Origin of the sequence: Archangium sp. Cb G35 (assembly GCF_001896145.1) — a bacterium.
Classification (GTDB): Bacteria; Myxococcota; Myxococcia; order Myxococcales; family Myxococcaceae; genus Archangium; species Archangium violaceum.
In genome coordinates, this window is sequence record NZ_MPOI01000010.1 from 519,045 (window position 1) to 562,281 (window position 43,237).

Annotated in this window: 42 protein-coding genes; 26 read left to right on the plus strand and 16 right to left on the minus strand. The window is 68.8% G+C overall.

From position 1 onward, the window contains the following. Nucleotides 1-51: 51 nt before the first annotated feature. Nucleotides 52-825 (minus strand): hypothetical protein, encoded by a 774-nt coding sequence (locus BO221_RS30470; protein ID WP_073564327.1) that lies wholly within the window; start codon nucleotides 823-825, stop codon nucleotides 52-54. Next, complete coding sequence (locus BO221_RS30475; RefSeq protein WP_073564328.1) at nucleotides 770-1,093, minus strand: hypothetical protein; 324 nt, start codon at nucleotides 1,091-1,093, stop codon at nucleotides 770-772. Before BO221_RS30475 ends, BO221_RS30470 begins: the two co-directional genes overlap by 56 nt. A 77-nt stretch (nucleotides 1,094-1,170) precedes the next feature. Between BO221_RS30475 and BO221_RS30480 the strand changes: the two genes are divergently transcribed. Beyond that, the gene (locus tag BO221_RS30480) at nucleotides 1,171-1,350 is read left to right on the plus strand and encodes a hypothetical protein (protein WP_073564329.1); all 180 of its coding nucleotides are present in this window, start codon (nucleotides 1,171-1,173) and stop codon (nucleotides 1,348-1,350) included. 95 nt (nucleotides 1,351-1,445) lie between these two features. Beyond that, nucleotides 1,446-1,658 (plus strand): hypothetical protein, encoded by a 213-nt coding sequence (locus BO221_RS30485; RefSeq protein WP_233166315.1) that lies wholly within the window; start codon nucleotides 1,446-1,448, stop codon nucleotides 1,656-1,658. 9 nt (nucleotides 1,659-1,667) lie between these two features. Here the strand turns inward: BO221_RS30485 and BO221_RS30490 are convergent, their stop codons facing one another. The 4 genes from BO221_RS30490 to trxB form a co-directional block, all read right to left on the minus strand. Next, a complete protein-coding gene (locus BO221_RS30490) occupies nucleotides 1,668-2,870 on the minus strand; it encodes an aminotransferase class V-fold PLP-dependent enzyme (protein WP_073564331.1) in 1,203 nt (400 codons plus the stop codon). Nucleotides 2,871-2,941: 71 nt separating this feature from the next. Beyond that, entirely contained in the window at nucleotides 2,942-3,439 is a 498-nt protein-coding gene (gene moaC, locus BO221_RS30495; RefSeq protein WP_073564332.1) for a cyclic pyranopterin monophosphate synthase MoaC, read from the minus strand. Beyond that, on the minus strand, nucleotides 3,436-4,623 hold the full coding sequence (locus BO221_RS30500; protein ID WP_073564333.1) for a PLP-dependent aspartate aminotransferase family protein: 1,188 nt from the start codon (nucleotides 4,621-4,623) through the stop codon (nucleotides 3,436-3,438). The genes moaC and BO221_RS30500 overlap by 4 nt, the downstream gene beginning before the upstream one ends. Before the next feature lie 31 nt (nucleotides 4,624-4,654). Next, nucleotides 4,655-5,614, minus strand: coding sequence for a thioredoxin-disulfide reductase (gene trxB, locus BO221_RS30505; protein WP_073564334.1), 960 nt, complete (start codon nucleotides 5,612-5,614; stop codon nucleotides 4,655-4,657). A gap of 83 nt (nucleotides 5,615-5,697) precedes the next feature. On the opposite strand from trxB, the gene BO221_RS30510 reads away from it, so the two are divergent. The 5 genes from BO221_RS30510 (at nucleotide 5,698) to BO221_RS30530 (ending at nucleotide 13,260) form a co-directional block, all read left to right on the plus strand. Continuing rightward, complete coding sequence (locus BO221_RS30510) at nucleotides 5,698-6,156, plus strand: cyclic nucleotide-binding domain-containing protein (protein ID WP_073564335.1); 459 nt, start codon at nucleotides 5,698-5,700, stop codon at nucleotides 6,154-6,156. Nucleotides 6,157-6,302: 146 nt separating this feature from the next. Beyond that, the gene (locus tag BO221_RS30515; protein WP_073564336.1) at nucleotides 6,303-8,300 is read left to right on the plus strand and encodes an ATP-binding protein; all 1,998 of its coding nucleotides are present in this window, start codon (nucleotides 6,303-6,305) and stop codon (nucleotides 8,298-8,300) included. Then, entirely contained in the window at nucleotides 8,297-8,674 is a 378-nt protein-coding gene (locus BO221_RS30520) for a response regulator (RefSeq protein ID WP_043398923.1), read from the plus strand. The genes BO221_RS30515 and BO221_RS30520 overlap by 4 nt, the downstream gene beginning before the upstream one ends. Nucleotides 8,675-8,680: 6 nt before the next feature. After that, entirely contained in the window at nucleotides 8,681-11,215 is a 2,535-nt protein-coding gene (locus BO221_RS30525; protein ID WP_073564337.1) for an ATP-binding protein, read from the plus strand. Then, a complete protein-coding gene (locus tag BO221_RS30530) occupies nucleotides 11,212-13,260 on the plus strand; it encodes a response regulator (protein WP_073564338.1) in 2,049 nt (682 codons plus the stop codon). The genes BO221_RS30525 and BO221_RS30530 overlap by 4 nt, the downstream gene beginning before the upstream one ends. Nucleotides 13,261-13,279: 19 nt before the next feature. Here the strand turns inward: BO221_RS30530 and BO221_RS30535 are convergent, their stop codons facing one another. Next, complete coding sequence (locus BO221_RS30535; protein WP_143195774.1) at nucleotides 13,280-13,714, minus strand: hypothetical protein; 435 nt, start codon at nucleotides 13,712-13,714, stop codon at nucleotides 13,280-13,282. Nucleotides 13,715-13,984: 270 nt separating this feature from the next. Between BO221_RS30535 and radC the strand changes: the two genes are divergently transcribed. Genes radC through BO221_RS30550 form a run of 3 tightly spaced genes read left to right on the plus strand, consistent with a single transcriptional unit; the run spans nucleotide 13,985 to nucleotide 17,141 of the window. Next, nucleotides 13,985-14,758, plus strand: coding sequence for a DNA repair protein RadC (radC, locus tag BO221_RS30540; RefSeq protein ID WP_073564411.1), 774 nt, complete (start codon nucleotides 13,985-13,987; stop codon nucleotides 14,756-14,758). Continuing rightward, complete coding sequence (locus BO221_RS30545) at nucleotides 14,755-15,069, plus strand: hypothetical protein (RefSeq protein ID WP_073564340.1); 315 nt, start codon at nucleotides 14,755-14,757, stop codon at nucleotides 15,067-15,069. Before radC ends, BO221_RS30545 begins: the two co-directional genes overlap by 4 nt. Nucleotides 15,070-15,071: 2 nt before the next feature. After that, nucleotides 15,072-17,141, plus strand: coding sequence for an ATP-dependent DNA helicase RecQ (locus BO221_RS30550; protein WP_073564341.1), 2,070 nt, complete (start codon nucleotides 15,072-15,074; stop codon nucleotides 17,139-17,141). 39 nt (nucleotides 17,142-17,180) lie between these two features. On the opposite strand, the gene BO221_RS30555 is transcribed toward BO221_RS30550, so the two are convergent. Beyond that, nucleotides 17,181-17,618 carry a hypothetical protein gene (locus BO221_RS30555; protein WP_143195775.1) on the minus strand — a complete coding sequence of 146 codons (438 nt, stop codon included), beginning with the start codon at nucleotides 17,616-17,618 and terminating at the stop codon, nucleotides 17,181-17,183. A gap of 195 nt (nucleotides 17,619-17,813) precedes the next feature. On the opposite strand from BO221_RS30555, the gene BO221_RS30560 reads away from it, so the two are divergent. Together BO221_RS30560 and hflX are read left to right on the plus strand one after the other, a co-directional pair. Further along, entirely contained in the window at nucleotides 17,814-17,999 is a 186-nt protein-coding gene (locus BO221_RS30560; RefSeq protein WP_073564343.1) for a hypothetical protein, read from the plus strand. Between the two features lie 27 nt (nucleotides 18,000-18,026). After that, on the plus strand, nucleotides 18,027-19,466 hold the full coding sequence (hflX, locus tag BO221_RS30565; protein ID WP_073564344.1) for a GTPase HflX: 1,440 nt from the start codon (nucleotides 18,027-18,029) through the stop codon (nucleotides 19,464-19,466). A gap of 4 nt (nucleotides 19,467-19,470) precedes the next feature. Here hflX and BO221_RS52905 read toward each other — a convergent pair whose 3' ends face one another. Then, nucleotides 19,471-21,552 (minus strand): hypothetical protein, encoded by a 2,082-nt coding sequence (locus BO221_RS52905; protein ID WP_158079940.1) that lies wholly within the window; start codon nucleotides 21,550-21,552, stop codon nucleotides 19,471-19,473. Nucleotides 21,553-21,870: 318 nt separating this feature from the next. On the opposite strand from BO221_RS52905, the gene BO221_RS55015 reads away from it, so the two are divergent. Beyond that, entirely contained in the window at nucleotides 21,871-22,812 is a 942-nt protein-coding gene (locus BO221_RS55015) for a phosphotransferase (protein ID WP_073564345.1), read from the plus strand. A 12-nt stretch (nucleotides 22,813-22,824) separates the two neighbouring features. Here BO221_RS55015 and BO221_RS30580 read toward each other — a convergent pair whose 3' ends face one another. Then, entirely contained in the window at nucleotides 22,825-23,046 is a 222-nt protein-coding gene (locus BO221_RS30580) for a DNA-binding protein (protein ID WP_073564346.1), read from the minus strand. Nucleotides 23,047-23,114: 68 nt separating this feature from the next. Between BO221_RS30580 and BO221_RS30585 the strand changes: the two genes are divergently transcribed. The 3 genes from BO221_RS30585 (at nucleotide 23,115) to BO221_RS30595 (ending at nucleotide 26,172) form a co-directional block, all read left to right on the plus strand. After that, entirely contained in the window at nucleotides 23,115-24,023 is a 909-nt protein-coding gene (locus tag BO221_RS30585; protein ID WP_073564347.1) for a hypothetical protein, read from the plus strand. A 68-nt stretch (nucleotides 24,024-24,091) separates the two neighbouring features. After that, nucleotides 24,092-24,919, plus strand: coding sequence for a cupin-like domain-containing protein (locus BO221_RS30590; protein WP_073564348.1), 828 nt, complete (start codon nucleotides 24,092-24,094; stop codon nucleotides 24,917-24,919). Then, nucleotides 24,916-26,172: a pyridoxal phosphate-dependent aminotransferase family protein gene (locus BO221_RS30595; RefSeq protein WP_073564349.1), complete on the plus strand. Its 1,257-nt coding sequence runs from the start codon at nucleotides 24,916-24,918 to the stop codon at nucleotides 26,170-26,172. Before BO221_RS30590 ends, BO221_RS30595 begins: the two co-directional genes overlap by 4 nt. Here BO221_RS30595 and BO221_RS30600 read toward each other — a convergent pair. Further along, nucleotides 26,169-26,576 carry a MarR family winged helix-turn-helix transcriptional regulator gene (locus BO221_RS30600; protein ID WP_073564350.1) on the minus strand — a complete coding sequence of 136 codons (408 nt, stop codon included), beginning with the start codon at nucleotides 26,574-26,576 and terminating at the stop codon, nucleotides 26,169-26,171. The two genes, BO221_RS30595 and BO221_RS30600, sit on opposite strands and share 4 nt — an antisense overlap. A 91-nt stretch (nucleotides 26,577-26,667) precedes the next feature. Between BO221_RS30600 and BO221_RS30605 the strand changes: the two genes are divergently transcribed. Then, entirely contained in the window at nucleotides 26,668-27,753 is a 1,086-nt protein-coding gene (locus BO221_RS30605; protein ID WP_073564351.1) for an aldo/keto reductase, read from the plus strand. Between the two features lie 83 nt (nucleotides 27,754-27,836). Continuing rightward, nucleotides 27,837-29,555 carry a radical SAM protein gene (locus tag BO221_RS30610; RefSeq protein ID WP_073564352.1) on the plus strand — a complete coding sequence of 573 codons (1,719 nt, stop codon included), beginning with the start codon at nucleotides 27,837-27,839 and terminating at the stop codon, nucleotides 29,553-29,555. A 13-nt stretch (nucleotides 29,556-29,568) separates the two neighbouring features. Here the strand turns inward: BO221_RS30610 and BO221_RS57675 are convergent, their stop codons facing one another. Beyond that, nucleotides 29,569-29,997, minus strand: a complete 429-nt coding sequence (locus BO221_RS57675) for a tellurite resistance TerB family protein (protein WP_073564353.1) — start codon at nucleotides 29,995-29,997, stop codon at nucleotides 29,569-29,571. 275 nt (nucleotides 29,998-30,272) lie between these two features. On the opposite strand from BO221_RS57675, the gene BO221_RS30625 reads away from it, so the two are divergent. After that, nucleotides 30,273-31,751: a hypothetical protein gene (locus tag BO221_RS30625; RefSeq protein WP_143195777.1), complete on the plus strand. Its 1,479-nt coding sequence runs from the start codon at nucleotides 30,273-30,275 to the stop codon at nucleotides 31,749-31,751. Nucleotides 31,752-31,765: 14 nt separating this feature from the next. Further along, entirely contained in the window at nucleotides 31,766-32,734 is a 969-nt protein-coding gene (locus BO221_RS30630; protein ID WP_073564356.1) for a HEAT repeat domain-containing protein, read from the plus strand. Nucleotides 32,735-32,752: 18 nt separating this feature from the next. On the opposite strand, the gene BO221_RS30635 is transcribed toward BO221_RS30630, so the two are convergent. Beyond that, nucleotides 32,753-33,073: a hypothetical protein gene (locus BO221_RS30635; protein ID WP_073564413.1), complete on the minus strand. Its 321-nt coding sequence runs from the start codon at nucleotides 33,071-33,073 to the stop codon at nucleotides 32,753-32,755. Between the two features lie 52 nt (nucleotides 33,074-33,125). Next, a complete protein-coding gene (locus BO221_RS30640; RefSeq protein WP_073564414.1) occupies nucleotides 33,126-36,542 on the minus strand; it encodes a tetratricopeptide repeat protein in 3,417 nt (1,138 codons plus the stop codon). 71 nt (nucleotides 36,543-36,613) lie between these two features. Between BO221_RS30640 and BO221_RS30645 the strand changes: the two genes are divergently transcribed. Next, on the plus strand, nucleotides 36,614-37,033 hold the full coding sequence (locus BO221_RS30645; RefSeq protein WP_073564357.1) for a hypothetical protein: 420 nt from the start codon (nucleotides 36,614-36,616) through the stop codon (nucleotides 37,031-37,033). A 320-nt stretch (nucleotides 37,034-37,353) separates the two neighbouring features. Here BO221_RS30645 and BO221_RS30650 read toward each other — a convergent pair whose 3' ends face one another. Next, entirely contained in the window at nucleotides 37,354-38,298 is a 945-nt protein-coding gene (locus tag BO221_RS30650) for an SDR family oxidoreductase (protein WP_073564358.1), read from the minus strand. A gap of 19 nt (nucleotides 38,299-38,317) precedes the next feature. Further along, entirely contained in the window at nucleotides 38,318-39,172 is an 855-nt protein-coding gene (locus tag BO221_RS30655) for a lysophospholipid acyltransferase family protein (protein ID WP_073564359.1), read from the minus strand. A gap of 223 nt (nucleotides 39,173-39,395) precedes the next feature. Between BO221_RS30655 and BO221_RS30660 the strand changes: the two genes are divergently transcribed. The 5 genes from BO221_RS30660 to BO221_RS30680 form a co-directional block, all read left to right on the plus strand. Then, the gene (locus BO221_RS30660) at nucleotides 39,396-40,055 is read left to right on the plus strand and encodes a DUF4142 domain-containing protein (protein WP_073564360.1); all 660 of its coding nucleotides are present in this window, start codon (nucleotides 39,396-39,398) and stop codon (nucleotides 40,053-40,055) included. A 795-nt stretch (nucleotides 40,056-40,850) separates the two neighbouring features. Next, nucleotides 40,851-42,023, plus strand: a complete 1,173-nt coding sequence (locus tag BO221_RS30665; protein ID WP_073564361.1) for a protein kinase — start codon at nucleotides 40,851-40,853, stop codon at nucleotides 42,021-42,023. Between the two features lie 8 nt (nucleotides 42,024-42,031). Further along, entirely contained in the window at nucleotides 42,032-42,454 is a 423-nt protein-coding gene (locus BO221_RS30670) for a helix-turn-helix domain-containing protein (RefSeq protein WP_073564362.1), read from the plus strand. Continuing rightward, nucleotides 42,423-42,833, plus strand: a complete 411-nt coding sequence (locus BO221_RS30675; protein ID WP_083681591.1) for a helix-turn-helix domain-containing protein — start codon at nucleotides 42,423-42,425, stop codon at nucleotides 42,831-42,833. The genes BO221_RS30670 and BO221_RS30675 overlap by 32 nt, the downstream gene beginning before the upstream one ends. Before the next feature lie 49 nt (nucleotides 42,834-42,882). After that, on the plus strand, nucleotides 42,883-43,237 hold a 355-nt coding region (locus BO221_RS30680; RefSeq protein WP_073564364.1), incomplete at its 3' end, for a helix-turn-helix domain-containing protein.

The following is a 43,237-nucleotide window of genomic DNA, read 5'->3' on the forward strand; positions in this document are numbered from 1 at the left end:
TCGAGCTGAGGACTGACCCCTGAACGGACTTACTTCGGCTGGCTTAGCGGCTCAGACCTTGCCGGCCGAGGCGAACCGCAGCAGGGCCTCGGCGGCACGGACAGCGCCGCCTCCCTCACGCACGGCGCCCTGGAACTCCGCGACGCGCTCGCGCCAGACGGGCTCGGTGTCCAGCCGTTCCACCAGCTCGCGCAGCCGCTTCGGGTCCGTGAGGCCCTCGGTGATGGAGAGCCCCAGCCCGAGCTCCACCCACTTGCCGGTGGACAGCACCACCTGCCAGCGCGAGCCACCAAAGGCCTCGAAGCAGGCGCGGAAGAAGTCGGGCCGCCGGTTGAGCGGCGTCGTCCCGAGCGAGATGAGCAGCGTGGGCTGTCCCTCGAGCCGCTGCACGGGGAAGTCGCCCACGTCCTCCTCGCGGGGCAGGCCGGTGGGACCGACGAAGAGGAAACGCGAGTCATAGTTGTCCGCGTCCGGCTGGAGACGCCGGGGCACGGGAACGAGGTTGAGGGCCTCATTCGCGGAGAACATGTTGGTGGGGAACAGGCGGGGCAGCCCATAGCGGCGGTGGATGCGCTCGCCGCTCCACAGCATGGCCGCGAGGGAGCGGACCAAGGCGAGAGGAGGAGGCCCGCGCATCGACTCCGCGATGCGTTTCCCGAGCGGTGATTGCGGACCGACCGCGTAGGACGTGCTGAAGGTGGCCGAGGGCAGACGCAACACACCGGCCACGACACGGCCCCAGACGCACATCGGATCATAGACGATGCAGTCAGCGGCCTCGGCGCGCACGGGCTCCAGCAGCGCGGGGGGCGTAGCGCATGCCATCGGCGAGGAACCGGAACATCACGGGCATCATGTCCTTGAAGGACGCCGGGGAGCCTTGCTTCGCCAGGTTGCTGGCGCCCTCCCGCTCATCCAGGTTGAGCGACGCATCCACGGGCCGAAACGTGGCGCCCACGCGCCGCACGGAGGAGGCGTACTCATCGGTCAGGTAGTAGGTCACCTCCGTGCCCCGGGCGATGAGCTCGCGCGCGATGGGCAGCGATGGGGTGACGTGGCCCTGGGCGGGCATGAGGAAGAAGAGGAACTTCATGCGAGGCCCCTCCCAGAGGCCGCGAGGGCGCAATGTAACGGGCATCCGCCGCCATCGGGATTGATTACGCTCGCGGCATGTCCGAGGCCCCAATCTCCTTCGTCGGCACGTATCGCGACGCCCTCATGGTGTCGCCGCATGCCTTGCGCTCCCTGGACCCGACAGACACGCTGGCGGAGTGGCTGGGAGCGCAGGACTCCTATTCGGAACGACTCTCATGGGATGCGGGCGGCATCAGGGCGGCTCGAGACCTGTGAAACGCCGCCACGCCCTGGCCATATTGGGAGCAGTCCTCCTGCTGCTGTTGGAGTGGGTTTCCTTCCCATTCCTGTTCGGCGGCTCAAGCTCCCTCGTGCAATACGTCTTCTATGCACCCGCGGTGCTGGGTGAGCGGTTCCTGCTCTTCGCGAGGAACAACCTGGGATGGCCGGTGGCCTCCGGATTCAGAACTCCCTTGAGCGACGAATGGAGCCTGGCCCTGCTCCTCTTCAACTGGTTTTGCTACGCGGCCCTGGGATTCCTCGCCGGGCTGAAGTTGGGCGGCGTACTCTGGAAGGAGCGTTGAGGATTTGCCTCAGTGGGCGCGCGGACCCGTGGGCGTCTTCTGGAGCGTCCCGGAGCGCCGCAGCTCACGGATGGAGTCCATGATGGAGCGGCACTCGCTGTCCGAGTTGTAGAAGTGCGGCGAGATGCGGATGCCTCCGTTGGGCCGCCAGTCCACCACGAAGCCCTGCGCGATGAGGCGTTGGCACGCGTCCTCGCTGCCCTCGAAGTCCAAACACACCGTGTTGCCCCGCCGGTGCGGCGCGCGAGGCGTGTTCACCTTCAGCCCCTGCTCGTCCGCCAGCGCCATCAACAGCGACGTCTGCCGCAGTGACTTCTCGCGGATGGCGGCCACGCCCACCTCGCGGATGATCTCATAGCCCGCACGCGCCGCGTGCAGCGAGGGCACTGACGGTGAGCCCCCCATGAAGCGGTGCGCATCCGCCGCGTACTCCACATCGCCGAAGTGGAAGTCGAACGGGTGCGCGTCCGAGAACCACCCCGTCATCCTCGGCTTGAAGTCCGGGATGATCTCCTGGCGCGCGTAGAGGTACGCCGCGCCCGGGCCGCCGCACAGCCACTTCACGCTCCCGCCCACCAGGAAGTCCACCCCGAGCGCCCGCACGTCGATGGGCACCGCGCCCGTGGCCTGGTAGCAGTCGAGGATGACCAGCGCGCCGTGCCGGTGCGCCTTCTCGATGACCGGCTTCACGTCCACCAGCCCCGAGGAGCGGAACAGCACCAGGTCCAGCGACACCACCAGCGTCTCGTCATCGATGGCGGCGAGCAGGTCCTCCGTCTCGATGTTCAGCCCCCCGTCGCGGCTCTTCACCGCATGGATGCGGGCACCGTTCCTGCGCTGGGCCATCCAGTTGTAGACGACCGAGGGGAAGTTCAGCTCGGAGAGCACCACCTTGTTGCGCCGGCCCGAGAAGGACAGCCCCGAGATGAGCACGGAGATGAGCGTGCTCACGTTCTGGTGCATCGTCATGGTGCCCGGCGGCGCGTTGAGGATGGAGCCGAGCAGGTCCGCCGTCTGCGCCACCATGGGCAGCCACGAGTGCCACGCCACCACGCCCTCGGTGTCCCAGAGGTCCGCGTAGTCGTTGAGGTACTGGCGCGCCTTGCGGGGCATCGCGCCCAGCGAGTTGTTGATGAGGTAGCCGGACTTGCGCTCGAGGATGGGGAACTCCGAGCGCCACTTCAGCAACGAATCGGTCTGGGCGGGAGGCATGCCACTGACCAACACATCCCACGCCCGGGGTCCTTTCCGCTGTGGACCCCGGGATTTCCCTCCGAAGAGGACTACCGGCCCGACGAGCGGGCGGCCTTGCGGCCCGGGCGCGCCGCGGACTTTTTCGCGGGAGCCGGCTCCCGGTCCCACGTGCCGGAGCGGCCGCCGGACTTGTGGTCCAGCTGCACCTGCTCCATCACCATGCCCCGGTCCACGCTCTTGCACATGTCGTAGACCGTGAGGGCCGAGGCACACGCCGCGGTGAGAGCCTCCATCTCCACGCCCGTGCGGTCCACCGTGCGCACCGTCACGCGGATCTCCAGCGCGTCCTTCTGGGGCTGGAGCTCCACCTCCACCCCGGAGAGCGCGATGGGGTGGCACAGGGGAACGATGTCCGGGGTCCGCTTGGCCGCCATCACTCCGGCCAGACGGGCAGCCGCCAGGACGTCTCCCTTCTCCACCTTCCCCTGAAGAATCCGCTCCAGCGTCGCGGGAAGCATGCGCAGCCGGGCGGTGGCCACGGCCACGCGCTCGGTCTTCTCCTTCCCACCCACGTCCACCATCTTCACCGTTTCATCGCCTCCGACACCGCGGCGAGCAGGTCGTCCGCGATGTCATCCGGGTCTTCCAGTCCCACCGAGACGCGGATCAGGCTCTCGCCGATGCCGGCCGCCTGCCGCTCCTCGGGCGTCATCCGCCGCGCGCTCGCGCTCGCCGCGTGCATCACCAGCGTGCACACGTCTCCGAGCGACGGCGCCGCCCTCGCCAGCTTCACCGCCTCCAGGAAGCGGAAGCAGTCCGGCCGGCCCGCGCCCTTGATGTCGAACGCCACCATGCCGCCGAAGCCGCCCTCCAGCACCTGCTTCGCCACCGCGTGGTCCGGGTGGCCTGGCAGGCCCGGGTAGTGCACGCGCTCGATGAGCGGGGACTCGGAGAGCCGCTTCGCCACGTGGGCCGCGTGCTCGCAGTGGGCCTTCATGCGGATGGGCAGCGTGCGCACCCCGCGCAGGGTGAGCCACGCCTCGAAGGGCCCCAGCACCTCACCACCCAGCAGGCGCGCGGCCCGCAGCGGCGCCAGCTTCTCGCGGGTACCGCTCACCGAGCCGCCCAGCGCGTCGCTGTGCCCGTTGAGCCACTTCGTCGTGGACTGGATGGCGTAGTCCGCCCCCAGCTCGCACGCCCGCTGCCCGTACGGAGAGGGGAAGGTGGCATCCACCGCCAGCGCCGCTCCCACCTCCCGGCTCGCCCGCGCCAGCGCCCGGATGTCCGGCACGCGCAGCAGCGGGTTGGTGACGCTCTCGGCCAGCACCAGCTTGGGACGCAGCGCGACGATGCGCTCGGGCGCCGCCGCGTCGGTGAGCATGAGCGCCTCGATGCGCACCCCGGCCCGCGCCGCCAGGTTCTTGTAGAGCGACCGGGTGACGCCGTAGCCGTCCGACGACATCACCACCACGTCGCCGGCTTTCAGGTTCTGCGCCTCGAAGACGGCCTTGAGGGCGGCCATGCCACTCGCGTAGGCCACGCTGGCCTCCGCCCCCTCCAGCGCCGCCACCGCCTCCTCCAGCAGCGCCGCGTTGGGCGCGGCGATGCGCGAGTAGACGTAGTCCTTCCCGTCCAGCGCCTCGTCCAGCTCGTCGCTGCTGTCGAAGAAGCTCACCGCCGACACGTGGATGGGGGGCACCACGGGCTGGGACTTGCTGCCCTTCAGCTGCGAGCCCGCGTGCACCGCCACCGTCTTCCGCTTCGTGCTCATCAATCTCTCCCGAGAGCCGTGCCGCGCGGGCCTACTCGCCGTGCTCGATGAGCCAGCGCTCGGCGTCGATGGCCGCCATGCAGCCCGTGCCCGCGGCGGTAATCGCCTGCCGGTAGTAGCTGTCCTGCACGTCGCCACAAGCGAACACGCCTTCGATGTTGGTCCGGGTGCTGCCCGCCACCGTCTTCAGGTAGCCGCCCTGGTGCGTCTCCAGCACGCCCTGGAACAGGCCCGTGTTGGGCGTGTGGCCAATGGCCACGAACAGGCCCGTGGCCATCACCAGCTTCGTGTCGTTCGTCTTCAGGTTGCGCACCACCGCGCCCGTCATCCCCTTGTTGTCGCCCATCACCTCGTCGATGGCGCTGTCCCACAGGAAGGAGATCTTCGGGTTCTTCAGGGCCCGCTCCTGCATCACCTTCGAGGCGCGCAAGGAGTCGCGCCGGTGCACCACGGTGACGCTCTTGACGATCTTCGCCAGGTAGGTGGCCTCCTCCATGGCCGTGTCGCCGCCGCCCACCACCAGCACGTCCTGGTTCTTGAAGAAGGCGCCGTCACACGTGGCGCAGGCGGACACACCCCGGTTCTTGTAGGTGTCCTCGCCCTTCACCCCCAGCCACTTCGCCGTCGCTCCCGTGGCGATGATGATCGTCTCCGAGTAGCAGCTCTCGCTCTCGCCCTGGATGAAGAAGGGGCGCTTGGAGAGGTCCAGCTTCACCACGTTCTCCATGTGGATGACGGTGCCGAAGCGCTCGGCCTGCTTCTGGAAGCGCTCCATCATTTCCGGGCCCGTAATACCTTCGGGGAATCCGGGGTAGTTCTCCACGTCCGTGGTCACCATGAGCTGGCCGCCCGGCACGCGCTGGGGGTCGTCCAGGGTGGGGCCACCCGCGAACATGACGGGCTGCAGGTTGGCGCGCGCGGCGTAGATGGCCGCGGTGTAGCCCGCGGGCCCCGAGCCGATGATGGTCACCTTGTTGATCTTCTCCGCCACGGGTCGTCGCTCCTGTGTTTCCGTGAAATTGGGGCGCCACCGTACCAGAGCCCCCTCGGGTCGTGGTACGAAGCAGCGCCACAATGGATGCCTCGATCCTCCAGAAGGTTGCGCTCTTCGAGGGACTCACCCAGAGCCAGTTGCTCCGGGTGGCCGCGATTGCCCGTCCCCGGGGCCATGAGGCAGGCGCCTGCCTGTTCCGCGAGGGGGAGACCGGCCGGGACATGTTCATCATCCTGGAAGGCAAGGTGCGCATCTCCCAGCAGGTGCCCGGCATGGGCGAGGAGGCGCTCGCCATCCTGGAAAAGGGCCAGTATTTCGGGGAGATGTCCGTCATCGAGGACATCCCCCGCTCGGCCGACGCCTACGCCCACACCTCGTGCACCCTGTGGGTCATCGAGCGCGAACAGTTGGACCATCTGATGTTCACGGATAAGGACCTGGCCTACGTCCTGCTGTGGAGTTTCGTCCGCACACTGTCGGTGCGTCTGCGCGAGACGAACGAGAAGATGAAGACGTTCCTGGCGCTGTCGCGTTTCTGACGCGCCGCCCCAGCCCCGCCGGTACGCCAGCCGCCCGGTGGCATGGAAACCGGGCGGGGTAACGGAGGACCCTTCACGGGCACCCCCACTCTCCGTGAGCCCCGGATACACTGGGCCCGGGCGGCTGTTCGAGCCCCCGAGCCCCCATGATTCCACCCCCCTTCCCGCCCGATGAGGCCAGGCGCCTCGAGGCCTTGCGGCGCCTGGGCCTGCTGGACACCCCGGCCGAGGAGCGCTTCGACCGCATCGTCCGCATGGCCGCGCGGACGTTCCGAGTCCCCATCACCCTCGTGTCCCTGGTGGATGGCTCGCGGCAGTGGTTCAAGGCCCGGGTCGGCCTGGACGCGGCCTCCACGGCGCGCAGCCTCTCCTTCTGCGGCCACGCCATCCTCACCCCCCACACCTTCGTGGTGCGCGACGCGCTCGAGGACCAGCGCTTCGCCGACAACCCGCTCGTCACCGGCGAGCCCCACGTGCGCTTCTACGCGGGCCAACCCCTCCACGCCCCGGACGGCAGTCCCGTGGGGACGCTCTGCCTCATCGACCGCCGGGCGCGCGACTTCAGCGCCGAGGAGCGTCAGCAGTTGGAGGACCTGGCCTCGTGGGTGGAGCTGGAGCTCAACGCGCTCACCGTCCAGGAGGCGCGCACTGCACTGGCGCAGCAAGAGCGCTTCTTCGCGCTGTCCGTGGACATGCTCTGCATCGCCGGACTGGATGGCACCTTCCGGCAGCTGAGCCGGGCCTGGACGCGGACGCTCGGCTACTCCGAGCAGACGCTGCGCGCCACGCCCCTGCTGGAACTGGTGCACGCGGAGGACCGGGCCTCCACCGCCGAGTGGCTGGCGCGGGGAGCCCGGGGCGAGCTCCTCCCCTGCTTCGAGCACCGCTGCCGCGGCCAGGACGGCTCCTGGCACTGGCTCCAGTGGAACGCCACCGTCAACCCGGAGGAGGGCATCTTCTACGGCGTGGCGCGCGACGTCACCGAGCAGAAGCGCCTGGAGGCCGAGCGCCGCCAGATGGAGCGGATGAAGAGCGAGTTCGTCTCCACCGTCAGCCACGAGCTGCGCACTCCCCTCACCTCCATCCGCGGCTCCCTCGGCCTGCTCGAAGGCGGCATCCTCGGCGAGCTCCCCTCCCAGGCTCAGGACATGGTGCGCATCGCCCGCACCAACACCGAGCGCCTCATCCGCCTCATCAACGACATCCTCGACCTCGAGAAGATGGAGTCCGGCAAGCTGGATTTCCACCTGGAGCCACTGGAGCTGGGCGCGCTGCTCTCCCAGGCCGTCGAGGCCCACCAGGGGTACGCGAGGGAGTGCGGTGCCCATCTGGAGCTGGTGGTGGAGGCACCCGGGGCCCGGGTCATGGCGGATGGGGACCGCTTCCTCCAGGTGCTGGCCAACCTGCTGTCCAACGCGCTCAAGTTCTCCCCACGCGGAGAGCGCGTGACGCTGCGGCTGGAGCGGGTGGGCGCGCGGCTGCGCGTGAGCGTGGAGGACCGGGGGCCGGGCATCCCCGAGTCCTTCCGGGCCCGCCTCTTCGAGAAGTTCGCCCAGGCGGACGGCTCCGACAGCCGGCGCAAGGGAGGCACCGGGCTGGGGCTCTCCATCGCGCGGGCGCTGGCGGAGCGGATGGGCGGCACGCTGGACTTCGTCACCGCCGAGGGGACCGGCACCACCTTCCAGGTGGAGCTGCCCGAGTACACGGAGGCGGGCGCTCCCGTCGCATCCATCCCGCTCCCGCTGGAGCCAGCCACACGGGCCGGGCCCCGGGCCACGCGCCCCCGCGTCCTGCACGTGGAGGCGGACGAGGACAACCGCCGCGTGGTGGCCAACGTGCTGCGGGACGTGGCGGACGTGGTCCCCGCGAGCGGCCTGGCCGAGGCCGAGTCCGCGCTGCGCTCCGGGCCCTTCCCGCTCGTCATCGCCGAGCCCGTGCTGCCCGAAGGGGGGCCGCTGCCGCTGGCCCCGCTGCTCGCCGCCGCCCCGGTGGTGCTCTTCTCCGTGCGCGAGGCGGAGCCGGAGCTGGCCCGCCAGGTCTCCGCCGTGCTGGTGAAGTCCCGCACCTCCAATGAGGAGCTGCGCTCCGCCGTGCTCCGCCTGCTGTGCTCCGCCCATCCCCCGCCTCCGGGAGGTTTCCCATGACGATTCGCAAGGTGCTGCTCGTGGACGACGAGGACGACATCCGCACCATCGGCCAGCTGAGCCTCGGCCGCGTGGGCGGCTGGCAGACGGTGCTCGCCGCCTCGGGCGCCGAGGCCGTGGCCAAGGCCGCCGCCGAGCAGCCGGACCTCATCCTCCTGGACGTGATGATGCCGGGCATGGACGGGCCCACCACCCTGGGCCAGCTGCGCGCCCAGCCCTCCACCGCGAAAACGCCCGTCATCTTCATGACGGCCAAGATCCAGAAGCAGGAGGTAGCGCGCTACCTGGAGCTGGGGGCCGTGGGCGTCATCGGCAAGCCGTTCGATCCGATGACCCTGCCCGCTGAAATCAAGAAGCTGCTGCCGTCCACCTGAGGCCCCGTGAAGACCCGTCTCTCCAAACGCTCCGTGGTGCTCGCCGCGGGGGCACTCGCGCTCCTGAGCGTGCTCTTCGCCCTGGGCCGCCCGATGCGGGCCGACGAGCATGACAGCTACCGCACCCGGCTGCGCCAGCTCCGCGTCCAGAGCGCCGAGCTGGAACAGAATCTCCTGCGCGCCCACATGGGCCTGGCCCGGACCCATGACGAGCCACGAGGGGAGCTCGCCGCGCTGCGCAAGCGGGCGGAGGAGCTGCGCGCCGCCCCGTCGTTCCTGACGGAGCGGGAGCGGAAGACGCTGAACGCCGTGCTGGACGACTACCTGCGCGCGCTCGCGGACGAGGAGGCCCTGCTGGTGCGCTTCCAGGCGCAACAGGGACCCGAGGCCGAGGCCACGCTCCGGCAGATGCTGGACAGCCCCGCCAGCCCCGAGGCCGAGCGGCTCATCACCACCTACCTCCAGCTGTACGAGGGGGCGCTGGCGCGCGCCGAGCGCTTCCGCATCACCCTCTTCGCCATCTCGCTGCTGCTCGTCGCCTTCGTGCTGGCGGTGCTGGTGCGCCTGGCGCGTACGGGAGCGGCGCTCGACGCGCTCAACGCGCAACTGGAGGCCCGCGTGGAGGAGCGCACCGCCGCCCTCTCCACCGCCAACGCGGAGCTGCGCGAGAGCGAGGCCCGCAAGGCGGCCATCCTGGAGAGCTCGCTCGACGGCATCATCTCCCTGGACGAGGCGGGCCGCATCCTGGAGTTCAACCCCGCCGCGGAGCACATCTTCCAGCTGCCTCGGGCGCAGGCGCTGGGCCGGGACTTCGTCTCCCTGGCCCTGGCCGCCACCGTGAAGACCGAGCAACGCGGCGTGGTGGCCCGCGCGCTCCGGGCCGATGCCACCCCGGGCCGCGCCACCCGCCTGGAGCTGCAGGGCCTGCGCGCGGATGGCGGCACCTTCCCCGCCGAGCTCACCCTCCTGCGCGTGCGCAGTGACGGCGCCGCGCGCTTCACGTCCTACGTGCGGGACATCACCGAGCGCCGCGAGGTGGAGCGGCTGAAGAACGAGTTCATCTCCACCGTCAGCCACGAGCTGCGCACGCCCCTCACCTCCATCCGCGGCTCCCTCGGCCTGCTTGAGGGCGGCATCCTCGGCGAGCTCCCCTCCCAGGCCCAGGACATGGTGCGCATCGCCCGCACCAACACCGAGCGCCTCATCCGCCTCATCAACGACATCCTCGACCTCGAGAAGATGGAGTCCGGCAAGCTGGAGCTGAAGCTCCAGTCGGTGGAGACGGCCGAGGTCATCGAGGCCACCTTCAGCGGAGTGCAGGGCATGGCGGACGCGGCGCGGGTGCGCCTGCACGCCGAGGCGGCGGGGGCGGGCCCGGTGCGGGCGGACCGGGATCGGCTCATCCAGGTGCTCACCAACCTCGTCTCCAACGCCATCAAGTTCTCCCCTCCGGACAGCCAGGTGGAGGTGCGGGCCGCCCGGGACGCGCGCGGCCAGGTGCGCTTCTCCGTGGTGGACCAGGGGCCGGGGATTCCCCTGGATCAACGCGCCCGGCTCTTCGGCAAGTTCCAGCAGTTGGACAGCTCGGACACGCGCACCAAGGGAGGCACCGGCCTGGGTCTGGCCATCTCCCAGGCCATCGTCGAGCAGCACGGCGGCCGCATCGAGGTGCACAGCGAGCCGGGCCACGGCGCCACCTTCACCTTCTCGCTGGCGGCACTGCGCATGGGCTCCGGCCCCAGCTCCGTGGTGATGGACGAGTCGCGCTACACCATCCTCGTGGTGACGACGGACTCGGAGCTGTCCGGCCTGCTGCGCGGCCTGCTCACCCACGAGGGCTACCGCGTGCTGCGCAGCCCCACCGTGGCGGAGGCGGAGAAGCTCATCGAGGTGGGCGCGCCGGACATGCTGGTGCTGGACGCGCAGGGCCTGGACGGCAGCGGGCTGGAGCTGGTCCGCAAGCTGCGCGAGGAGCCGCGCACCCGTGAGCTGCCGGTGTTGATGCTGTCGGGGCGCTCGTCGCAGCAGGAGGGCGTCGTCCAGCCGCTGCTGGTGGACTGGATGGAGAAGCCCTTCGAGGAGAAGCGCTTCCTGCTGTCGCTGCGCCACGCCATCCGCCGGCCGGGCCAGGCACGGGTGCTCATCGTGGACGACGACGTGAGCACGCGGCAGGTGCTGCGCGCCCAGCTGGAGCGGCTCGGGGTGGCCTGCTACGAGGCCGAGGACGGCGAGGGCGCGGTGGCCCTGGCCCGCACCACGCCGCCGGATCTCATCGTCCTGGACGTGGGCCTGCCCCGGTTGGATGGCTTCGAGGTGGTGGACATCCTCCGCCAGGGCAAGGGCCGCGGCACGCCGCTCATCGTCTTCACCGGGCGCGAGCTGTCGAGCGGGGACCAGAACCAGCTCACGCTGGGCATCACCCGCCACCTCACCAAGGCGCGCACGTCCGAGGACGAGCTGCTCGTCTCCGTGAAGGAGCTGCTCAACGGACTGCTGGCCCAGAAGGATGGCGGCGTGGAGCCGCGCAAGGAGGCTTCATGAGCCGGGGAACCATTCTCTTCCTCGAGGATGATCAGGATCTGCAGTCGCTCGTCTCCGCGTACCTGCGCGAGCGGGGTTATGAGGTGGAGGCGGCCCGCACCGTGAAGGAGGCACGCACGGTGCTCGCCTGCCTCCGGGTGGATGCCGCCGTGGTGGATGGCCTGCTGCCGGGGATGATGGGGACGGACTTCATCCAGGAGGTGCGCCAGCAACACCCCGCGCTGCCCATCCTCTTCGCCTCGGCCTTCTGGAAGGACCTCAAGAGCCACGACCACCTCACGCGGCAGCTCAAGGTGTCGCGCGTGCTGCACAAGCCCTACAAGCCCCAGGAGCTGCTCCTCTGGGTGGAGCAGATGCTGGCGGCGAGGCCCCCTCCCCCGCCCCCGGAGGCACTGGCCGAGGGCCAGGACTCCGCCGAGGACCTGGACGTCACCTTCCGGGCGCTGTGCGCCGAGTACGGTGCGCGCTTGGAGGAGAAGATGCGGGAGCTGGCGGGGGCGATGGAGCGGGCGCGGGCCGGGAGCACCGAGGGGATGGACGCGGCGTACCAGCTCACTCACAAGCTGCATGGGACGGCGGGCTCCTACGGCTTCCACGCGGTGAGCGGCGCGGCGCGGCACCTGGAGGAGTTGCTGAAGCCGGCCCGGGACGGCAAGGCGCCCCCGGACTGGAGGGCCCTGGAGGCGGCACGGCAGGCGCTGGCCACGGCGGCCCGGAACGCCGCACCGGGCAGCACGCCGTCCCCGGCCCCGGTGGCCGCACCCGCGAAGAGCTCGGCCGTGGAGGTGGAGCCGCGAGGCACGGTGCTGGTGGTGGACGACGACGCGGCGTGGCTGGCCGAGGTGGAGCGGATGGGGAAGGACCGGCTGGTGCGCGTGGTGACGGCGCGCGGCGCGGACGAGGCGGTGAAGGTGGCCCGGCAGCAGCGGCTGGATGGAGCGCTGGTGCACGTGGACCTGGGCGGCAAGGAGGGAGGCTTCACCGTGGCGGAGCGGCTGCGCGCCGTGGAGGACTCGCGGGCGCTGCCGCTGGCCTTCTTCGGCGCGGGGGGAGATGTCACCTACCGCATGGCGGCGATCCTCGCTGGCGCGTCGCTCTACCTGCCGCGGCCCTTCTCCCCGATGGACCTGTCGGAGGCGGTGGAGCGGATGGTGGCCACCCAGCGTCCGGAGCGCGCGCGGGTGCTGGTGCTGGACGATGACCCGGAAGCGGTGCGTGCCCTCAGTGTGGCGCTGACGAGCCCGCAGGTGGAGGTGGTGGGCCTGGGAGACTCGTACCGGCTGGTGGACGCGCTGGCCGAGCACCGGCCGGACCTCCTGCTGCTGGACGTGGAGATGCCAGGGCCGAGCGGCTTCGACCTGTGCCGCATCGTGCGCTCCATGCCCGAGTGGCAGACGCTGCCGGTGATCTTCATCACCGCGCACACGGGGGTGGACTTCCGGGTGGCGGCCTTCCAGGCGGGAGCGGACGACTACCTGGCCAAGCCGGTGCTGCGCGAGGAGCTGCGGGCCCGGGTGCAGTCGCGGCTGGAGCGGGCGCGGCTGGCGCGCGAGCGGGCCGAGCGCGATGCCCTCACGGGCCTGCTGCTGCGCCGTCCCTTCCTGGAAGGACTGCGCGCGCGGCTGGCCGAGGCGCAACGGACGGGCAGGACCCTGGCGCTGGGCATCCTGGACGTGGACCGCTTCAAGAAGGTGAACGACACCCACGGGCACCTGGCGGGAGACCGGGTGCTGATGCAGATGGGGCGGCTGCTGTCCTCGCGCTTCCGCCGGGAGGACCTGCAGTGCCGGTGGGGCGGCGAGGAGTTCGTGGTGGCCCTGATGGGGGCGCAGGCGGAGGGGGCACGGGACATCCTGGCGCGGATGGCGGCGGAGCTGGCCCAGGCCGACTTCGAGGGGGACAAGGGCGAGCACTTCCGGGTCACCTTCAGCGCGGGGCTCGCGGTGGCGCCCCAGGACGGCACGGACGTGGAGGCGCTGCTGCGCGCGGCGGACGAGCGGCTGTACCGGGCCAAGTCCCAGGGTGGCAACCGCATCGAGCGCTGAGCCGGCCCGGGCACGCCGCTCACGCCTGGAGGAACAGGGGCGCCGAGCGGGGCAGGAGCTCCTCGGCGAAGTAGCGCTTGAGGGAGCGCTTCGTTCCGAGGCGGAGAAGGAAGAAGGGCCGGGCCTGCTTGTAGTGCCAGTGGATGGCGGCGATGACGCCAGTGCGCCCGGTGTCCTTGCGCAGCCGCACCTGGCCGCCGAAGTCGAAGGCGGGCGCGGAAACGGGCTGGAAAAGCTCCGGCCGGACGCGGAAGACGCTCTCGGCGTAGCGCAGGAGGATGAAGCCCTGCTGCGTGACCTCCCCGAGCCGCTCGAGCACCTTGCAGTAGGGCCACAAGAACTTCAGCCGCTCGAAATCCTCGGGGTGGACGAGCCGGCGCTCGGCCTCGGATTGCCCGTGCCAGGGGTAGAGCCCCCACACGCGTTCGTTCATCGACCCGAAAGGGCTGGGCATCGGACGACCTCCTCACTCGGTCAGCGACCCCGCACACGAATGGCGCGCGGTGTCCTGACGTGACACGACGCGGAAGGGCCCGCCAATCTTCACCGTCCCGACTGTAGGCCGCTCCACACACAATGAGACGGTTGTGTCGGGTGCCTTCCGAGGGAAGTGCGGTCGGCACGCGTGTTGCTCTACCGCCCGGCACGGATGAAGGGCGGGATGGTGGGCGGGCGGCGTGGGTGGCGGTGCGGTGAGAAGTCCGTGGCGCGGACGGAGGGCGGGATGGACAGGACGGCGGCGGTGGCGACGGTGGGGTGGGAGGAGTCGGCGGGCGAAGGGTCGGTGAGGGAGAAGCTTCCGGAGGCGGACAGCCCCCGGGAGCGCCTCTTCCGGTTGGGGGCGGCGGCCCTCACCGATCCGGAGCTTCTCTCCGTATTGCTGGGCTCGGGAGCGCGCACGCGGGCCCTGGCGGAGGCGCTGCTCGCCACGCGAGGGGGACTCAAGCAACTGGTGCAGCAGGACCCGAGGGAGCTGTGCGCGCGGCCGGGAATGGGGCCGGGGCGCACGGCGCAGGTGCTGGCGGCGCTGGAGCTGGGACGCCGCGCCCAGCGGGTCACCGAGCGGCGGCCCCGCCTGCGGACCCCGAAGGAGATCTCCGCGTACCTGGCGCCCAACCTGAGCGCGCTGCGGCGCGAGGTGTTCCACGTGCTGTGCTTCAACGCGCGCAACGTGTTGCTACATGACGCCCGCGTGGCCGAGGGCACCATCAACTCCTGTCCGGTGGATCCGCGCGAGGTGTTCGCCGCGGCCATCACCTCGCGGGCCTCGGCCATCGTGCTGGCGCACAACCACCCCTCGGGGGACCCGGAGCCGTCGGGGCAGGACCTGGGCCTCACCGCCCAGCTCATCGAGGCGGGCCGGGTGTTGGGCATCAAGGTGCTGGACCATGTGGTGATTGGAGATGGGACGTACACCTCGCTGCTGGAGCGGGGCGAGTTGCCGCTGCTGGGCGGAGAGGGCCGGGGGCCATGGAGCATGGTGGGAGAGCGTGGATGATGCTGGGGGCATTGGGTGTTGTGGCGTGCGGTGGGGCGGGCGGGGCGGTGCAGGTGGAGGTGCTGGAGGACGAGGTGGCGCAGGTGGTGCCCGTGGGTGGAGGCAAGGCCCGGACGGTGCCGCGCTCCACCCTGCCGCCGGGGGCACGGGAAGGAGACGTGGTGCGGGACGGCCGCCTGGACGCCGAGCTCGGAGCCCGGCTGGCCCGGGAGGTGGCCGAATGGCGGGCACGCCTGGCCGTCCCGGTACCTGACGGGCTGGATCTGGACTCAGGAGCCTCTGGGTCGTTGACGGCCGATAAGGAACAGTGAATATGCGGCGGATGCCGGAGGCCCTCCCCTACTACGAGCAAGCCCAGGAGGGACTGGTCCGCCATTTCGGCCTGAGCGAGTTCAGGCCGGGGCAGGCCCAGGTCATCAGCTCCGTCCTGAGCGGGCGCAACACCGTGGTGGTCATGCCCACGGGCGCGGGCAAGAGTCTGTGCTACCAGCTCCCCGCGGTGCTCCTGCCTGGGGTGACGCTCGTCATCTCCCCGCTCATCGCGCTGATGAAGGACCAGGTGGAGCAGCTTTCTGGCCGTGGCATCTCCGCCACGTTCATCAACTCGTCCCTGTCGGACCTGGAGCGGGCGGACCGCATCCGCCGCATGCGCGCCGGCGAGTTCAAGCTCGTCTACGTGGCGCCCGAGCGCTTCCGCAGCCCCAGCTTCCTGGACGCGCTGAGCCAGGTGGGCGTGGAGCTGCTCGCCGTGGACGAGGCCCACTGTATTTCGCAGTGGGGCCATGACTTCCGGCCGGACTACGCGCAGCTCGGCCAGGTGCGCAAACGCCTGCGCCCGCCGCGCACCGTGGCCCTCACCGCCACCGCGACGCCCGAGGTGCGTGACGACATCGTCCGCTCCCTGCTGATGAAGGATCCGCAGGTGTTCGCCGAGGGCTTCGACCGTCCCAACCTCTTCCTGGAGGTATTCCAGGTGAGCGGAGACGAGGACAAGCGCCGGGCCTGCGCGGGGCTCTCGTCGCTGGGCGGCGGCAGCGGCATCATCTACTGCTCCACGCGCAAGTCGGCGGAGAACACGCACTCGGCGCTGCTGGAGCGGAAGGTGAACGCCATCCTCTACCACGCGGGCATGGACGACGACGCGCGGCGCCGCGCCCAGGACGACTTCATGTCCGCCAAGGAGGCGGTGGCGGTGGCCACCAACGCCTTCGGCATGGGCATCGACAAGCCGGACATCCGCTTCGTGGCCCACGCCAACATCCCCAAGGCGGTGGAGGCGTACTACCAGGAGATCGGACGCGCGGGCCGGGACCGGGGGCCTGCCTTCGCCGCGCTGCTCTTCAACCACGCGGACGTGTACACGCAGGAGCGGCTCATCGAGAGCAACCACCCCTCGGAGACGGTGCTCTCGGACCTGTGGAACGTGCTGCGCTCCGTGCCCGAGTACGACAAGGGCCAGCATGTGCTGGCGGCCCAGGCGGGCGCGAGCGAGTTCGAGATCTCCTCCGCGCTGCGCATCCTGGAGCGCGAGGGAAAGATTGAACGTGGCAGCCGGGGCGAGGGTGAGTACGGCATCACCCTGACGGAGAAGGCGCCGGGCGCGCAGCCACATGCCCCGGACGCGAGGCGCCTGCTGGCCTCGTTGCTGGAGACGTTCCCCGTGGGGCGCTCGGCGACCACCGAACTGCCCATCCTCGCGCGGCGCACGGGGCTGTCCGGGGACGAGATTCAACACGCGCTCAAGCTGCTGGAGCGGGCGGGAGCGCTGCTGGTACGCCGGCCCTTCTCCGGACGCACCATCCGCGCGCTCTCGACGGTGCCCTTCCGCGAGCTGGGCGTGGACCTGAGCAAGGTGCGCGAGCAGGAGCGGCGCTCGCTGCTGCACCTCAAGCAGATGACGGACTACGCCTACACGAAGCGGTGCCGGCGGGCCTTCATCCTCCAGTATTTCGGGCAGAAGGACGTGGAGGCCACGTGCGGCAACTGCGACACGTGCGCGGGGAGCCGGCTCAAGCGCCTGGAGGGGCTCGACCGTCCGGCCACCGCGCCACGCGCCACGCCGACGCTGGCTCCGGGGCGTCCCGACGGATACAGCGAGCTGGCCGCCACCGAGCTGCGCCGCTGGCGCAAGGAGCTCGCGAAGGATCTCGCGGTACCGCCCTTCATCATCTTCAATGACGAGACGCTGCGGGGACTCGCCGCCGCGCTCCCGATTGACCGGGAATCGTTCCTGACGGTGAAGGGCACGGGCGAAAGCCGCTGGGAGCGCTTCGGGCCCAAGGTGGTGGAGATCTGCCTCATGGCGCGCGCCGCCGGGCACGAGCCCATTCCGGTGGCTCCCGTCCCGCCCAAGGTGCGCAAGTCGAGGAGCGCCCGCCACTGAGTGCGTGGGGGGAGCTCCTGTCGAGAGCGCCGTCTCCTACTATCTGGCCTTGGAGATGCGCTTGCCCTCGAAGGTGACGGCAAAGCCCTCCACGTTGGGGAGGAGCAGGAATTCCTTGCCGTTCGCGATGAAGACACCAAAGTCGATGGCGCTGTCCGAGACAGTTGGATCGAAGAGCCAGAAGGTGCAGTCCGCGTTGAGCGTGTAGGTGCCGGCGTAGACGACGTTTCGGTGGAGCGTGCCGTTGGCGCTGACGTTCTGCTTCACCCGCCAGGTGCCGTCCTTGTTGAAGACCATGGTACCCACGGTGGCGAGAGGCCCCACGGGGTAGCCCATGCCCTCCGCGACGATGAAGCCATCGCCCTTGAAGCCGTAGACCCCGGCGATATCGGACGTCGTGCACTTGCCGTCCTTGTTGGAATGGGCGAGAGCGGGCAAGGCGAAGAGCATCAACAGCAAGAATGTCGTCTTCCTCATGGATTCCCCCCTACGTACGGGCCGTGCCGGCCCCCGGGAGTCCATGAGCAAGTGATGGGCCAGCCCGAGCAATGCCCTCCGTGTGGCACCGGGAGACACGGTCGAGCCGGCCGGTGCCTGTGTCCCCGCTCGGGTCCTCCGCGAGGACGAGAAGCAGACGCCAGTGCGCGAGGGGAGCTGGACCCACAGACCCGGGTGAACTTCCGGCTGGGAGCCGTACTCTCCTACATCGAGGACTGGGACCTGTTCGCCGAGCTCATCGTGAACGACCGGGGCGAGCTGAGCGAGCCCACCACGACACTCCCCATCCTCGACGGGGGCTTCGACCAGACCCTGCTGTTGCTGGGCGTCACCCGGCGTTTCCAGCGCGACTCCAGGTAACGGGCCCAACGTGGTACGAGAGGAGTCATGTCGAACTCCTCTTCCCCGCGCCCGCTCGCCGTGCTGGTGGGCGTGCAACTTCCCGGTGTCTCGGACACCGAACATGCGGCCGACCTCGCCGAGCTCGGGCGGCTGGTGCACACGCTCGGCTACGAGGTGGCCGCGACCGTGAGCCAGCGCCGCGACAGGCTCGCGGCGGGAACGGTCCTCGGGAGCGGAAAGCTCGCGGAGCTGGCCCGGCTCACCGGGGGCCGCGGTACCCTGGCCTCGAGGGCGAATGGGCGCAAGTCAAAGGCCCGCGAGCGCTGGGAGGCCGAAGCGGAGGAAGCCGAGGAGCAGGAAGCCGAGGCCGCATCAGACGAGGAAGCAGCGGAGGGCGACGAGCTCCCCGAGGACGAGCTCCCCGGCGACGAACTGGAGGCCGAAGCCAGCGAGGAGCCTCTCGCGGAGAGGCCCACGGTGGTGGTGGTCGACCATGAGCTGTCGCCGAGCCAGCTGAGCAACCTGGAGCAGGCCACGGGCGCGCAGGTGTACGACCGCACGGGCGTCATCGTGGACATCTTCCACCGCCACGCGCGGAGCCGGGAGGCGAAGATGCAGGTGGAGATCGCTCGGCTCAACTACCTGGCCCCGCGCCTGCGCGAGTCGACGGGGAGCCGCGAGCGCCAACAGGGCCGTGGCTCGGGTGACTCGGCGGTGGAGCTGGATCGCCGCAAGATTCGCGACCGGCTCGCCGAGCTGCGCGAGGGGCTCGCGTCCATCCAGCAGGACCAGGAGAACCGGCGCTACGCCCGGAGGGACCAGCTGCGGGTGGCGCTGGTCGGGTACACCAACGCGGGCAAATCCTCGCTCATGCGCGCCCTGACGGGCAGCGAGGTGCTGGTGGCGGATCAGCTCTTCGCCACGCTCGACACCACGGTGCGGGCGCTGCAACCGGAGACCCGTCCGCGGGTGTTGATCTCGGACACGGTGGGTTTCATCCAGAAGCTGCCGCACGACCTGGTGGCCTCGTTCCGGTCCACGCTGGACGAGGCGCTGGAGGCATCGCTGCTGCTCTACGTGGTGGATGGCTCGGATCCCACCTGGGAGTCCCAGCTCGAGGTGACCCGCTCGGTGCTCCGGGAGATTGGAGCGCAGAGCGTCCCGAGCCGGCTGTTGTTCAACAAGGCGGACCGGCTCACGCCCGAGGCCCGGGAGGCCCTGCTCCAGCGGCATCCCGAGGCCCTCATCCTCTCCGCGCACGCACCGGACGACGTGGCGGCGCTCCGCCAGACCCTCATCGAGTTCTTCGAGGGCTCGATGATCGAAGCGGAGCTGGTGATTCCCTACGCCCGTCAGGGACGCATCGGAGAGGTGTACGAGCATGCCCGGGTCCTCTCCGAGGCCTACGACGAGACGGGCCGGCGGCTGAAGCTCCGGGCGCTCCCCGCGGCGATGGCCCGGTTGACCCGAGCCTTCGAGACGTGAGCGGCTACAGCTTCGTCAGCGTGAAGTCATCCACCTGGATGAGCGAGTCGGCGCCGGGGGCCCAGAACCCGGCGAACACGCTCACCGTCGTGTTGGAGCCAGAGTTGAACGTGACCGTCTTGGCCGTGTAGTCGGGCAGGAAGCCGAAGTTGAGCTCGCTGATGATGGTGCCCGGCACCGTGCAGACACCGAAGTAGCCGCCGACGACGTTGGCGGAGCTGCGGATCCACGCCGTCAGGACGTAGTTCGTGTTCGGGGTGACGGCCACGTCCTGCTTGAGGGCGTTCCAGTTGCGCGAGGAGGTGCGGATCCACCCGTTGTTGGCGCCGCCGTGCGAGTAGCCCAGTCCCCGGTCGATGCCCTTGGCGTCGGTGCCCTGCACGTACCAGGGGTAGGACACGGCGCCGCTGGTCTGGTTCTCGAACCCCGGGTCCTGGAGGAGCGAGGGCGTGACGGAGCTCGTGTAGTAGACGGCCAGCTCGCCGATGGACGTGAAGTACGCGCTGCCGCCCGGGGTGCCGATGATGCGGATGCCATCACCCCAGGTGTCGTTGAACACGAACGTGTACGTCCTGTTGGCTCCGGCGGCGGAGGTGAGCGGGTAGTACGGGGAGCTCCGCAGGTTGGTGACGTTGACCCACTGCCCGTTCTGCCGGACCTGGACCCAGAGGTTGCCGCTGAACCAGCCGCCATCGGTGAACATGCCACCGGTGGTGTAGCTGAGCTTGTTCAGGTTGTAGTTGCGCGGCCAGGTGTACCCCCACCAGTCGAGGGTCTTGTTCTCCTGGTCCCAGCTGTCCTCGTTGTCGTTGAGGTAGCCATTGTTCAAGTAGGACAGGTTGCCGAAGTGCGCCACCTTCTCGATGGCCCGTGTGCCATTGGAGGGAGCGGCCAGGTTGGCCGTGTCGCTCCTGGCGTTGGAGGGCGTGGTGGCCACCCGGGGCTCCACCACCAGCTTGCGCAGCGAGAAGTTGTAGTTCTCGAGCCCGCCCATGAAGGTATTGGACTGCACGTACATCGTCTTGCCGTCGGTGCTGATGAACTTGGAGGGAATGGTCGTGGAGTAACCGCCATTCTTCGTGTCCGACCAGGGATAGCCGCCGTAATCCTTGCTCAGGAACTTCTTCCACGGGCCCCAGGGCTTGGGGGCCTCGTAGAACTCGAAGGTGTACTCGGTCCAGGACGTATAGATGTAGCGGTTGAGCGCCTTGTTGTAGACGACGCTGCCCTGGGAGATCACCGACAGGTCGCGCGGCTGGCCGTAGGGAGCCCGGGTGCTGACGTAGAGGCGCCGGTCATCCTGCAGCACGGGCTGGCGCAGGTTGATGTCCGAGCTCCACGTGGCGTTCCCGTTCAAATCACCCGTGTAGAACTGCCAGGTGGCCCGGTTCTGGATGCTCGTCTTGGGGACCCGGGCCAGGAACAGCTTCGTCGGATCCGGCACCGAGTTGTCGAACGAGTCCCGCCAGTTGTAGTCGAGCCCATACGCATACACATACGAGTCGAACGTGTTCCAGGCATTGTTCCTGCCGTAGTCCAGGAACATGATCGTCGTGAACACGTAATTGCCGAACATGGGCGCGGACGTGTTCCAGGACCAGGTCACGCCCCGGTCGGTGGACTTCGCGATGGTCGCATTGGGCGCGTCGTTGAAGTCCCAGGAGAGATCCTGGACGGCCATGTACATGGCACCGTCGACACACACCATGCCCGTGGGCTTGCGGTTGTATTCGCCAACCGCCCAGGTCTGGCTGATGTGCGTCGTCAGCGTGGTGCCCGTCAGGCTCCCGGGCAGGCCCTGGATGCGGCTGACCGCGATGTCATAGACGGGGTTCGGGCGGGGCTCCACCATCGTGAAGCCGCGGCCATCACCATTCGCCGAATACAGATGGCCGTCGTCCGACCAGCACGAGGGCCAGAGATCTCCGTCCGAATACGTGCTCAACGAGTCCGCCGACTCGATGTGCGCGGTGGAGAAGAAGGTGCTGTCCTGGGGAACGATGGCTCGCGCCCCCTGTGGCAGCACCAGGAACAACCCCGCCGCGGTCAGGCCGATCCGCCCGAGCGCCTTCTTGACTTCATCCATCCTGAACTTCCTCCACGGGAATCGACGACTCAATCCGAGGAGATCCCGAGACTGGCGCCATCCAAAGATAATGAGGAAAACCACCCAGGAACGGCAGAGCTGAAAAATTCCAGCGACCGCGCCCGAGGAAGGAAGTGCCTTCAGGGGTGCGCTGACAGGCAAGGACAGGGCGCCTTCCGGCCGCGCGGCGTACCAACTTGTCCAACAATCGGATCAGTTGCGCTCCATCGCGACCGGAACCTCCCCCTGACAGGTCTTCCTTCGGCTGGCTTAGATTCTGCCTCGCGGCGGACCGCCGCCCACGTGCTGGAGTCGAACATGAGCGTCGAAGACAGCTTGCCCACGGACCTCAGGAAACCCGCCACCACCATCACCCGGATCGCCGCGGGGATGTCGGGTGCTGGCGTCTACCGCGTCGAGGCCGACGGCCAGACGTTCGTGCTCAAAGTGGCCGGCGAGGCCGAGAACAACGCCGACTGGAATCGGGCGCTCCACATCCAGCGGCTCGCCGCCGACGCGGGCCTCGCGCCACGCATCGTCCATGTCGACGAGGCGCGGCGAGCGGTGCTGACCGCCTTCGTCGCCGACCGCTCGTTCATGGCCATCCTGAGCGCTCCACCCACGCGCGACACCGCGCTCACCCTGCTCGGCCGCACCGTGTGCCGCATCCACGCGCTCCCCCTCCCCTCCGACGGGCACCTGCGCGATCCCCGCGAGGTGCTCGCCCAGGTGTGGAACGGAGCCCTGGCCGGTTTCACCCTCCCGGACTTCGCCGGCGGCGCGGTCCAGCGCGTGCTCGCCGAGGAACCACCGGCCCGCGACCGTGCCCTGGTCCTTGGACACAACGACCTCAACCCCACCAACCTCGTCTACGACGGCGAGGCGCTCCTGATTCTCGACTGGGCCACCGCAGGACCGATGGATGCCTTCTATGATCTCGCGGTGATCTCCGTCTTCCTGCGCATGGATGAAGGCACCAGCCTGCGCCTGCTCTCGGCCTACGAGGGCAGTCCATGCGCCGGGCTCCCTCCCGGATTCCTCTACAACCGCCGGCTGGCGGCGGCGCTCGCTGGAGCGTTCCAGCTGCACCTCGCCCGCCAGATGAAGCACCCGGGGGCCACCGGCACGGAGACGCCCGACTCCACTCCCTCACTGGGCGAGTTCTATCAACGGATGATGACGGGTGCGCTGAAGCTCGGCACGGCGGACGGCCACTGGGGATTCGGGCTCGCCCTGCTCAAGGGAAGCCTCGCGCTGTGAGGGTTGCTCCGCCTATCTGGCCTTGGCGAGCGAGAGTCCCTTCTCGAGGAGCGCGGCCTCGAGGACCCTGACGGCCTTGGGTCCCACGCCATGAAGCGCCAGGAGCTCCTTCTCCGTGAAACGCGCCACCTGCTCCAGGCGGGTCACGCCAATCACCGCGAGGGCGCTCGTCGCGGGCCTGCCAATGCCTTTTGGAAGCGCGGGTTCCACGGGGTCCTTCGCTCGGCTCGGCATGAATCACCTCCACGTGTCCGGGTACGCTCGGCGCTGAGAATACCCCACCCTCCGGTCATCGCCTGCCCATGAGCTACCCTCCCCTGCCCGATACGCGGACGATCCTGGCGCACATCAACGACTGGTACAGCCGTCTGCCCCACCATCACGCCAGGCCCCTCACCGGTCCCACCCGGGACACCGAGGCGCTCCTCCATGGCAGGTTGGAGTACGCCGACGAGACGCTGTTCCTCTATGGCTACACCGTGGGAGCTCGCGAGCACTGCTTCTTCTACGACACGCCCTGGGACGAATCGGGCCGGAGCTTCGGCGAGGGCCACCACTCCGAGTGGTACGACGGGCTGCTGATGCCCCGTCCCTTCCGGGTGCGCTACAGCGTGGAGCAGCCCGACCAGCATGAGATTCTCGATCCGCTCCTGCGCGAGATGATGAAGCGGACGTTGCATCGCATTGGCACACGCCCCGCCGTCGCGAAACCGCTCACCGCGAGCGCCGAGGAAGTGCTCGCCCACATCGACCACTGGGATGAGCGGCTCCGCTACCTGCGCCGCCGCCGCTACCTCTCCGCCGAGACCGCCCAGAAGTCCTCGGACTGGCCCACCGCCCTCGCCCGGTTCGGTGACGTCGTGGGAGAGGGAGACGCTTCGTACATTTCCTATTCCTTCGAGGTGGATGGGACCCGCTTCGTGTTCGCGATCAAGCTCACGCATTCGTTCTCGCGGATGACTCCGAGCAGCCATTCGCCCGGCCGCTCGCGAGCAGAGCGCCGGGCCCACCTGGCGGGAGTGCGCCGGCAGGAGCACGGCCTCGAGTCGCTCGCCGGAGTCCAGGGAGTGCGCGTGCGGTTCAACCCGGACAACCCCGGTCTGCACACCCTCGAGCTGCCCGCCGTCCAATCCGGGGCGGAGCCGCTCGTGCTCGACGAGTACACGACGATGTACCAGTTGGAGCCCATCGTCTTTCCCCCTTCCCGCTGAAGCCCGCCGGTCGGCCCCTCCACCCTCCGTGGATTGACTTTCCCTATCCGAGACGAGAGCGTTCTCGCGTGCGCATCGACGAACGCCGAGACCTCTCCATTCCGGAGCTCACCCGGAGCTACGTGAAGACTGGACGCCCCGTGGTTCTTCGGGGCGGAGCGAGCCACTGGCCCGCCCTGCGTCAGTGGACCCTGGAGCACCTGCGCTCGCTGGGCGCCGAGCTGCCGGTGGAGGTGGAGGTCGGCAACGCCATGCAAGGCTCCAATCCCCGCTTGAGGATGACCCTGGGCGCGTACATCGATGCGCTCCAGTCGGGTGAAGCGGAGCGGGGCCAGTGGTACCTCGCCGTCTTCGACGCCTTCGGCCTCTTCCCGCATCTTCTGGAGGATGTGTCGTTCAACTTCCTCCAGGGCCGGAAGATGCACTACCGCCGGGCGTGGATCGGCGCCAGGGGGACCATCTCCGGGCTGCACTACGACATCTTCGACAACGTCCTCGCCCAGGTGTCTGGCCGCAAGCTCCTCAAGCTCGTCTCGCCCGAGCAGAGTGACTGTGTCTACGTCAGCCGGAAGTACGACTTCCTGACGTACCCCAGCGAGGTGGCGGTGGAGAACTGGGACCGCGAGCGGCATCCCCGCTTCGCGGAGGCGGACGTCGCGGAGGTCATCCTCGAGCCGGGCGACGTCCTGTTCATCCCCAAGAAGTGGTGGCACTACACGTGTGCCCTCGACACGAGCATCAGCGTGAACTCCGGTGGCGCGAGCACCTTCGAGGTCCTCCAGGCCACACCGCATTTCGTGCTCGATACGCTCCACCGCCTCCGTCTCTACCGATGGGGCTGGTGTGCCTGCCATCAACCCATCATCCAAGCCAGTGCACATCAAGAGGGCGCATGACCAGCCGGGACCCGTATCAGCAGCTCATCGAGAACAAGTTCCAGCGGTACAATGCCCTGGCCGACCTCGCCGCCGGAGACACCATGCTCTACAAGGTGGCGACCGAGCAGAAGGGCCGTCAGGTCCGGGTGGACGGCAAGTGGGTGACCGACTTCGCCTCGTGCAACTACCTCGGCCTGGATCTGCACGAGGAGGTCATCGCCTCCATCCCTGAGATGTTGCGCAAGTGGGGTGTCCATCCGAGCTGGTCCAAGGCGGTGATGCAGCCCGAGCCGTACCTTGAGATGGAGGCCCGGCTGGCGGAGTTGATCGGGGTGGAGAACGTCTTCGTCATCCCCACGGCGACGCTCATCCACCACGGCCTCATCCCGGCGTTGACGATGAAGGAGAGCCTGGTGCTCGTGGACCGTCACGCGCACAACTCCGTCCAGACCGGATGCGCCATCGCCAAGGCTCGCGGGGCCACCGTCGAGACCTTCCGGCACAACGACATGGAGGATCTCGAAGCGCGCCTGCGGCAGTCCGGGGACGAGCCCAGCCGTCTCATCTGTGTCGACGGCGTCTACAGCCCCAACGGCGCGTTCGCGAACGTGCCGGAGCTCGTGGCGCTGGCCCGGAAGTACGACGCCATCCTCTACATCGACGATGCGCATGGCTTTGGCATCATCGGGGAGGACCCGTCACCGGAGCACCCCTACGGACGCAAGGGGAATGGCATCGTCCAGCACCTGGGCCAGACCTACGACAACGTCATCTACGTGGGAGCGCTGTCCAAGGCCTATTCCTCCATGGCCGCGTTCATGTCGTGCCCGGCCCGGCTCAAGGACTACCTGAAGCTTCACATCGACACGTATGTGTATTCAGGACCCGTGCCCACGGCGGCCTTCGCGTCCACGCTCGCGGCCCTGGAAGTCAACCGGACACAGGGCGAGCAGATCCGGCGGAAGCTCTTCCACCTCACGAAGCGGATGGTGGATGGCCTGCGGGAGCTGGGCATGGCACCGGATGGCGCCAACTACTTCCCCATCGTCGCGACTCCCTTTGGAAAGGACGCGGATGCCCAGGAGGTGGCGCGGATCCTGATGGAAGAAGGCATCTACGTGACGCTGATGCTCTTCCCCGCCATCGCGCGCAACAAGGGCATCATCCGCGCGACGGTGACGGCCGCGAACACCGAGGAAGAAGTCGAGCAGTTCCTGCGCGCGATGAAGCGGGTCCGGGACCGGGACGGCGGCATCCGTGGAGCCGCTTAGCTCATCTTCTCCAGTAGCATCCGCAACTCCTCCTGCTGAGCGGCGCTCAGGCGGCCGAGCCGCTCGCCGAACGCGTCCGTCAGCAGTGTCAGGCCCTGTTTCATCACCTTGCGCCCGGCGGGCGTGAGCCGCAGCCGGTGGCGCCGCATGTCCTCGGCGTCGATCTCCCGGCTCACGAAGCCCGCCGCCTCGAGCCGCTTCACGTACACCGTCACCGTCGGCTTGGGCATGCTCAGGGTCGCCGCCAGCTCCGCCGGGTAGGGGTGCTCCTCCAGCGCCGCGAGCACGAACAACTCCTTGGTCTCCAGCCCCAGCGTGGCGACCTCCGGGCTGACGTGGGAGATCACCGACATCAGCAGCCGGTAGCTCAGCGACCAGATCTTCTCCGGATCGATTTTCGGCATGGTCCGTTGCGCGGAAAATGGTTCAAAATTAAATTGGTTCAAGGCTGAATCATTCCGGCCCCTCCAAGGTATCACGTCCCCAGGAGCTCTCATGCCTCTCGATCATTATGTGACGCTCGGCCGCTCGGGCCTTCGCGTCAGCCCGCTGTGCCTCGGTGCGATGACGTTCGGTGAAGACCTCGGCTGGGGCTCCAGCGTCGAGGAGTCCCAGCGAATCATCGACCGGTACATCGAGCTCGGCGGCAACTTCATCGACACGGCGAACTTCTATACGAAGAGTCACTCCGAGAAGATCATCGGAGACCATGTCGGACGCCACCCCGCCCGGCGGGACCGTCTGGTCATCGCGACCAAGTTCAGCGGCAACCTCTACCCGGGGGACCCGAACGGCGGCGGCTCCGGCCGCAAGTCCATCATCTCGGCGTGCGACAACTCGCTGCGCCGTCTGCAGACGGACTACATCGACCTGTACTGGCTGCATAACTGGGACGTGCACACGCCCATCGAGGAGACGATGGGCGCGCTCGAGGACCTGGTCCGCGCGGGCAAGGTGCGCTACCTCGGCGTCTCCGACACGCCGGCGTGGAAGATCGTCGAAGCCAACATGCTGGCGCGCTTCCGCGGCTGGTCGGCGTTCATCGGGCTCCAGATTGAATACTCGCTGCTGGAGCGCACCGTGGAACAGGAGCTCGTTCCGATGGCGCGCGAGTTCGGCCTGGGCATCACGCCCTGGTCGCCGCTCAAGAGCGGCGCGCTCAGCGGCAAGTACACGCGCGCGAACGCGGGGCAGCAGAAGGGCGACCGGGGGGTGTTCCTCGAGTCGGCCCTGAACGAGCGGACCTACACCGTCGTGGACGCGCTGGAGAGCATCGCCCGGGCGCACGAGAGCACCGTGGCGCGCGTGGCGCTGGCGTGGGTGCAGGCGCAACCGGGCGTGACGTCCACCATCATCGGCGCGCGGCGGCTCGCGCAGCTCGAGGACAACGTGAAGGGATTGGACGTGAAGCTCACGGCCGAGGAACTGGGCCGCCTCGATGCGCTCACGAAGCCCACGCTCGGGTTCCCGCAGAGCATGCAGCCGATCTTCCCCTCCATCCACAACGGCGGCACGACGGTGAACGGCACCTACGCGCCCGCGTCCCCCTTCGGAATCGTGAAGGGCGATAAGCCCTACTGACGGCCGCCCGGCTCTCACGAAACCCGGTCAGGCACGTACTCCCTCCCCTCGAAGGTGATTCTGGGGGAAGATCGGGTTTCGTCATGAATAGCCGTCGCGTCCTCTCTCCCGTCCTTCTCGTCGGTGCCGGTACCGGCGAGGCCACCTGCGGAATCCTCTACCTCGCGAGCTATCTGCGGCGCGCGGGGATCGAGGCCTTCGTCCGGCTCTACGACGGGGACCAGACCGAGGAGGAGGTAGCACGCTCGCTCGAGGCCCTGGTGGCCCGTGTGCGTCCCCGGCTCGTGGGTATCAGCCTCAAGTGGTTCCACCACGTCCACCGCGCGCTGCTCCTGGCCCGGACGCTGCGTGAGATCGACCCGGACATCCGGATCGTCGTGGGTGGCAACACGGCCTCGTACTGGTGGCGGGAGCTGAAGGAGATCGACTGCATCGATCACATCGTCCTGGGCGATGGCGAGCGGCCACTGCTGGCGCTCTGCCAGGGCGAGCCCTCCCCGCCCAACTGTGTCACCCGGGCTCCGGACGGCACCCCGCGGCGCTTGCCCCTGGAGTACGTGCAAGGCGCCACGAACAGCGAGGATGTCTATTACTCGCACTTCAACGACATCTTCCTGAGCCACCAGGATCGCCATGCCTTCTCGGGGTGGGTCGCGCCGGGCAAGGGGTGCGGCGAGAACTGCCTGTATTGCGGTGGGGCCCGCGGCAACCAGAAGGCGGCCTTCGGACGCGCGAAACCCTTCCTGCGCTCCGAGGAGAGCGTGCGCCGCGACCACCAGGAGATCGCCCCCCGGACGTGGCAGGTCCGCTATGACTTCTCGGGAAGCTCGGCGGCGTTCTTGCAAGGCACCTGGGCGGGGGTCGACCTCTCCCGCCACTCCTGCATGTATTTCCTGTGGGGCGTGGCGCGGATGGAGCTCATCGACGCGCTGGCCGGAACCTTCGAGCACGTGCACATGGTGCTCGACATCGGCTGCTTCTCGGAACAGCAGCGGCAGGAACAGATGCGCCGGGGCCTGCTCAAGCCGTGTGCCACGGACCAGCAGTTGCTGGAGATCATCGACAACTGCCGGCGTCACAAGAACCTGGACGTCGAGGTCTCCGGAATCGCGGGCCTGCCCTTCGCCAGCGCCGCCACGCTGAAGGAGGAAGTCCGCCTGGTGGAGCGGATGATCGGCCTCGACTGCCTGGTGGGTTATCAGCGGCTCGAAGCACAGCCGGGAGCACTCGCCACCGAGCACCCCGCGCGGTTCGGCATGGTGAGCGAAGCGCGGACGTTCACGGAGTTCCTCGAGTACTTCGAGCAGCGCGAGCCCGGTGACATGTCGGTGCCGATGTTGCGCTTCAACGACGTGGCGCTCGAGCGATCGGTGCAGCGCACGTCGGAGCACGTGGATGCGCTCGCGAGGAAGCACGAGGAGAAGAAGCGGAGGGTGGCGATCAACGGACGCACGCGCCTGTTGAACACGTCACCCTCGACGCTCCAGTTCAAGCTCGGGGAATGGCTGGGAGCGCACCAGGTGCCCGCGAAGGTGGCGCAGGAGCCGGTGACGGTCGTCCGGTCGGTGGAGGGAACGAGGCTGGCCTGTGCGCCTTCGGTCAGCCCGCGGAAGTTCTCCGACCCGACGCTGGATCTGGGCGAGGACGGCCGGATCCTCCTGGCCGCCCTGGCCGCCTTCGAGCGCCCGACGACGGTCACCAGCGCGGTGACGCAGTTGGGAGCGAAGGTGAGGCTCGATCCGCACTCGGCGCACGAGGTGATCGAGCACCTCGTGAACGGCCGCTTCCTGCAACCTGCGTGAGGCGGCGAGCGGACTAGAGCAGCTTCTTCATGATCTCCTGCTCGCGCTGGTCGAGCTTGATCGAATCGAGCGCCCAGTCGATGAGCTCATCGGCGACGGACGCGTCGAATCCGAAGGCGCTGGCGGCCTCCTTCACCGACGCGCGCTCCTCCTTGGCGATCTCACCATCGGCACACGACACCTCGACGATCATGCGCAGGAGGGCGGCGCGCATCTCGCGGTTCTGGATCTTGCTGACGATGTCGGTGAGGCGGCCGGGCTTCTGGAATTCCTGCTCGATGAGCGCGGAGACCTGCGGGTCGCGGGGAGACAGGCCGACGCCGGCCACCACGTTGTCGAGGTGCTGACGCTCGTCCTCGGTGACGCGGCCGTCACTCGCCACCACGTTGGCCATGGCCTGAACGAACGCCATCAGCTGTTCCTGGGGATACTCGCGCGTCATGTGGTCTCCTTGGCGAGCGGCTGGCCAGTGGCTCGCGGGCAGATGGGGAAGGAATCGGGCAAATCGGCGCCGGAGGATAGTCGGCGCCCACGAGGACCGGAAACGGTTTTCGCGGCGCCACCAGCAAGGCCGCTCCAAAGAAGTGGATGAACGAGCGCGAAGACGTGACGCACCACGACGCCCGGTGAAGTGCTGCGCGGCGACTGCAGATACAACAGCAAGCAGGAGTCCTCCGGCACCTGTTCGCGGCGCTGGGTGGGGCATGATTCCGAAGCATGAGCAGAACCCAGGTAACGCTCCGCATGGCCCTGGTGTTGAGCGTCGCGCTCCTGGCCACCGCATGCGCCAGTTCGCGGGTGCTCATCGATCCAGGAGGAACACGGCAGACCGCCGACACTTCAGAGGGTGGAGCCCGCGCGATTGAGTTTCAGCAACCCCGGGAACTCGTCACCAAACAGCAGGACCCCATGGGGCCCGCACAAGCGTGGCATCTGCCAGTGGGCCTCCGCCAGCTCCCCGAGGCCCGCTGGCATTTCCTCTTCCCTCACCGTCCACCCAGCCCCGTCCTGGAAGGACTGAGCCTGGAGGAGGTGCGCCCCATCCTCGCCGCCTTCGCCCGCTTCGGGTCTCAACCTCGCCCTCGACTGCATCTGATGGAATTGCCTGGAGCGAGCAACGCCAGCAAAGGCACGGCCTTCCCGTGGGAGTCACGGCTACGCGAGGAGTTCCGCTCCCAATTCGGCCCTCCGCTGGTACCACTCCCCGAGTTCCTGGCATCCAGCCGCCTCTTCCTCGCTCTCCAACTCTCAACCCGCTACATGAACGAAGGCATCCGCGAGGCAGCCATCGCGCTCTTCACATCGCCCGCCTTCGTCCTCAGCGTCTGCCTCTCCATCGTGGTGTACTTCGCGGCCTGGCTGGCGCCCGAGCCGCTGTTCTCGAAGGCCTTCGCGGCAACCCTCACCCTGCGCCTCTCCCTTGCGGTGGGCCTGGTCGAACTGGGCCATGTAGCCCTGGCCTGTTCGCGCCTGTACCAGGAGGCAGAAGCAGCTTCCACGCCCCAGGAGTTGGAAGCAGCCTCCGCACGCTTCGGCAAGTCCATGGGCGGCACGTACCTGCGAGTGCTGGTGACAGTGGCCTCCCTGGGCGTGGCCAGACTCATCCCTCAGGTGCCCGAGGGCGGAATCTGGCGGCTCCTGCCCGCTGTAACGCCCGAAGGAATCGTCCTCCTGGAGCAATCCGCCGCCACCGCCCAGATCGTGGCGGACGGTTCCCTCATCGCCTCAGGCGTGGCCGCGGGCACCAGCACGTGCTCCAGTCTGGCGCTTTGCTCGACGAATGCCTCGGGAGGTGGCTCCAGCAATACTCCCACGCTCTCCACCCGTTACGGCCCCCCCCACACCCGGCAGAACCCGACGCACAACGAAGCCATCGAACGGGAGCTGGCCTCCCGGGAAGCGGCCGGACATACGAGTCTGAGGAAGGACAGGGTTCAAAGGGACGCAGCGGGTAAACGCGTTCATGACGAAGCACCCGTGAGGGAGGTTCGCTTCCGGAGACCGGATGCCTCCTCGGTGCGGCCAGATGGCGTGCGGCACAACACCAACTATGTCTCCAACCCTCGGGACCTGAAGCGCGAATTGGAAGCTTTCGAGTCCATGAAGCGGGCAGACCCGGACGCCATTCTCGAGCTGTATATGCTCGACGGAACGCTGGTGCGAAGGTACGTCCCTCCTGGCGTAGGCTTTCCGTAGGAACCGGGCGAGACATGACGCAGAAGGACGATGTCACGCAGTGGCGAAGCGAGTTCCTCGATGCATTCGACGAGGGCGATGAGACCCGGGCGCGTGCCCTGGTGTCCCATCTCGGCGCGCGCAAAGCCCGGCCCCTGCTGGAGGCCATGCTGGAGGACCCGGATGCATTCGTGCGCCAGGCAGCGGCATTCGGCCTCGGCGAACTGGGCGGTGCCGCCAGCGCCAGGCGCCTCGAGCATCAGCTCGCCCTGGAGGAAGCGCGGGGGGACCACGATGGAGCCGCCGTCGTGGAAGCCCTCACGCAAGCCCTGGGACGCATCAAGGGGACGAGCGCACGAGAGAGCCTGATACGCAGGCTGCAGCGGCTGAGCGCCACTGGCGGACCAGAGCCCGCGGATTTGAATGACGTGGCCTGTGCACTGTGGCGCAACCGGCACCCGGAGCTGATTCCAATCGTCCGACAGGCGGTGGAGACACTCGGGCGTCCATCGCCCACTGTCTTGCATGGCCTGCTCGTACTGCTGGAGACGTCCCCGGAAGAGCTCCGTGCATGGGCTAGCGATGACTCCATCCCCCTCGAGCTCAAGGGTGAGGTGCTCACGGTACTTACCGAGGAGATACCCGAGACACTTGTCTCCACCTTGCCCGCGTTCATCTCCTCGGCATGGCCGCAGGTGGAGACGGCCGCGAAGCACAAAGGCGCGGCATCAGGCTATTGTGTCGCGTTGTTCTCCCTGCTCCTTCTGAGCCCGGAGCGTCTCCTCCCCATGCTCCCGGAAGCAGACCGCTCCAGGTTGCGTGACATGGCCCGGAAGCTGGTCGCGGCGACCTCTTCTCTCAAGTGCGCCCTTCAAACCGCTGTACTGCTCAGGCACCTGGGCCAACCGGAGGATGCCGCGCTCCTCGAAGCGCACCGGCCAGCAGATCCCGGCCTGGCCAAGGTCTTCGATGATGCGGCCCTGGCGCTGCGCGGACGTCCCTGACTTCTCGGATGACAAAGACTACCGGCGCGCGGTCCAGCGCAGCATGAGGCTGCGCAGCGAGCCCATGAACACGCCCACCACCACCGCGAGCAGGAAGATGATGACGATGGTGGTGGCGCCGAACACCAGGCGCACCACGGACTCGCGAATCTTGCCGTCGAAGTAGGCCGTGCGCAGCGGCTGCAGCCACCCCACCAGCTCCAGCGCCTTCGCCGGCAGCGAGTCGAGCGACAGGGAGAGCCGCTGCAGGAAGATGGACGGCCACAGGCGCCGCGCCCCCTCCACTCCGATCCCCACCAGCAGATAGAGGACGGACAGCAGGAAGGCATTGCCTCCCATGATGCGCATCAGCGGCAGCGGGGGCGGGAGCGGAGACTGGGACTCGTGCACGCTACCGGCCTCCCAACTTGCGCTGGAGCGGCTTGAGGGACTTCTTCACCCGGGCCGCCTCGGGAGACGCTCCCGCGAGCTTCAGGAACTTCCCATAGGACTGCACGGCCTTCTCCGTCTCCGCGGGGTTGCGCACCAGCGCGTCCGCCAGAGTCAGCCACGCCAGTCCGTCCACGGGCTCCAGCTCCACCGCGCGGTTGAGCGCCTTCATCGCCGTGGCCTCGTCGCGCTGCTTCAGCGCCACCTGACCCAGCACCAGGTGGTTGCGTCCGGAGAAGGGCTCCAGCCGCACCGCCTCGTCCGCGGCCGTGCGCGCGTCCTTCAGCGAGCCCGCGGCCAGCAGCACCCGCGCCATGGCCGCCTGGGCGAACGCCTTGTCCCACGTGGTGGCCGCCTTGTCGGCAATCCCCTGCAGCACCTTCGCCGCGGCCTTTCCGCCCGAGTCGTCCACCCAGTGCTCACCCGCGAGGCCGCACGTCGTGTCCGGACCCTCGCGCCGCGCCGCCTCGTAGGCCTTGCCCGCGTTGGCCTCCAGGCCCTGCCGCAGGAACGCCCGGGCGATGCCGCAGAACGTCTCCGCCGACTTGCTGTCCAGCTTGTTGGCGCTCTCCAGGGCGCCAAAGCCACCCTTCGTATCTCCCAGCGCGAAGAGGATCTCCGCGCGCACGCGGTACGCCTCGGGATCGTTCGCCACCAGCTTCACCGCGCGCCCGGACGCCGCCTCCGCGTCCTTCGTCTTCCCCGTCTGGAAGAGGGCCATCGCGAAGCCCTTGTGGGCCCCCGCGGCACCCGGGTTGTCCAGTTGCCACTCCTCGAACTGCTTGAGCGCCTCGGGGATACGGCCCAGCGCCAGCAGCGCCCGGCCGAGCGCCTCGCGCGCCTCGCCGTGCGCGCCATTGCGCTCCACCGCCTGCGTCAGCGGCTTCATCGCCAGGTCCGGCAGCCCCCGGGCGATGAGCAGCCGGCCCAGCGCGCACGAGGCCTCGTAGTCCCGCGAGCCCTCCGCCACCGCCGCCTCCAGCACGCTGCCCGCCTTGTCCAGCGCCTTGTCCTGCCAGTGCAGCAGCCCCAGCGCCGTGCGCACCTGCGCCTTGGCCGTCTTCGTCGCCGCGAGCGTCTTCTCCAGGGCCTCCCGCGCCCGGTCCCGCTCGCCATCGGCGGCGTCGGCCTGCGCCAGATAGATGATGGCCTCGGCGGGGTAGCGGTCCTCCACGCGCGTACGGACCAGCTCCACCCGGGCGCGCTTGAAGTCTCCCAGCTTCGTGTACGCCGCGGCCCGCACCAGCGCCACCTCGCGGCCCTCCCCTTCCACCCGGGAGAGCACCTCCGACGCACGATCGCGGTCCAGCAGCGCCCGGCCCAGGCCCGCCGCGGCCTCCTCGCCGCTGGGCTTCAACGTCAGGGCCTGCTCGAAGGCCCTCTGCGCTCCGGCCATGTCTCCCGCCACGCGGTTCGCCTCGCCGAGCGCCAGGAAGGTGTCGTAGGCCAGCGGGCCCTTCGTCCCCTCGGACAGCAGGGTCCGCGCCTCGCTCGCCTTGCCCAGGGCAGTCATCAGCCGGCCCTGCACCAACCGCTGGCGCTCGCGCAGGGAGGCGGGCAGTGCATCGCCCGTCAGCCCCTGCACTTCCGAGAGGGCCTGCGGCAGATCCTGGCCGAGCTCCAACCGGCTCTCCGCGACGCCGAGACGCGCCACCGGGTGCTCGGGGGCCAGCTTCGCCGCGGCCGTGTACATCTTCAGGGCGTTCACCGGATCGCCCGCGTCCCGGTACCAGGCGCCGAGCGACACCAGGGCGCGCACGTTGCGCGGCGACAGCTTCAACGCGCGCTCGAGACGCTCGAGGCCCTCCTTCTCATTGCCCTGCTCCAGCAGGACGGCGCCGGCCATCCCCAGCGCCTCCGGGCCCTCCAGCTTCGCGTTCAGCAAGGCGCGGCGGGCGGCGTCACGGCCCTGGGCATCGGCCACCAGGACGTCCACGAGCAGGGCGCTCGCGGGGTGCTCCGCGCGCACGTTGGGGCGTCCGAGCGCGTCGAGCGCCTGGGCCCGCTCCTCGGCGGAACCCGTGTCGGCGTGCCGCAGGGCGTGGGCATAGGCCGAGAGCGCCCAGGCCCGGGTGTTCTCGTCCTCCAACCGCACCACGTGGGAGAGCAGCGCGAGCGACTCCTGCCGGGAGGCCGCCGTGTCCTGCTCCAGCAGCCGGGAGACGCGATCCAACGCCGCGGAGAGCGCCTGGCCCCCCTGCTTCGCCCGCACGACGAGGAACAGGCCGCACAGCAGCACCAGGACGGCCGCCGCCACCACCGCCTTCACCGCTCGGGGTGGGAGGAAGGCGGCCGCGTCCTTGGGAAGGAGCTTGTCGCGCAGCTCGCGCTCGTAGGCCGCCGTGAGGGCCGCCACGTCCTGCACGGGAGCCTTGGCCGGAGCGGCGACGGTCGCGGGGGCCACCGGGGTGGGCGCGGCCGCCTCGGGCAGCTCCGCGAGCAACCCGCGCCGAGCGCCCGTCCCACCCGAAGAGACGTCGGGGACGGAGTGCAGGGCCGGAGCCTCGGGCTCCTCGGGAGCGGCGGAAGCGGGCTCGGACTCCAGCGGCGGGAGATCCGCGAGCAGCCCACCCTCTTCCTCGGGAGCGGCCTCGACGGGAACCGACTCCGGCGCCTCCTCACCCGCGGCGGCTTCCGCCGGCACGGCCGGAGGCTCCTCGTCGACGGTCAGCGCCTCCTCGAGGGCCTCGGGCGGTGCGGCTTCGGACGGCGCGGCCTCGGACGGCGCGCCTCCGTCGATGTCACTGGCCTCCAGCGACAGCTCGACAACAGGTGCCTCGGGCGGTGCGGCCTCCACGCCCTCCAGCACCGGCTCCGGGGCCACCGCCGCCTCGACGGTCGCCGCTTCGGGTCCCAGCTCTGGAACCGCGGGGGCCTCGGCGGACCCGGACGCATCCGCCTGCGCGGCGGGCTGCTCCTCCGCCGACGTGGGCTCCAGGGCGTTCAGGTCTCCGAAAGCCGGTGCCGGCCCACCGGCCAGAGCGGCCTGCGCCTGCTCCATCCATCCGCGCACGCGGGCGTCATTCGGCTGCAATGACAGCGCCTTGCGCAGGATGGGCAGTGCCGAGCGGTACAAGCCCCGCTGCAGCAGCACCTCGGAGATGAGGTTGTAGGCGTGCGGGTTTTCCTTGTCGATCGACACCGCTTGATCGAACTGCGCCATCGCCTCGGCGGGGCGCCCCATCAAGATGAGGGCCTTGCCCCACAGCACCCGCCCCGTGACCGAGTTGGGATGGTGGGAGATGCCTTGCTCGCACACGGCGATGGCACGGGCGTGCTCGCCCTTGGCGACCAGCGCCTTGGCCAGCTCGACGAACACCGATGATGCAGGATCCTGGGCGAGGAGCTGCTCGTAGCGCTCCACCAACGATTTGGCCATGCGGCCCGGGACCATAGCACCGGCGCCTCTCCCGTTTCGCCCCCTCTGGAATGGGTGCTAGCGTCCTCCGGGTGATTCGCCTGCTTGCTGTCCTGCTCGTTTTCGCCCTCGGTGCGGGCTGTGCCCACACGAAGAAGAAGTCCGACCTGGAGACTCTTCGCCCCGTGGTGGAAAGTTTCCACCAGCGCGTGCGCTGGAAGGACTACCGCATCGCCGCCCGCCTCATCGTCCCCGAGCGCCGTCAGGATTTCGAGAGGGCCCGCCGGGAGAAGCAGGACGAGCGGGACCTGTCCATCACCGACTACGAGATAGAGGATGTCGAGGTGGTCGAGGAGGGCCAGCGGGCCATCATCACCAGCCGCATCAAGTGGATGCGCCTGCCCTCCATCTCCGAGCAGAGCGAGACCGTCACCTCCGAGTTCATCTTCCGCGACGGCAAGTGGATGCTGGAGAAGCAGTCCGGGGGACCCTTCGACGGAGAAATCCCCTGAAAAAAAACCGCCCACCATCCCGGGGCCGGCCGAGATGGTGGGCGTCGGAGGTTCCCCCATGGAACCGCCCTAGACAGGTCACGGGGTGGGAGGCATCGAGGGCCCGCCCCCACCGCGTTTCATGCCCTGTCTCTAGAGCAATGCGGGTGCCACGCCCCCGGCGGCGCGCAACCCACCTGAAATCAAGGGGTTGCGCGCCCGCACCGGGGAAAAACCCGTGCCGGAAAAGCCAGGGGGCCTGACACGAATGTCAGACTCCCCTCGGAGCCCCACGAGTGGGGACCCTGACAGCACGGACAGGGGAACCCCTTATCCGCCGCCTACTCGCCGATGACGGAGCGGATGGTGTCGCGCATGGAGAAGCGCGGCTTCCAGTCCACGTCCTTCTGCCAGCGCGAGCCGTCCACGTTGCAGAGGAACTGGATGTGGTCGAGCTCGGGCGGGGGGAAGTTGGCGAGCCGGTACTTGAAGAGGAGGCCGAGCAGGGGCCGGGCCACGGGGTGTGGCACGGGGACGGCGCTGTGGCCCAGCTCGCGGTGGATGGAGGACAGGGGCACCTCGCCGGGGCCCACCACGTTGTAGACGCCCTTGGGCTCGGGGCGCAGGGCGGCCTCCACCATGGCGCGCGCCACGTCGTCCACGTGGATGAGCTGCACCATCGGATCGAACCCCGCCAGCACCCACGGGCGGTTCAGGCGCAGGTAGTTGCTGGGGGCGTTCTTGATGGTGGGCCCCACGATGTGGACGGGCCGGAGGATGACCGTCTGGACGTCAGGGTGCTTCCAGAAGAAGCCGTGCGCGAGCATGTCCACTTCGATGAGATCGCGCACGCCCGAGAAGCGGCTGGCCGCCATGAGCGGCGCGTCCTCGGTGAGGAAGTTGGAGTTGTCCGGGCTGGGGCCGTAGACGTTGGCGGAGGAGAGGACCACCACCTTGGGCACCTTGTAGCGGGCGCAGTACTCGAGCAGGCGCGTGGTGCCCACCACATTGAAGGAGTGGTGCTCCTCCTCGCTCATGCGCGGGTCGTGCATGATGCCCATGTGGATGACGGCGCGGATGTCGTTCTTGCGGAAGACGTCCTCGGCCTTCTTCTTGCGCAGATCCAACTGGTGCATCTCGATGTCCTTCGGCCGGCCCACGAAGGGACGCCGATCGATACCGATGATGCGCTCGTGCTTGTGCAGCACCTTGGCCAGGGCCCGGCCCAGGTTGCCACTGATGCCGGTGATGACGACGGCCGGTCTCTTGGAAGGATCCTGATTCATGGCGCGGGTGCCGGGCGTGTCACCAGAAGACGCCCTGACGCTCCTTGAGTCCCTGGTTGAGCATGCCCTGGATGGCGGTCTTCACGGTGCGGACCTTCTTGTCCAGCTCGCTGTCCTCGTCATCGGCGCGGCCGGTGAAGCGCAGCGGATCTCCGAAGTAGATGCGGTACTTGGTGGGCAGGGGCAGGGGCATCCCGGTGACGGTGAGGGGGAAGGAGGGGAAGCCGAGCAGCTTCGCCAGGGGCTTCACGTCCACCAGCGCGGGGGACTGCTCCTCGGCGCCCACCACGGCGATGGGGACGATGGGGGTGTCCGTCTCCAGGGCCAGGCGCATGAAGCCCAGGCCGAAGTCCTGCAGCTGGTAGCGCTGGGGCCACAGCTTGCCCAGGCCGCGCACGCCCTCGGGGAAGACGAGGATGGCCTCGTCGGCCTCCAGCAGGCGGCGGCAGTTCTCCGGGGTGCCGACGATCTGCCCCACCCGGGCCATGAAGGTGGAGACGTAGGGCAGCGAGGGCACCCACTTCTCCACCATGCTGCGGATGGCGCGCGGCGGGTCCGCCTCCAGCAGCAGGGCCACGCCGATCATCGCCCCGTCCATGGGCAGCTGGCCGGAGTGGTTGGAGATGAGGAGGACGCGCCCCTTGGGCACCTTCTCGACGCCGAAGGTCTCCACCCGGTGGTAGTTGCGGTAGAGCCAGAAGAAGGGGGCGAGCGCCGACAGGCTGTAGTCGAGGTTGAAGCCGAAGGGATCCACCCCGTACTCGTTACCGGTGCGGGCGAGCGCCTGGAGGCGCTCCTTGCGCTCTGGCCCCACCATGCGCTCCGTCCACTCCCGGAGCTCCTGCTTCACCTTGTCGGAGAGCTGCTCGAGCATGGGGGCGTGTCTACACCATCGTCCCCCGGGCTGGGAGGGAATCGGGGCCGGGTGCCTGACGGGGACGTCCATCCGTGCACGTCCGTGCAAGTCCCGGCGCCCATTCCGGGGACGCCCCCGCCGGGCACTCGCCACGCTGCCTGCCCCCGGGCTTGTGGGCCCCTCCTCCCCTCCCCAGCTTTTCGGCATTCAACACGTCGAGCACACGTCAAGGAGGACGGACATGCGGACGAGGCGATGGCTGTGGAGCGCGGGACTGCTGGCCGTGGTGGGCCTGGGCGCGGGCTGTGCCCATGACGAGGCGAAACAGGCGCGCAACCGGGGCGAGCAGGTGGGCGAGGCCTTCGCCCAGAAGGTCCGCTTCGCGGATCAGCTCTCCCTGCTCAACCAGGAGCAGATCGTCCTGGGCTACCTGGCCCTCGAGCGCTCCGAGAACCCCGAGGTGCGGCGCTTCGCCCAGGAGCTGATCCGCGACCACCAGCGCAACCAGGAGGATCTGGAAACGCTGGCGGAGTCCAAGGCCTTGTCGCTGTCCACCGTGGAGCTGGCCACGGACGACCTGGCCATCGGCGGCGCGGGCGCCGAGGGCGCTTCCCGAGGCCTGGAGAAGGGCCAGGAGAAGTACGACAAGAAGTACGACAAGCAGGTGGAGAAGTTCTACGAGAAGCGCGACGAGCTGGCGGGCCTGAGCGGCCGCGACTTCGACAAGGCCTTCCTGAAGGAAGTGACGGACGGCCAGGATCGCGGCAAGGAGCTCGTCGAGGAGGGCCTGGACGAGTACCGCGACGACACGACCCTGGCCGTGTTCCTCGGGAGGACCGCCCCCGTCCTCAGCGGCCACCTGCAGCGGGCCGAGCTGCTGAAGGGCTACCTCAAGGACTGAGCGGCCCCGGCCCCAAGCCCGAGGCTCCACCCCCGATACTCCCCTTCCCCGGGTCCACTGGGGAAGCGAGGAGGAGCCACGGATGAAGGCAGGCTCTGGCACCCGTCTCCACGGCACGAGGACAGACGCTGGCCGGCCGCTACGCGGCGCCCAGATGGCCTGGCCTGAGCGGTATGGGCGAGGTCGCGGACGTGGGCACCCTTCCCGCCTCAGCCCCCGCGCTGGGAGGGAAACGGGCCCCGCGACAAAGACCGGGCAACTCCAGTTCAGACGCTCAAACACACCCGGCCGACTTCAAGTGTAGATATCTACACTTGAAAATGTGGGACAAAAACCCACACCAAGTGTAGATATCTACACCTGACCCGGGAAAGGGCCCGCGTTCTCGAATGCATGGCGACAAGGGCGTGGCGGCTCCCTGGCCAACCCATCGCTCTGCTCATCAGCATGGGGTCCATTTGGTGACGTTGCTCGAACCGACCCTTCAAGTGAGGTGGGGGGGACTGACTTATCCGTCCACATTTCGCCGGGTCTGACCTCTTTCACGCGTTTCCCATTCTCACAGGTCGCTTTGTCATCATGACCTGCGCGGTTGGACAGGGCTTGCCATGGATTGTGTGCCGTGCTACCCGTTTGGCCTTTCCCTGCGGGAAACCCAAAGAGTAACCGGAGGTGCCGTCATGCCGAGCGAAGCCCATTCGCTTCGGAAGAGGACTCCTCTTGCCCGCTGACATCTCCGGCGTGTGGGGTCCCACCGCGCCCAGCACTCCCGTGCTCTCCTCCCTGGAGTCATGAATGTCCGAGCCGACGGATTCCGACAGGCCCTTCTCCCCACTCGACTTCGAAGCAGACAAGTATCGCTACTCCATTCAACGCCCCCTGGTCTCCCACCCGGATTACGACACCCTGCTGATCGCCTCTCGCCAGTCCACCGAGGGAGGCGATCTCAAGCGGGTCATCCTCAAGCCCATTCTGCTGGGGCATGGGCATGAGTTGCGCACCCGGGCCGTGGAGGAGGTGCACCTCTCCAGTTTCCTGCGCCACCCCAACATCGCCAGCGTGCTCGGCTCCGCGTTCAACGACGAGATGGCCTATGTCGTCATGGACATGGACCCCGGCCGCTTCCTCCTCTCCATCATGGACACGGCCATTTCCGTGCAGCGCAAGCTGTCTCATGGTTTCGCGGCCTACGTAGCCGCCGAGGTGGCGGACGCACTCGACCATGCCCACCGCGCCGTGGATGACGAGGGCAGAGCGCTCCACCTCGTCCACCGCGCCGTGGGACCCATGAGCATCCGCCTGGGCCACAACGGGCGGGTCCAGCTCACCAACCTCGGCGCGGCCTGGTCGGAGTTGATGGGCCGCATCCGCACACCGCCCCAGATGCTCCGGGGTGACCCGGCCTATACCGCTCCGGAAATCCTGCGGGGTTTCGAAAAACCCGAGGCGGGACAGCGCGACCCGCTCACCCCCCTGGCCCTGGACGGACGGGCCGACATCTTCTCCCTGGGCCTGGTGCTGTTGGAGATGCTGCTGGCCCGCTACCCGCTCGACCCGCCCGACACCCTGTGGCTCGACATCGAGCTGCGCTTCCCACCCGAGGTGCGCGGTGAGCGGCCTTCCTCCCTCCTCCCCCTGGAGACATTGGCCAACCGGCTCCTGCACTTCGGTCCAGAGGAGGTGCAACACGCGACCCGGGAACTGCCGGAACCGCTGCGGCGCATCGTCACCAGGGCCCTGCGTCCCGAGCCCGCCGAGCGCTATGCAACGGCGGGCCAGATGCGCGACGAGCTGCGCGACTTCCTCCAGGCAACCGGACAACCCCCCTACGGTGCGAAGCAGGCGAAGGCGGAAGTGAAGCGGCTCTTCGCTCTGGCCTCGGCTCCCGCCGAGCTTCCGGCCTATTCCATCGTCGAGATGGGCGTCCTGCCCGTGCCTCCGGACATGAACCTCGAGGATGAGGATTGAGACCCGCCATGAGGGTTCGACACAAGACACGGGATGCACTCTCCCGCGACTTCGCGAAGCGGGTGCGGGAGGCACGCGACAAGGCGGGGCTGACACAGTGGGAGGCCGCCGAGCGCATGGGGATTGCGACGGAGGTATACGGCCGCATGGAGCGGGGCCTGCTGCTTCCGAGCCTGCCGACGCTGCTGCGGCTCTGCGGTGCGCTCAAGGTGGATGCCAACGCGTTGCTGGGATTTTCCTCCAAGCAGGCCCCCGCCTGGCTGGAGCGGCCCATGGCCATGGACAACGAGCGGCCCGCGCTCCGGCGTCTGGTACGCACGGCGCGGCAACTGCGACCGAGGCAACTCCACGCGCTGAGCACCGTGGCCAACGCCATGCGGCCCACTGAGGAGGCAGGGGATGGACGCGACTCCAGCTCAACCACGGGCTGAGGGCTCGCCGGGCGTGGCGTTGCGGCGCTCCTTCGGGAAGGCGGCCCGGGCCGTGCGCCTCCGCCTGGGGCTCACCCAGGCTCAGGTCGCCAGGCGCGCGGGGACGACTTCGGGTGTCTATGGCCGCATCGAGCGGGGGGACATGATGCCCAGCGTGCCCAACCTGCTGCGCCTTTGCGAGGCGCTGGAGACCTCTCCGGACGTGTTGCTGTCCCACGGGCTCGCGGAGGAACAGGTCCCCCCGGTGCCCACCCGGCCCGCTCCGGACGAGCCGCCCGAGGTGAGCCGCATCGTCCGCCTGCTGCGCGGCTGGTCCCGTGAGCGTCTGGTGCTGCTCCGCAAGCTGGTGGAACTGGCGGACCTGGAGTTGCACCGCTGAGCGGCCCCACCGTGCCGCCCGGCACACACGAGTCAGGAAGACGCAACGAATGGAAACCGGACAGCTCACCAAATCCCTGGGAGAGGTGGCCCGGGCTGCCCGAGAGCGGCTGGGACTCACCCAGGCCCAGGTCGCGCGGCAGCTGGGAATCGCTCCCAATGTGTATGGCCGCATCGAGCGGGGCCACATGATGCCCGCCGTCCCCACGCTGCGCAGGCTGGCCTTGGTGCTCGGCCTGTCCGCTGACGTGCTGCTGGCCCTGGGCCGCGCGGACGTGGCCCCCTCGCTGGAGGCACCGCCTCCCGAGGACAACCTGTCCCCGGAGCTGCGACAGACGGTACGCATGCTGCGCGGCTGGTCCCCCGCCAGGGTGAAGTGGCTCAACCGCATCCTGAGGGCCATTG

Coding starts and splice junctions, on each gene's coding strand:
- BO221_RS30470 (WP_073564327.1), bottom strand. CDS start 825: ATGGCATGCGCTACGCCCCCCGCGCTGCTGGAGCCCGTGCGCGCCGAG.
- BO221_RS30475 (WP_073564328.1), bottom strand. CDS start 1,093: ATGAAGTTCCTCTTCTTCCTCATGCCCGCCCAGGGCCACGTCACCCCA.
- BO221_RS30480 (WP_073564329.1), top strand. CDS start 1,171: ATGTCCGAGGCCCCAATCTCCTTCGTCGGCACGTATCGCGACGCCCTC.
- BO221_RS30490 (WP_073564331.1), bottom strand. CDS start 2,870: ATGCCTCCCGCCCAGACCGATTCGTTGCTGAAGTGGCGCTCGGAGTTC.
- BO221_RS30500 (WP_073564333.1), bottom strand. CDS start 4,623: ATGAGCACGAAGCGGAAGACGGTGGCGGTGCACGCGGGCTCGCAGCTG.
- BO221_RS30510 (WP_073564335.1), top strand. CDS start 5,698: ATGGATGCCTCGATCCTCCAGAAGGTTGCGCTCTTCGAGGGACTCACC.
- BO221_RS30515 (WP_073564336.1), top strand. CDS start 6,303: ATGATTCCACCCCCCTTCCCGCCCGATGAGGCCAGGCGCCTCGAGGCC.
- BO221_RS30520 (WP_043398923.1), top strand. CDS start 8,297: ATGACGATTCGCAAGGTGCTGCTCGTGGACGACGAGGACGACATCCGC.
- BO221_RS30530 (WP_073564338.1), top strand. CDS start 11,212: ATGAGCCGGGGAACCATTCTCTTCCTCGAGGATGATCAGGATCTGCAG.
- BO221_RS30535 (WP_143195774.1), bottom strand. CDS start 13,714: ATGCCCAGCCCTTTCGGGTCGATGAACGAACGCGTGTGGGGGCTCTAC.
- radC (WP_073564411.1), top strand. CDS start 13,985: ATGGACAGGACGGCGGCGGTGGCGACGGTGGGGTGGGAGGAGTCGGCG.
- BO221_RS30545 (WP_073564340.1), top strand. CDS start 14,755: ATGATGCTGGGGGCATTGGGTGTTGTGGCGTGCGGTGGGGCGGGCGGG.
- BO221_RS30550 (WP_073564341.1), top strand. CDS start 15,072: ATGCGGCGGATGCCGGAGGCCCTCCCCTACTACGAGCAAGCCCAGGAG.
- BO221_RS30555 (WP_143195775.1), bottom strand. CDS start 17,618: ATGAGGAAGACGACATTCTTGCTGTTGATGCTCTTCGCCTTGCCCGCT.
- hflX (WP_073564344.1), top strand. CDS start 18,027: ATGTCGAACTCCTCTTCCCCGCGCCCGCTCGCCGTGCTGGTGGGCGTG.
- BO221_RS52905 (WP_158079940.1), bottom strand. CDS start 21,552: ATGGATGAAGTCAAGAAGGCGCTCGGGCGGATCGGCCTGACCGCGGCG.
- BO221_RS55015 (WP_073564345.1), top strand. CDS start 21,871: ATGAGCGTCGAAGACAGCTTGCCCACGGACCTCAGGAAACCCGCCACC.
- BO221_RS30580 (WP_073564346.1), bottom strand. CDS start 23,046: ATGCCGAGCCGAGCGAAGGACCCCGTGGAACCCGCGCTTCCAAAAGGC.
- BO221_RS30585 (WP_073564347.1), top strand. CDS start 23,115: ATGAGCTACCCTCCCCTGCCCGATACGCGGACGATCCTGGCGCACATC.
- BO221_RS30595 (WP_073564349.1), top strand. CDS start 24,916: ATGACCAGCCGGGACCCGTATCAGCAGCTCATCGAGAACAAGTTCCAG.
- BO221_RS30600 (WP_073564350.1), bottom strand. CDS start 26,576: ATGCCGAAAATCGATCCGGAGAAGATCTGGTCGCTGAGCTACCGGCTG.
- BO221_RS30605 (WP_073564351.1), top strand. CDS start 26,668: ATGCCTCTCGATCATTATGTGACGCTCGGCCGCTCGGGCCTTCGCGTC.
- BO221_RS30610 (WP_073564352.1), top strand. CDS start 27,837: ATGAATAGCCGTCGCGTCCTCTCTCCCGTCCTTCTCGTCGGTGCCGGT.
- BO221_RS57675 (WP_073564353.1), bottom strand. CDS start 29,997: ATGACGCGCGAGTATCCCCAGGAACAGCTGATGGCGTTCGTTCAGGCC.
- BO221_RS30625 (WP_143195777.1), top strand. CDS start 30,273: ATGAGCAGAACCCAGGTAACGCTCCGCATGGCCCTGGTGTTGAGCGTC.
- BO221_RS30630 (WP_073564356.1), top strand. CDS start 31,766: ATGACGCAGAAGGACGATGTCACGCAGTGGCGAAGCGAGTTCCTCGAT.
- BO221_RS30635 (WP_073564413.1), bottom strand. CDS start 33,073: ATGGGAGGCAATGCCTTCCTGCTGTCCGTCCTCTATCTGCTGGTGGGG.
- BO221_RS30640 (WP_073564414.1), bottom strand. CDS start 36,542: ATGGCCAAATCGTTGGTGGAGCGCTACGAGCAGCTCCTCGCCCAGGAT.
- BO221_RS30650 (WP_073564358.1), bottom strand. CDS start 38,298: ATGAATCAGGATCCTTCCAAGAGACCGGCCGTCGTCATCACCGGCATC.
- BO221_RS30655 (WP_073564359.1), bottom strand. CDS start 39,172: ATGCTCGAGCAGCTCTCCGACAAGGTGAAGCAGGAGCTCCGGGAGTGG.
- BO221_RS30660 (WP_073564360.1), top strand. CDS start 39,396: ATGCGGACGAGGCGATGGCTGTGGAGCGCGGGACTGCTGGCCGTGGTG.
- BO221_RS30665 (WP_073564361.1), top strand. CDS start 40,851: ATGTCCGAGCCGACGGATTCCGACAGGCCCTTCTCCCCACTCGACTTC.
- BO221_RS30670 (WP_073564362.1), top strand. CDS start 42,032: ATGAGGGTTCGACACAAGACACGGGATGCACTCTCCCGCGACTTCGCG.
- BO221_RS30675 (WP_083681591.1), top strand. CDS start 42,423: ATGGACGCGACTCCAGCTCAACCACGGGCTGAGGGCTCGCCGGGCGTG.